Source organism: Providencia sp. 2023EL-00965, assembly GCF_033550225.1.
Taxonomy (GTDB): domain Bacteria; phylum Pseudomonadota; class Gammaproteobacteria; order Enterobacterales; family Enterobacteriaceae; genus Providencia; species Providencia manganoxydans.
In genome coordinates, this window is sequence record NZ_JAWUEH010000013.1 from 1 (window position 1) to 57,671 (window position 57,671).

A 57,671-nucleotide genomic window follows, 5' to 3' on the forward strand; every position below is an offset into this window, starting at 1 on the left:
TGCTGATCCCATTTTGACGGCAAATATCTTCGACTTTCATACCAGAGTCAGCGAGTTTTAAAATATTAACGATTTGAGTTTCAGTAAAACGGGCTTTTTTCATCATGACCTCTGCAATGGTTAGGGCTGAAAATCTAATTATAGCTGTCTTATTTTAGGGGAAGTGGACAGAACCTTTTGGCGATTCTAGCGCAACCCGAGCCACGTTTGCAGGATTGGAAATTCCGTGTGAGGATGTTGCTGAATTTGAAGTGGTTAAAGCGGTGGAAGATCAGAACGGGCGTAAGGTTGAATTACCGCTATCTATCTTTCAGGCCAATAATCCAGAGTTGGCGAAGATGTCGGTGGCAGGGGGGGAAAATAATAGTTTTTTAGCTATCTATCAAAGAAACGTGTGGCAGATTGAAAGATCTGCCATTTTTGTTTTGTCGGCTTTGAGTGAGGAGCTGAAGTCAAGGCCGATATACCAAATTTATCACGCAATGTACAATCCGTCCCACAAAATGGTTCATAGCCCCAGTGGGGCTAACAACTATTAATGACATTTACCGCCCTCTGGAAGCACAATCCCAAAAACTATCTTGGGATGTATATTTTTCCAGTGGGCTTATTGTGTGAAATACATTCCTATAGCTATAGCTCTTGCTTAACCGTACATTTGATAAGTTCCAAAATTGGGGCAATATAGAGTGCCTCCTCGACAACTTTAGTTTTCTTAAAATGTTCAGAATGAAATTTCAAATGTTTTTTCAATGTATTTTCCCAAGAGCTATCCTTTAAATTTCCTTCCACCTCAATGATTTGCTCAAAGCAGAACATCATTCTAGCCACGTACCAAACATATTGATCATATACAGGATCTCGCTCCAGTCTAGAATCTGCACTATAACCCTTTGAAAATTTTGGATTCTCCATAGCTAATTGCAAATATGCTTGGTAAGCCGTATCTGCAATACTTTTCTTAGCAATTTCTTTATTTTCATTGATGGTCTTTTTGGCAACTAAAATCGCCCAAATAGCTACTCCACCACTAATTAATGGCGAAGCAATAGTAGCTAACTTAACTAATGTATCCATATGTTCTCTTAATGTTTTCGGTTAAATCCAGCAGGCTGGGTTTTAGTCTTTCTATATATTTTTAGTTTTCTCCTAAACGCGGCTAAATCTATATCAGCAGTACTAATCGCTATTTGACCAGTCCCATGAGCATGAGAAATCAATTTATGATATTTCTCTTTATACGGGGCTTGCATAGTTGAACCTCCATACTCTCCCGTATTCGTAATAACAATATGCTGATACATATGCCATTGTAATGCTGAAGCCATATTATCAAATGTGTCTACATCTTTGTTGTATGCTGAAATGACAAACATGTCAGTCAAATCTCGCAGATCTGCCGCAAGCTTTATATCTGTTGCATCGTAGCAAATCGCACCAGTTAATTTAAATGGCCCTTCAGGGTGCCCCTCAATTGAAATAATATGTTGGGATGGCCTATATCCTTGAACACCAAGAGCTACTTCATCACTGGTCATATGATGTTTCCCCTGATCACGGACACGCCATTGGGTCCCAGACTCTGAAAAGTTTGGAATAATCCAACGAGCTTTGTTAACTATTCGACTATCTTGTTCGCAGAAGACAAAGCCGCAAAAAATGATGGCTTTGGTTCTAAATGCCAGCGCTCTAACTATATCTTCATCTTCCGGGTGAACTGCCAACTCAGAAAAAACGATCAGATCAGCTGTGCTTGTATGACCCCTCGACTCCGTTTTAAGTTTTGCATTTAAAGTTTGCTCTGTTAGCTTACAGATTTCTGCAAGATGCTCTCTATGCCTCCAACGCACATCGGGATGATCCAAAGTCACGTCAGAAGGATGAAAATTATTATCTTTAGGAAATAATTGCTGAACAGTAACAATTCTAAAATGGTTAGATGCTAACTCAGGCCTGCTGACAACAGTTGGTAAAGCTGGAACATTTGATGAAATGCATATTTGCGTTTCTAAGTAACCGAGCCTTTCCAACATACATTTTTTAAACTCACTTAGGCTGGTAATTGATAATATATCTTCTTGATTTATATATGAAGAAGCAAAACCGGGCCATTGCAATCCATGCTGAAGAAAGCTTGCAAACCAATCAGTTATAGTTCCATATGAGCCAATAATTGACTCTGGTGTATGTAACATTCCCATACGTCGCTTGTAAAACTGAGAATGGATACCATCATACTTAGCTGTGTTAAGTCTTAAATCATTTCTTTGGGTATAATCTACATTACCTAAAGCAGCACTTCTTAGCACACTGCAAACCCAATAGAGTTTTTGTTCATCATTTTGGGTTTGTGGATAATTTGCCAACCATTTAGGGCTTACATATCGTGGGTCTTTACCAGGTTTACCGTTTTTATCTATCGAGCATGAAATTCTAACATTTGGATGCCATAATTTACCCCATGAGGTTAAATTACCATCTAATTTTACTTTTATTTCATGTGGGGAATACTGCTTACCTTTAGGTTGCCATACGTTTTGCTCTGTATCATCAATAAGTTCAACTAATGCTATACCTAGCTTGAGAAGCGCATGTTCATATCTAAATGGGTTTTCCTTGAAACTGATCACTGATGAAAGATAGTGCTCCGAACTATTTGGTTTTGACTCACATTTTGATATTGCCCATCTAAATTTGTTAATCCTATTTTTATCTTTCGTCCTAACAATTTCTTTCCAAATGGCATTCCAAAATTCACCACCACGGAAAGCAAATCTCTCGATAATTGAATCTAGTGCTTCTTTATCACTTATATGAGAAAGTAGAAAAGCAGCATTTGCTTGGTAGTCATTACCAATCTGAGCAGATAATTCAAATAGATAACCATCGCTACTATTTAATGGGTCTAAATGCTGTTTACTTAAAACGCTTTGGAGCTTAGTAAGGTTAGAGGAAGCTTTCTTACTAGCTATAAACGGCTTGTTGATTACCGTAAGATAAAATAGTGCTTGCTGATATGCATAGTTCGGAATATCAGATTTACAAGAAAGTAGCTTTTGAGCAAATGATGTAACTTCGCCCATCAATTTTTGATAGTCAGCAACATTTTCTGGATGTAAGTTGCGATAGATATCAACGACACTACGAAATATATCAGAAAGAATATATAACATGATATATTTATCACATTTGTCACGATTAGACCGTATTCTTGAAAAAATAATTTCAAGAATAGTGCTATAAGCATCTAGATTAGGACTTATGGCTATCGCTTTGCGAAAAATAACCATATTCGAAGGATCTTTTAACCAGGATTTTAATAGTTTTTTTGCAATTAATGCAGATTCATTATCAAATTGCTTTCGCTCTTCTGGTGAGATTAGCTTGTTTTTTTTAGCCAAACTCGTTTCCAGCCTATGGGCAGAAAATCTACGTACAGATTCTGCCTTAATCGATTTATCATTGTTAAACTCAGGAAATAAAGCCTCAATATCATCTGAAAAATTATCTTGTTCAGTCAGCAATAACCGTTGAAGTGCTGGTATATTATTATCGAGTCCGTTACGCTCTGGGATACTCGAAGCTCCTATTTCATACTGAATTTCATTGAGTTGATTTGTAAGGCCGCTTCCATTATCAATATCTGAAAGCTCAGTAATATTGGTTTTTTCATCATTCAGTTTTAAGTATGGCTCACTATCTGACGCATTTTGCTTCAATGTTTTATCGAGAATACCCTGAACTAATCCATGAATGGATTCCTTAATTTTGTCATTTGTTAGTGCCCCTCCAGAAATCACCAATCTAATATCATCAACATATCGGCAATAATCATGCAGAATAATTTGGCTACCTTCTATCTTAGTACGAAGCATTGAAATTAAAGATTCATCAAACTCAATGAGATATGCATTTGCCAGAGCTCCAGCAGACGCTAACCCCTGGGGAAGTCCAACATTTTTTTCTTTTAAATCCAAACTCTCAAGTAAATATAAAGACTCTTCAGGCCACTTCCAATTTAAAATCCAACTAGCAACATCCCAAAACTTATCATCATCTTTGAAGTTAGAGCCGTAGTAGTTAGAAGATATTTCTTTAATTTTTTCTAACAGAAGATTTATTTTTATAGAACCGAAAAAATTTTTTAGATCCAAACTAACAATATAAACATCATCAATTTCACTAACTTTATTTATAGCTTCCCTGCCCATATAGATAGGCCTTTGTAGAAAGCTTCGATAATCGGTAGAGTACTTTCTATAATACTCGCTTCCTCCCCAACGAAATCTGGCCCTTTCATTGTCCCAATCACAGATAAGCCTATTCCCGTAACTTACAACTTTGTTCTTTACATGCTCAGCATAACCAAGATTGCTCAATGAACAGTTTTTCTGTCTCGTTTCTATCGCATCAGCAAGACACATCAATATTGCTGTAGCAACAGACTGATCCCTAATAGATATATTAGCCAAAGGCCTTAGCTTTCTATCATTTTTATTAGTAGTCCACTTCCCTTCATTAAAGAACCAGTTTGCTCCTTTGGGAGCCGGTATCAATTCAATATTATTTTTGGATGGCTTGTTCTTTGCAACATTTACTGACCAATGCGTGACTTCATTACTAATATTAAACGCACACTTATCTAGTGCTAAAAGATCTGCATACCAATTGTGAGTTCTTACAAAAATATCCGTTTTTTTCCATGCTAGCCCTAAAATAAATGAGTCCTTAAGGTACCCAACGTTAGGTTCGAGGTTGTAATACTTTTTATTCAGTAATTTCATTTTTTCTCAACTTAATTCTAAGCGCTTTTACTCGCTTCAACTACGGCATTGATACTCACTGCTTGTTTATCCCCAATAATTATATTAGCGTTCCTTCATCGTATAATCTATGGTAATAATCAAAAGGTTTTGCCTTGTCTGATGGTAATTCCCACTGAATATCGATGCTGATATAAATAGAACTTTCGCCTAATCGAATATTTTTGTGGTATCTCGCTAAAGCGGTGGAGTTTTAATAAGTGCCAAATCAGTGCCATTAGCATACAAAACAAAGTCGACACTTAAACTTGGTCATCAGCGTCTGCCCTTCTCATAAATCAAACCATCAAATTTTATTGCTCGTATCACTAACCAACCATGTTAGAATAGCAAACTACTTTTTTAGCCCACATCACAAAAATAGTAAAATAAACTTTAGGCCCAAGCTAAAAGTCGAATTAGGTTTTATTAGTTTAAAATCAATGCCATACAAGCTTAATTCAGACTCCGGCAGCACTTTCTTCATCATGATTTCTGCCCTTTAATTTGCAGAGGTCATGATGAAAAAAGCCCGTTTTACTGAAACTCAAATCGTTAATATTTTAAAACTCGCTGACTCTGGTATGAAAGTCGAAGATATTTGCCGTCAAAATGGGATCAGCAACGCGACTTACTATAACTGGAAATCAAAGTACGGTGGTATGGAAGCTAATGATGTTAAACGATTAAAAGAGCTTGAAGACGAAAATACCAAGCTAAAAAAAATGTTTGCAGAAGTTAGCCTTGAAAATCATGCAATGAAGGAGCTTTTCGCAAAAAAGGGTTGGTAATGGCTGAGAAAAAGTCCTGTGCTCAGTCGTTAAAGGCTGCGGGTTTATCAGTCATTAAAGCGTGTAAACTAACATCGCTAGCTCGCGCTTCGTTTTATCGAAAGACTCAAAATTGGCACGAGAAAGATAAAATCGTCATCGATGCCATACAATCCGTTTTAGCGAAAACTCCACAGTCGGGATTCTGGAAATGCTATTTTCGACTGAGATTTCAAGGTTATCCTTTTAATCATAAACAAGTTTATCGCGTTTATTGTCGCTTAGGATTAAATCTGAAACGACGGGTTAAAAAAGTGCTTCCGAAGCGTGAAAAAAGGCCATTAGTCATAGAGAAAGTCCCGAATATTCAATGGGCATTGGATTTTATGCACGACAGTTTATATTGTGGTAAGCGCTTCAGAACACTCAATATTATTGATGAAGGAACGCGTGAATGTTTGGCGATTGAGGTTGATACATCGTTACCCGCGGAGCGCGTTATCAGAGTGCTTGAGCGTTTAAAAACTGAAAGAGGATTGCCGAAACAAATTCGAGTCGATAATGGTCCTGAATTAATCTCAGTTAATCTATTGAATTATTGTGAGAATAACCAAGTTTTACTGTGCCATATTCAACCGGGTAAACCGCAACAAAATGGCTTTATCGAACGTTTTAATGGCTCGTTTCGCCGTGAATTTTTAAAGGCGTATTTATTTAAGTCATTAAGCCAAGTTCGAGAAATGGTGTGGTTTTGGCAACAAGATTATAACCTTAACCGAACCCATGAAAGTTTAAATCACCTCCCACCGGAGGTATATCGTAAACAGTTAGAAAATTCTAGTTTGATGTGTCTCAATTAATGGGAAGTGGACAATGATTGAGGTGAAATAAAAAAATATTTTATAATCAATAAATTAAAAAATTACGGACTCGGGTTCAACTCCCGCCAGTGCAGAAAGTCTAATTATAACTATCTTATTTTAGGGAAAGTGGACACTACCACATATGAAAATGGTTATTTTGATGTAGTGATAATTTAGATGATACTAATTATGCATATTAGCTGGCTGATACAACTAGAGAGTAATATGGAATTTCATTTCTGAGTATTTTCTTGTGCTTTCTTGTGAATTTCGTCTCGTATTTCAGCTGTGATTTTTTGGTAAATCTCTAATGTTCCATCATCACGAGCAAGCCCCATAAAGATATCCTTACCTCTTTTCTGAATTATAACTGATACTTTTACAGGCTCTATATCACCGAAATTTTTTGGCTCTATTTTCCCATTAATTTTGTAGGTAATCTTAGTGATTTTTTGCATTAATATGCTGGATTTTACGTCAAATTTCCACGTAGAGTCTTGCTTTATTTCTTCTACATTATCACCAACTTGGATCCGCAATGAATCAACAGCAGTACCATTTGGAGCCAAACTCATCATTTTGAGAATTTTTATTTCTTGTGTATTATTTACATCAATCCAATAACCATACAAGTCACTTTCAGAGTATGGCTGTGGGATTGTTTCAATTTTTATACCTTCCTCTATATCCAGATCTGCATCAGCAATACTGACGTTAGGGATACAAGAAAATGCAAATAATATAACAAGTGATAGGAATATTTTTTTCATCATTTGTTCAAAAATCGTTTTATGTAGAGCACATTGATAATTCGGTTTGCAGGCAACGAAGTATCGACTTCAATTGCCAAGCACTCACGCGTTCCTTCATCAATAATATTCACTGCCAGAAACGGTTACCATAATATAAACTTTCATACATAAAATCTAACGCCTATTGAACACTAAAACTAGTCAATATTTTTTAGCTCTTCAATAATTTCCTTCAATTCTTTTAACTCCAATTCAAGTAATCTCTCCCTTGAGTTATTATCATACAACCTAGTTGGCCCAGTTGCTCCCGAGTAATGGTCATACAATCTCGTTGGCCCAGTTGCTCCCGAATAATGATCATAACAATTAGATTTTACGTTTGATATCGCACGTTCCAGAGCTTGTACTCTATATGTATTACCGTAGTCCTTGGCATATTTTAATTGTTTTTCAAGATTATATATTTTCTTATCGCATTTATAGGCTTTGGTGCCCGCCAAAGAAGATAATGGTAAAAAAAACAGCAATAATGATGTAACCAGTATTTTAATTTTCATAGTATATTCTACCTAAAAAAATATCCTCTGCTTTAAATTTACCTTATATCATCATTTTTTGACCAATTTGAATACCGGAACTATCTCAAATACAGTCAATGTCATTATATATATCCAATTTAAATGGAATTTTTAGTTATCTTTAATCACCTATCTAGATAGTAGACTTGTTATTTATGTTGCACTTCACCAATTAGTCAAAATTGTCTGCTAGCAGTATCAGTATATCTCCATAAATCAGGATGTTTGGTATTCGCTATAATATCAAAAGACAGTGCATGACTATCTCAAATTACAAACCGTGTAAAATTTACGCCCATCACTCTAATTTATCTGGCATACGTATATCCCCTTCCTTTTTAAAGTGTCAAAAATTTAATGACAAGTTCTGATATGATTAGTTTAACTACAGGAGCACTATATTTAAATATCCTAACCATCCTAAGTAATATCGCTTAGGCCATTTTGACAACAAATGTTTTCGCCTTTCACACCTGAATCGGTAAATTTCAAAATACTCACTATTTGGATTTTAATCCAACTGATTTTGTTATAATAACTTGCTTTTAAAGTAGACAAACAGCATCATCACTAACAGAGTAAAACCTCAGGTATATTATTTATCTTTGTCAATAACTATCGCCTCCTCAAAAGAAAATAATGACTATTGAAAATTGAAAGTACATTTCAGACTTTCATATTCCAATATAATTACCAGCCCTATCATATTCACTTTAATAAAATCTTACATTACTATAATTTACATATCATTATCCAATCTATATACTTCCTCATCTAACTTTTTCAATTAAAAACTAACGTATAAATAAGTATTTGGATATTATTGAAAATAGCCATACTCACTTTTATAAAAGCTAGATACAAATAATATTAGACGTTATACTCGATAAATTTTATCACCTACTCTCTGATTAGGATGAGTTTTATTAATGATACTAATGAAAATCCCAATAATATTGTTTACTTTTTTGCATGATTATTTTTTTCTAGTCTTATTATAAAACCATCATTTATATTAATTTTTCTAGTCGGTCTATTTTATAAAATTAACTTATATTTTTATATCTATGAGGCTCTATGCTTACTACAATCCTTCATTTTCTGAAAACATCATTTAGCCTTAAAGGTCGAGCTACTAGATGGGATTATTGGTCTTTTCAAATATTCAACATTCCTCTAATCAACCTAAGCATCTATATTTTAAATTATACGGGTAGATTTCACTTTCCTCGGGGTGAATTATTCGATGATACTCTAATTATCCTCGCATTTGCTTATTTAATTTTTGGTGCTACATATACAACAGTACTTACAGTTAGACGACTGCATGACATCGGTTATTCTGGATAGTTAGTATTAATTCAATTTATTCCATATTTAGGATTCATTCTTGTTTTTGCTATGTTCTTTAAAGGCGATGTAGGACCTAACAAGTTTGGTGATGACCCAAAACAAAAAGACTAATTGTAATATTAATGCCCCATAATAGGGGCTACTTTAAACGGCATTTAACGAGTAATACATAACTTTTTCTAGATACTGCTAATCCAATAATCGCTTCATTATTCTCTAACTTAACTCATTTCCGCAAACTAAAAATAGCATGTCAATAAATTACAAATATTCCATACTAAAAGTCACATCGGTATTAGCAGAACCTGCGACAATTGTTCCCCTCGTAGAAACATATTGTGCATAAAAAACAAGCGTTGCACTTTTCTGGCCAGCCTCAAGGGGATAGGCAATACTCGCCGTTCCTGGCGAAATGCGAGTCTTATTCCGATCCAAAATAGCTACGCCCACATGTGATGCAGTACTCGTAGGATCCAATTTAAATAAACTACTATTATTACTGTCTACAGTGCCATTGAAAGTCACTTTCACTCCTGAAGCGATCGAACCACAATCTTCTAAATTAAAAGTAAAGCGAACCGCTGAAGTAGCAGGCTCCGCTGTTGCTGTAAATTGCTTTATCGTCCATGAACCTAAATTAACTGTTTGATTCAAAGTTCCAATACTCACAGTACAGGTGCTGGAGACGATTGTGGCACGCATATATAAGTTTGTGATCCCAACATCCCCCCGAGACAGCGGAATGTAGACTACTCCTAACATTAACATTTGCCTTATTTTGCAACTCACTTTTATAAAACGGATTAAATAGAGTGTTATCATCCCCATATCATCACCTTATTTGGATTAAGGAAAATCTACACGTATATAAGCTTGAGATGTCACCGTTCCTTCCACTGGCTGTTTCCCTGTGATACTAATAGGGTAAATGCGTAAAGTTGCTATCGCGCTCTGAGCGCTGTCGAGCGTAAATGGTATATAACTCGATGTATTATTGGGGATCAATGGATTACCATCAGAATTTGCTACAACAAATCCCACATCACTATTATTTGAAACAACCGCATTACCAGAAACATTATCTGCTTGCAGGCGAAGCGTCATTGCGCTGCCAGCGCCAACATTGTCACATTGAATATTAATCGTACGCACAATTTCATTGACTCCATTCGGTTTTTCGCCTGCGTTCTTAAACTCTGAACTGGAAATATTCCCAAAATCTACATCAATAACCTGCCCACCATTAAAACTACAAGATTCAACTACCGTAATATTCAAATTTAAATATAGGTGGAACAATGTCAGTGTTTTCGCCTGACAAGTTTGTGTGTTTGATGAACAAACCCCTCTTTCACCAACTAAAATATTCGTCCGATAAGTTCCCCCAACCAAAGGTTTATCTATACGGATCGCCGTATCATAGGTTGTTTCAGGCCACCATGTAAAAGTATTTGGACTATAACTGTAAATAACACATGAACCTGGATATAAATTTTGAATATTAAAAGGAACATATGCGATAGAACAACCATCACTAAACTTTATTCCAACTGAAATATAATCATTAATTGGATGAAATACCCAACTCTGCGGTTTTGTTCCTGACACAGGCACCGCTCCCCCTGCAAAAACAAACCATATATTTAAATACCCCCCCTCATTATTTTGATTAACAGTCATTGTATAAGCATTTAATTTCACAGGACTACTTGAGTAAATTGCCCCAACTTTATTTTCCCCTGCTTTTAACGATGTCGTTAATGTCGCGGTAACATCATTACATCCTGATAGACATGTCACTGCCTGTATTTCTATTGAAAATAAAATAACTAACAATGTAATAATCAGTTTTCGCATAATTACCCCAACAGGCCTCAATTAAAGGTACCCGTGAAGATACAACAAGGAAAAAATCCTCCTCCCCTCATTGGCACTGTGCTTTTGTATACCAAATACCCCGTTTTTCAGTTTCTTTTCTTAAAAAATATGCTGCGATGCACTGCTGTGAGATATCTTTTCCCCAACTGATCTTTAAATTCCCCTGCGGAGCTAAACCAGACATAAAAACCAATCCATTTTCATCAACAATTCCAAGATTTCCCATATCGTCACTCGCCAGAGAACCAAATGGTACCGAAAGCCCATTTGGCCTCGTTAACCTAAATCGAGCTCTTATTCCAATATGGGTATCAAAAGTAGCCATAACCAAAGCGCCTTGAGTCGGGATCACATTGAGTACGGTATTACCAAGCTCTACATTGTCTTTGAATGTCGCTGCATCCAATGCTATACGGTTGCTACGATAAGCTGTCATATGTGGCACAATCGCATATCCTCGGTCATTAGTACGAATTCCAACGCTATTTTGTACTACCACATCATCTGCACCCTCGGCTTTGACCAAAGCATTAGTCTCTCCCAAAGGCCGACTTAATGTGAGACCATCTGCATGAATAACCATTGCTCCACTAAAACCGTAATTAACTTGCTGCCAATCTTGACTATAGTTGTATCCCACACTGCTATTATTATACGAGCCTTGATAACTAAGATTGGCAGAGCCAAACGCCCCTTCATTTTGATTACTGTACCCTTGCTGAATGTTATAGCTTAAATTATTGTCATTCAGTAACGTGCCGTGGATCCCAGTCAATTGAGTACTTTTGCCCTTAGCATCTCTGGTAATTGAATAAATCGCATGCGCAGAATTTTTTGAATAGCCAATATCTGTTACCCTATTACTGCTACTCAACCACGTGCTCAATGGAAACGATACGGTAAACATAAAACGTTTATCTGCTTTTTGCTGCCCTGTACTTTGATTAAAAGACCAATAGACACCATAGCTTAGGTTATTCCAATTACCGTTATAACCAATTTGATAGAATTGCTCACTGTCTTCTGTTTGCCAATAAGTTTGCCAACTTCCTGCCAAATACAATGAACCATATGTACCAATCTGTTGATTAATATTAGCTTGAACTCGCTGTTTTTTGCTGTAGTACAAATTATGGTAATTAGAAATTTCAGGCTCTAATATCATCGTATTTTGTGGAACCTCAAGATTGTAGCCTTGCATATCCTTATAACTGGCTTCACTCAACGTATAGAATCCTTGAGTTAAATAATAGGTGCCCTGTAATTGAATATTCATGCCTAGATTATTTAGTGACTTCGTATAAAGAAGGCGTAAGGACTCACCTCGGCGATGGCTATCATCCGCTAAGAAGCTTTTTGCCTGAGTCACATCTATCGACAAAGCCCCCCACACACCTATATTTTGTCCGATACCCAGAGCAAGCGCTTGATAGCGATTTGATAATTGTGTGCCACCAAATAAAGTCATACCACTGGGCAGCCCCCACATTAATATCCCTTGTAAGAAGTTATTTTCATTTTGCAATTCGGACGCTGAACGAAATTGTCCAGCAGTCAGTGAATATTTGAATCGCCCATCGCGCTGTAAAATTGGCAATGATGAATATGGCACCATAAACTGTTGAGTGACACCATTATCTTCTTTCACTGTCACTTGAAATTCACCGCTGGTCGATATCGGATAAAGATCACCTATTTCAAAAGCACCGGGAGGAACATGTGTTTGATAGATAACATAACCATTTTGTCTGATAGTTACTTGAGCACTACGGTTGGCAAAACTGTGTATTGATGGCGCAAAGCCTCGTAGACTATCAGGCAACATGCTATCGTCACTGGATAGCTGAGCCCCACGAAAGCCAACACTGTCAAAAACATCACTACTCGTAAAATTATCACCCAATATTAATGAACTTCTCAATGCAATAATTGTGCGCTGCGCATAGGTGCTGGTATTACTCCACTCACTTCCCCCATCACTTTGATTCCATGAACTGCGATGATGAAAACGCCAAGCTCCAATATTCACACGATTATTCATATTAAGATAATAACTATTTCTCCCAACACCAAGCTGAGAGCCTAATCGGTGACTTGCAGAAAGATTATAATCCAACAACAGCGCATTAATTCCATCATCCCATTGCTCTGGTGGAATATAACCTCGAATATTGTTTTTAAAGGCCGCTTGGGGAATACTCATATACAGTTTTTGACGTTCAAAATCAAAGCGCGTTTCGACTTTATTTAACGTAGCCGTTAAATCGATGCATTGACCTTTTGCTAATGTTTTTATATTTGAAATAACCTCAACCTTTATATTTTGTTGTTCTAACCATTTTTGGTTTAAACAAGGAACCAATCCTGTGCTATCCATATTGGGCGAATGGTGAATATTGGCTATATTAAAACGAATATCTTGCGTTGCTATATATTCATTATTAAGATAAATCTCGACACGATAGATGCCCGCTGGTTGTTCTCCTTTTTCAAAACGGGAGAGATCTGCCACACTAGCAACATTGCCAGATAAAAAACTTGGGTTGAAATAGACATCAGCAAACAGTTCCTCTGAGCCTAACAATAGACTACTCATAACCGTAAAATGAAACAAACTCGACAATTTCATCCAAAGATAATTTTTCTTAGCCGATATTTGCTGCTTAAAATATTGCATAACTTACTCCGAGGTCAGTATTTTCACTGAATATCCGTAAGTAATGATTGCAATACAGCTTTAGTTTGCCTTCATCTTGCTATCAATTGAATTAATTCACCTCGACGCTCACTACAGGCGTACTGCCTCCATAGTCATTTATGGTCTGGTAGGTAAATAGTCCTGCTGAGCGATTAAGTAACGACACTTCTGAGCTCGATTTTGGAGCTACCATAATATTTTTGATACTTAAAGGCTCCCCTCCTATTGTCATATTGATTAATGTGACATAAAAAGGGGAAGGATTATGAATATGCAGAGTATTACCGCTGCGCTTGAATTTAAGTATCGAAGCTGAATCTGCTGATTTTTCAAGCAGTGCATCAGGGCGAACAAATAGCTTAATACGGGCTAACACCGCGATTTGCAATATGTTCTTGCCTTCAATTTTATTTTTATCTATGGAAGGGATTGCTTTACTGTTTAACCAATAAAGTGTTTCTCTATCATTAGGTAACATTCCATTACTGTATATAATCCGTAATGTATTTTCACTCTGTGGTTTACTGACAAATAAAGGGGGAGTGACAATAAAGTCATCTGTTTTTTTCCCTTCACTATTTTCGATCCATGTTTGCACAAGAAATAGATTATTTTTATCACTGTTATTAATTGAAAACGAGACTTGTTTAGCACTGGCTAGATAAATAATACGAGTTGCCCCCAATGCAATTCCGCCAGCATGAGATAATAATGGGATAAATAGGGCTGTGCTGGCAAGTAATCCAAACAAGCCTTGCTTAAATCGCATATTCACGACTCCCTTTTATTTTTATTTAAAAATAATATAGTTATTTTATTCAATGATTAAAGTAGCAGCATTTCTAGTACAGCAATGAAAACTTTATCTATATCGCCAACTTAGGAATAAATAATTCAATGAAAGATGAAGTACATTGCTCTTAAAACCATCAACGTTTTCCCTATAACATCCTATCGTTAGTTATACTGCAAACTAAAAGTTACATCGGCATCGGCGCCACCAGGAGTAACACTCGCCGCTGTTGCTTTATAGCGAGCGGAAAAACTCAAGATGTTAGTTCCATTAATCAATGTTTGAGCTGTGGAAAACTGAGTACCATTGGGCTTGATAACAGTTCCTGTCTTATCTGAGATTTCAATTCCAATACCCGAAGCAGAACCAGAAGCACCACCGGCAGTATTACTGATTGCTAATACCGTAGGATCGACGCTGTCGACGGTACCACTAAATGCAGTTGATACTTGAGTCGATACTGTACTATCACAATCTTCTAACTCGATATTAAAAAGGACAGAGTTTGAGCGAACCCCCACAGCTGTAAACAATGCCGAGCGATATTCTCCCATATCCACATTTTGATTATTCGACGATGCACTCACAGCACAACCTGCATTCACGATTGAACCAGAAAAATGTATGGCTCCACCATTAACGGTTACAGCAAAAGCGATATTTACGCTAAAAACCAATAATAGCGATAGTACACAATAAGTTACTAACGATTTGTTTAACATAAGTGAGCCCCCATCCCACTGACACTTAATTGAATTAATATCAATAATAAGTATAAGTTGAGTTAACAGCCTTAAATGTTAGTAAAAGCTAGAAAACGAGCTAGCTAAAAACAAACACATCATAAAAAGATGACTTATTAGAAATAATAGAATAAAGCCATAAAAACACCAAGTCACCACTATAAAAAAAACATAATATTTACTACTATGATTAACCTTATCTGTCGTGTTTCCTTTATCTGTGAAGCGATATATTTAACTCAATGTTTTTAAATCATTAATGAGAATATCTACTCTAAATAATTCAAGATGCAGCTAGGAGCATACATAAGTATGTAATGAGTCACGAATGAACATAGTCAACAACGCTCTAACTTGAAGTATGACGAGTATAAGCACTACTATCTTAAAGGCATTAATAATATTCTTGAATAATTGAATATATTTATTAATGACAATAATTCACCACAAATATTAACCAGAACTAGGCTTTCAGTTAAATGCTTTTCAAATAAGCAAAATAATGAATAAACATATTTCCGCCCTTATGTTGTATTTAGCGCAGGTGTTCAATGGCTATTTTCATCATTATTAGCAGCAGTTAAAAAGAATCAGTTTGTTAGGCTAAAAAATACTATTATGCCTGCTGAAATGTTATTTGAGCATCTATTGCGAGCGACTTAGCATTCGAAATTGAAAGACTGTTATCGTATTTCAGCGAACCACTTCTAGAAACAGAAAAATTTTTGAAGCAAGTACTAACTTAGCTAGCGCTGCTTCTCCCTATCGGAACTATAAAATTAAGCAATGCAATGCGTTTTGACATTGGCCTGTTTAGATATACCTGTACATTAGAGATGACCGCCATGTATCGGGACGTTGAGAAACCAGAAGATGACCTTTATCAATGTCTTAACATTATAAGATGATGAATTGATGCGATTAGAAAAAGTAGATCCTTTGTTGCAAGGATTGATTGAGGCATAATAAATGACGCATTTTATCAAAAAAATATAAAACGATGAGCACACAACTGAACGAATTGCATTTTACACACGCTAATGAGCACGCTTTTCATGATGCATTAAAACAAGCGAGCCATAACTATCTCAATAGTAAAAACGATCATGTATATGCAAGCAAGAAAGATATTTTTCTGATTATCAGCATGATAGTCCTTGCTATCATCTGTTATATTCCTACATTGCTAACATCTTCAACGGTTGTGTATATTGCTGGCTATGTTGGCTTTGTGTTACTCATCATGCTGTTGAATGTATTAGGCCAGCACGATGCTTGTCACAATACTTTGTTTAAGCAAACGTGGCTAAATCGTATTTTTGGCCGTTTAGTCACGCTGCCACTAGGGCTAGAGCCTGAGTTTTGGCGAGTCCGCCATGTCTATTTTCATCACCGCTATGCCAATATTGAACATTACGATTTAGATACCGAGGAAAATGGTATTTTTAGGCAAACACCCTTTCAAAACTGGCGTCCAATGATGAAGTATCAACATGTTTATTGGCCAATCGTCGCATCGTTCTCGCTTACATGGATTGCATTAGTATTTGATTGGTCTGATAGAACGGGAAAAACGCCACTTAAATCGCGGAAAGTACTAGAAGGTAAATTGGGTTGGGCATTATTTTTAGGTAGTAAAATATGCCATCTGTTACTGATGCTTGGGCTACCTTTATGGGTTGCACACCTCCATGGTATAGACATCATGACTATCTTACTCACTTACCTAGCGAGTCAAATGGTCGCTTCTTTATTTGTCGTTTATTTATTGCTTGGTACACATTGGGCTGAAACGGCGTTTTTTGAGGCACCGAATAACCAGCAAATGCCTCATGGTTGGTATTATCACAATTTTGTGACTGCTTGTGATTGGTTGCCCTCACCCAAATGGTTATGGCGCTTGACTGGTGGGCTAAACTACCATCTTACCCACCATTTATTTCCCGGTTGGCACCATCGCCATTACCCCGCGTTAGCCGCCATTATTGCTCGGTTAGCCAAACAATATGATCTGCCTTATCGTTGTATTAGCTACCGGCAATTACTGGATGCTCAAATCCGCTTTTTACGTAAAATGGGTGAAGTGCCGAAATAGTACATCTCACTGATTTTATGCTGAATATTGCGTTATCCCTGTATATCCGTTGCCTTGATACAACGTCTTAACCTCTCCTGTACTCAAGGCGATTTGATATACTCCACCGAGTAGATCAGTAACATACATTACCTGAGCGGACTTATCATAAGTTAAACCGATCGCTTCATTGAAACCGCGACAAATCACCTGATGATTGCTCAAACCGTTTTCAGTAATATCTGCTTTATTCAAGCTATTACCATTCGGTTCGCCACCGCGATCTGTCCAATAGAGAATATGTTCTTCCCCATCCAGTAACAAATCAATAGGTTCAGGTAATTTGTCGAGTAGTAGCTCAATATCCTGTCGATGAGTAGGTTCAGTATTCACTGTTGGTCGTAGTGGCGCTCTAAACAAACGACCTTGATTGCCTTTTGACATGCCTTTTTGTGTCCAGTATAGCCAATTGTTCTCAATATCCACGGTAATACCAACACACTGGTCGAGTATGTCGACTTTACCTTGAGGATCCCTAGGCCGCTCAACATGTGTCTGTAAATCACTACCATCAACATTACATGATGAAACTTTTCCGCCTTCTCTATCGCACCAATATAATCGTTGGTTAATTCGATCAAGTTGTAATTGTTTTGGTGTACGAATTCTCCCGTGACTGACTAATACTTTTCGATTAGTACCATTAAAGTTGATCACATTGATAGAGCCATCATCGGCTTCAAAATCTTCCCCCATGTTGCTCCAATAAATTAAACGGTTTTCAGGATCAACGGTAATCCCATCAGGCGTGCCACCAAGCCCTTCAAGAAGGTTATGTATTTGGCCTGTAGATTTGTGATATTCAACAATGGCGGGGCTATGGATATCAAGCAGTAACAAGTAAGGTTGGGACAGTGGGTTATCGTTCACTACATATACCTCATCATACATTTGATTAACTTTACATCAATAAATATAGATGAGTGGCTATTAGTTAGCTAACTAATGATCTAAAAATTAAATAATTCCTTAAGGTTAACTTAGCGTTCGACTGTTACTATCAGATAGTCTTGGCATCCTTGTGCACATTTATAAAATAAACTGACGAATATTGATATAAAAACAAACAAATATAGGATTTAATTACCCTGCTAATATAAAGGTTGTTTATTATCTGTTTAATAAAAATATCACTTAAGATAGAAAATATAGAAAAATAAAAAATCAGACAATTTAACAATACCCTCCATATTTAATATCTATTTATGTTTACCTAAATATAATTCCTGAGCAATTTTAAGTTTTTAAAATTTTATTAAATAATAACATAAAGAATGGTTAGGCGACTCATATGAAAAAAGTCGAATATTTACTCAAAAAACTACGCACTTTAGTCATCAGCGATAAACTCTATCTCACTAATAAATTTAGGAAAAAACTAGGTTACACCCCTAATATTGAAGTACCTAAAAGTTTTAATGAGAAAGTGAATCACCGTATGATATATGATAAAAATCCGCTATATACACAGCTTGCTGATAAACTCACGGCTCGTGAATATGTGACACGAAAAATAGGCGAACAATATTTAGTACCAATTTTAGCCGCCTATAACAATGTTAATGAGATCAATATTGATAAACTACCCGAGCGCTTTGTATTAAAGTGTAATCATGACAGTGGTAGTAGTATTATTTGTACAAATAAAACAACATTTGATTTACAAAAAGCCAAACATAAACTTTCACGCCACATGACGAGAAATTTGTATTACATCACCCGTGAACGTCATTATAAAGATATTAAAGCAAAAATAATTTGCGAAGAATATATCGATTTATCAACACATAGAGATAAACAATTAGCCATAGAAACCTGCCGCATTCACTGCTTTTCAGGCAAACCTATGTATGCTGAAATTAATTTCATCGATACAAAGGGAAATATGTACGCCAATATTTATGATACTGATTGGTTACTACAACCTATTGTGGTTGATTTTCCAAACACACCTAAAGACGTTGCCGAACCAAATTTGTTTCAAGAAATGTTACGGCTTGCACAAAAACTCACTAGTCCATTTGACTATTGCCGAGCTGATTTTTTAATGACCGATAACACACTCTATTTTAGTGAAATGACTTTCACACCAAATGCAGGACGTTTCCCTATTCAGCCGTTATCGTGGGATTTCAGATTAGGTGAAATGTGGGAGCAACGTATCACTGGTTTAACGGATAATATTGAAATAGAGGGAGTATTCGCCACTGCATCGTTTACTAGCAAGAAAAAATAGCCTATATGTTCAATAATTCAAGCGCTAAGAACCAGCAAGCCTAGTTCCTCAACATAAAACGCTACAGTTTCAAGCTTGATGGATATAGAAATAAACATGCCGTGTTTACCCAATAAATATGAAGTAACACGGCATGTTCTTTAACTACAAATAACTAATTAGCTAATACGCCTGCTTTACGACGTACACTCGCAATCAACATATAAATCGTGGTGACTGTCAATACGATAAAGAAGAAGTTAATTAAACCATTGTGTTGCTCTAAGAATGTTCCCGCCACCAACGGACCAACCGCAGAACCGATACTATAGCTAAATAGCATTACTTGTGTCGCCGCAACAATATACGATGATTCAAGGCTATCACAAGCTAAGGTGATCGCAATTGGGTACAATGCAAAAGATGACATCCCTAACAGCGCCAAAGCAATTATCATCACAAGGTAATCTTCAGAGATATAGACAATCCCCATCGCAAATACCCCCAACAATGAAACCATGGCCAATAACAGAGTTTTGCTCATCATAACGGATAGCTTGCTGATCACAGGCTGAATCAACATACCACCCAAAATAATCGATGCCATCAATACACCGACTTGCTGAGTGGTAAATGGGCCATTTTTAAGCGATAACGGCATTAAACCATAAATGGTTCCCATCAAAATCCCTGAAGTCATACAACCAATCATGGCTGGCTTACTTAAACGGGCAATCTTTTTCAAAGACAACTTTTTGTGAGAATCACAAGCAGGCTGACCTTGACGAAGCAGCAACGGCGGTAAAACGGCCAGTAATAATAAACCTAATACCACCATAAATGGGTAAACGCCTTGAGTACCAATTGCTCCGATGGCTAATTGCCCGAGGGTGGTACCGCCATACAGTGATGTCATATAAAAGCTAAGACGTTTTGCTCTTTCTTTAGCGTTATCACCAATCAATAACCATGATTCAACAACAACAAAAATCCCTGCAACCGCAATACCGGCAATTAAACGATTTGGTAGCCAAGCAGCTATTGTTGCTGCCCACGGCAACACCACGACTGTTGCTGCAAGCATTAATAAAAAGACAATAAATGAAAGGCGGTGCCCTATTTTAGCGATCACAGGCTCAATCATCATTGAGCCAATTAATAAGCCAATATAGTAAGCACTTGCAAGCCATCCTGCGTAGCTGGTATCGATATTAAAGCCACCCATTGATAATGGGATCAGGCTCATCAAATACCCCGAAGCGATTGCAAAAATAGTTAAACCAGCGACAGGTACAAAAGTACTGTCTTGTTTGCGCATTATTGTAGAGGCCTGTTTCACGACCTACTCTCCCGCTAATAAAAAAATTAAATGCGCTGCATCTTCATCGGGGGGCTGTGCGGCAACACTGAGCTGAAAAACAGCAACTCAGTCCGGCGACTAGTGCAGATATAAAAATAAACGATAGGACTAATTTGCCGGCAATATAGAACTTTAATTGGCTAAATTAAAATGAGAAAAACTAATGCTCACTAGTAAAAATATTTATGTGAGAAAAATCACTGTTTTTTAGTAATGTGCTATTTTTTAGAATGATAGAAAGAACAAGAAAAGCGTTTAAAAAACAATTCGTTAAAAAACACTACCGCAGCAATCGTTTGAATATTTTTTAAACATCACTAACATCCATTCTTTATTAGAAGTGTGCTAATAAATAGTTTCTTACAATATTCTGCTATTACCTTGGTTCTGCTGTACAAGTTATTAGGATAAATATTCCCTTTCGTTCATTTTTTAAATTGAATATCATTTATTTTTAATTAAATGGCTGAAAATTAATTTTTACTCTTTTGCTGCTTTAAACGACGCCATAATGTGGTACGACTAATACCTAAATACTGAGCCGCAGCTTGTCTATCACCTTTAAAATAATCCATCACTTCTGTTAAAGAGGCATCAAGAGGATTGATTTGCATAACGTCATGGGTTGTCGTTTTACGTTCAGGTGATAAATTTTCTAATAATTCTTGAGTGATAGATTTTTCTGGGTAAGCACTACAGAATAATGCGACTCGCTCCATTAAGTTACGTAATTCCCTAACATTACCCGGCCATGAATATTGCCTGAAAAATCCATGACAGCTAAATAATTGCTGAACCCGAAAAGCCGGTAGGGATTGCTGTAGCCCCGCGAAAGCGAGTTTTAACAGCCTTTCCGCTAACATAAATATATCATCTCCCCGTTGATGCAATGAAGGAACTTGCATACGTAACACACCTAGCCGATAAAATAAATCTGCTCGAAAGCGTCCTTCTTTAACCCAGCTATCTAAATCACAATGGGTTGCACAAATGACACGCACATTGACCTGCAATGGTCGATAGCCACCAATACGTACGACCGTCATTTCCTCTAATACTCTTAATAAGCGAGTTTGCAATACTAAGGGCATTTCACCGATTTCATCTAAAAATAGGGTTCCGCCATTTGCCATCTCGAACAAACCGGCTCGTCCGCCACGCCGCGAGCCTGTAAAAGCGCCTTCTTCATAACCGAACAACTCTGCTTCCAGTAAGTTTTCAGGGATTGCTCCACAATTGACGGCCACGAATGGCATGGGGGCTTTATTTCTTTTATGCTGATTAAATAAGCAATACTCATGATGTATCGCTTGAGCGACCATCTCTTTACCTGTACCACTTTCGCCTTGGATCAGCACTGTCGCCTCTGAGCGCGCATATAACATTATATTTTGACGCACAGATTCCATCAGTGGTGAGGCGCCAATAAGGTCATTAATGGTATGGCGGATCTTAGTACTATTTTCAGGTAAATAACCAATAGGCGTTGTTTTCTGATCGTATGAAATACGGCTCAGCTCAATGGCATCATAAAACGCCTGACGGATGGTTTCAGTTGAATAAATAAAGATCCCCGTCATCCCTAGCTCTTGGGCTAAATCCATAATGAGTCCAGCCCCGACAACAACGTTGATCCCCATTGCTTTCAGTGATTTCAACTGTGCTCGCGCATCTTCTGCGGTAATGTAACTACGCTGCTCTATACGTAAGCCAAAGTTTTTTTGAAATTCATCGAGTGAAGGAATAATTTTCTGGTAATTAATAATACCTACTTTATGGCTAATTTCTCTTGCTTGAGCAAGAGCTTGCATAATATCAAAACCGCTGACTTTAACAATAATCACAGGTACTGAAACATGGCTTTTTAAATAAGCGCCATTCGAGCCTGCACTAATGATCGCATCACAATGACCCGTTTTCAGCCTTTCACGAACTTCTGTTGCGGCTTGCTCAAAACCAATATTTAGTGGCGTGATATCTGCCTGAGCACTAAATTCAGGGCTAATATCGCGAAATAGTGTAAACAATCGTGATACTGATACCGTCCAAATAATGGGTTTTTGCATAAGTGATCCTTATTTAACCATGACGTTTCAAATGAAACACCAAGAAACATTAACACCATTTCAATGAAACATTCATCTGCTTTGATTGAAAACCCTTTACTCGGTCACAAAAGTAAAAACAATCATATCCTAATGATTTTAAATAATTTTAATTATTTATACGCTATTTTGTATTTATGGCACAGCACTTGCTAAGAATAATTTTATCAATAGAGGCTACATTTTATACTCTAAATAATTCGAGATGCAGGTAGGCGACAGACGAAGATAGACGGGGAGCGTAGATGAACTATGTGACTCGGCGAGTATAGCGCAGTCAACAACCCTGCATTTTGAAGTATGACGAATATAGTCGCAATTTAATAACAATCATAAGAGGTTACTATGTCATCTATTTCTGCTGGCCAAGCATTTCGTCAAGCACTAAGTAGTGAAACACCTTTGCAGTTAGTTGGCACTATTAATGCTAACCACGCCTTACTTGCACAACGTGCTGGCTATAAAGCTATCTATTTATCAGGTGGTGGTGTCGCAGCTGGCTCATTAGGTTTACCCGACCTCGGTATTTCAACCTTAGAAGATGTTTTGATTGATATTCGACGCATTACCGATGTTTGTGAACTACCCTTAATGGTGGATGCAGATATCGGCTTTGGTCCTTCTGCATTTAATGTCGCACGTACCGTTAAATCTATCGAAAAAGCCGGTGCTGCTGGTTTACATTTGGAAGATCAAGTTGGTGCTAAACGTTGTGGTCATCGTCCCAATAAAGAAATTGTTTCAACACAAGAGATGGTTGATCGGATCAAAGCCGCGGTTGATGCACGCGTTGATGAAAACTTTGTGATCATGGCACGTACCGATGCGTTGGCTGTTGAAGGGTTAGAAGCCGCGTTAGACAGAGCGCATGCTTATATTGAGGCGGGGGCAGATATGTTATTTCCTGAAGCCATCACGCAACTGAACATGTACCAACAATTTGTAGAGCAAACTAAAGTGCCAGTTCTTGCCAATCTTACCGAATTTGGTCAAACCCCTTTATTTACCCTTGATGAGTTACGCAGTGTTGGTATTGCGATTGCCCTTTACCCTCTCTCCGCCTTTAGAGCGATGAACAAAGCCGCTGAGCAGGTTTACACCACACTACGCAAAGAAGGCACACAAAAAAATGTCGTTCCACTGATGCAAACTCGTGACGAACTTTATCAAAGCATTAATTACTATGACTATGAACAAAAATTAGACGCACTATTTTCACAACAAAAATAATACTTATATTCTAAATAATTCAAGTTGTCCCCCTACAAAGGATAATCCGATGAATGAACAACTTACTAATACCGATACGACCCAATTTAAACCTAAAAAATCCGTTGCTTTATCGGGTATCACCGCAGGTAATACCGCACTTTGTACCGTTGGCAAAAACGGTAATGACTTGCACTATCGCGGTTATGATATCCACGATCTCGCCACCCAATGTGAATTTGAAGAAGTAGCCTACCTACTGATCCACGAAAAATTACCGACTAAATCAGAACTCGTCGCCTATAAAGACAAACTCAAGGCATTAAGGGGTCTTCCTGCTAGCGTTAAACAAACCTTAGAGTCGATCCCCGCGAATGCTCACCCTATGGATGTCATGAGAACAGGCGTGTCAGTCATGGGCTGTGTGCTTCCTGAAAAAGAGTCTCATACTTTAGCGGGAGCAAAAGAAATTGCAGATAGATTGTTAGCATGCTTAGGTTCAATGCTGCTGTATTGGTATCATTTCAGTCATCATGGTCGCCGCATTGAAACGGAAACAGATGATGATTCTATTGGCGCCCACTTTTTACATTTACTGCATGGTAAAAAGCCACCAGCACAGTGGGAACGTTTCATGCATATCGCTTCAATTTTATATGCGGAGCATGAATTTAATGCATCCACCTTTGCTGCTCGCGTGATTGCGGGTACTGGTACAGATTTTTATTCTGCAATTACTGGGGCAATTGCTGCCTTACGTGGTCCTAAACATGGTGGTGCGAATGAGGTTTCACTGGAAATTCAACAGCGTTATCTCACCACTGAAGAAGCTGAACAAGATATTATTCAGCGCCTTGAAAAGTCTGAAGTGATCATTGGATTTGGTCACCCCGTATACACGATTGCCGATCCACGCCATCCCATCATTAAATCCGTTGCTCTGCAATTATCAGAACAGTGTTTAAACCGCCAATTATATGATATTGCTCACCATTTAGAATTGGTCATGAAACGTGAAAAAAATATGTTTCCTAATTTAGATTGGTTTTCAGCAGTAACTTATCATTTGATGGGCGTCCCAACCGCCATGTTTACCCCGCTGTTTGTTATGGCGCGTACAGCTGGCTGGTCTGCGCATATCATTGAACAACGTCAAGATAATAAAATCATTCGCCCATCTGCCAATTATGTGGGCCCAGAAAATAAACTATTTACCCGCATGGAACAGCGTTTATAAGGATAATATCAATGACCACAATTACCCCTGTACCTCAAGAATTTGATAAAGTGATTAGTGATATCGTCGATTACGTCACTGAATACCCGATTATTTCTGACTTGGCTTATGAGACTGCCTATTACTGCTTCTTAGATACCCTTGGCTGCGGTATGGAATCACTTGAATACCCCGCATGTAAAAAACTATTAGGGCCTATTATCCAAGGAACCGTTGTTCCCAATGGCGCGAAAGTACCTGGAACGCATTTCCAGCTTGACCCTGTTCAGGCTGCGTTCAATATTGGTACGATGATCCGTTGGCTAGATTTCAATGACACATGGCTTGCTGCTGAATGGGGGCACCCTTCGGATAACCTAGGGGGTATTTTAGCCGTTGCAGATTGGCTATCACGAGACGCTATCGCAAAGGGCAAAACACCGATAACCATAAAACATGTGCTTACCGCGATGATCAAAGCGCATGAAATCCAAGGCTGTATTGCATTAGAAAATGCCTTCAATAAAGTCGGACTCGACCATGTGATCTTAGTGAAAGTCGCTTCAACCGCCGTTGTTGCACAGCTGCTCGGTCTTAATCGTGAAGAAATTTTAAATGCTGTCTCACTGGCTTGGGTTGATGGACACAGTTTACGCACTTATCGACACGCACCAAATACAGGTTCTCGTAAGTCATGGGCTGCTGGGGATGCTACATCAAGAGCAGTACGATTAGCCTTAATGGCGCAAAAAGGCGAAATGGGCTATCCAACGGTATTAACCGCAAAAACATGGGGCTTTTACGATAGCTTATTTAATGGCCAAGAATTTCGTTTCCAGCGCGCTTATGGCTCTTATGTCATGGAAAATGTGTTATTTAAAATTTCATTTCCTGCGGAGTTCCATGCACAAACAGCCGTAGAAGCTGCGTTACAATTGCATGAAAAATTAAAATCATTAGATAAAAGTGCCGATGATATTGAAAGTGTTTCCATTCGTACTCACGAAGCTTGTGTGCGTATTATCGATAAACAAGGGCCTCTTAATAACCCTGCCGATCGCGATCACTGCATTCAATACATGGTTGCTGTGCCATTAATTTTTGGTCGCTTAACCGCTGCTGATTATGAAGACAATATCGCCAATGACCCACGTATTGACCTATTGCGTGACAAAATTGTTTGCCGTGAGGAAACAAGTTTTACTCAGGATTATCACGACCCAGAAAAACGCTCAATTGCCAATGGGTTAACCATTAAATTAAAAGATGGCACGGTGCTTGATGAAGTGCTGATCGAATATCCTGTCGGCCATAAACGTCGCCGCAAAGAAGGAATTCCACTGTTACTCAAAAAATACCGCACCAATCTTGCTCGTCAATTTCCACAAACCCAGCAATTGCGCATTCTTTCAGCTTCATTAGATAAACCATTGCTTGAAGCTATGCCTGTCAGTGAATTTATTGATTTATGGGTGATTTAATCGCTTTTGGGAGTCAAACGACTCCCAAAACAACTCAACCACTATTTCAGTGAGCGTACTGAATGACGTTGAACCAATGTTGGTGAGTATACTAAGCCACTCGCCTTCATTGGCGCTTGGCGTGCTAACGATAAGGATAACTCAGTCGCGGTTTCAGCCATCATTTGAATAGGATAGCGGATAGTCGTTAAACGAGGGTGAATATAGCGGGCAATTAACACATCATCAAAGCCAATGACTGAAATCTGTTCTGGCGACAGAATATTATTTTCATCAAGAACAGCGAGCGCCCCCGCAGCCATAAAATCGTTATAGCTAACTACCGCAGTGATTTCTAACGATTTAGTGAGTAGATTGGTCATTGCCTGCTCCCCCCCTTCCCCATAAGGTACGCCATATTCAATATAGCTATCGGACAGTGTGATCGCATGCTGCTTGAGTGCATCACGGTACCCTTGTAACCGCTGCTCAACATCTTCAATATTATGATTTGATGAAATATAAGCGATTTTAGTATGTCCATGGCGAATTAAATGCTCAGTGGCAATATAAGCACCTTTATAGTTATTCAACGAAATACATCTGCCAGCAATTGCATCAATATGTCGATTGATCAACACCATACAAGGGACTTCTTCCGCAAATTCAATCAGCTCGTCATCAGATAATGCTTTCGAGTGGATCACCAAACCATCGCAGCGATTATTAATCAAGAGTTCAATGGATTGGCGTTCTTCCTGTGCCGTATGATAACCATTACAAATTAATATGTGTTTACCATTTTTATGGGCAACAGCATCAACCGCTTTGACCATGGTGCCAAAAAAAGGATCGGAAACATCATTCACAAGTACCCCAATGGTATCAGAGCTCTGGCTCACCAATGCACGTGCCGCAGCATTTGGACGATAACCGAGTTTATCCATAGCACTCTTAACGCAAGCAATTGACGCTTTGCTCGCCTTAGGTGATTGGTTGATCACTCGGGAGACTGTCGCTACAGATACCCCCGCTTCTCTCGCTACATCTTTAATTGTCGCCATCCGTTTCCTCTACATACATCCAACAAGCACATTCAACAACCAATTACGGTCAAAAACTAAATTGGTAACTGGTTTTCTGATGATAAACTTGGTTTGGCTGAGATACACCATTGTACTGTTCCCCCCATTCAGGGTGATTGACAGCATCGGGAGGAAATTGAGTTTCAAGAGCAATGCCGGAAAATGGGGTGTAATAACGCGATTTTCCCGGAACCGAAATCAAATAGTTCCCTGTATAAATCTGCATTGATGGCATGGTTGTCGCAATATCCATCCTGACATCACCATCCGGAGAAAAAACGGATACCACGATTTTTTCACCATCAGTGAGTTCAGGATCGAATATCATCGCATGGTCGTAACCGCCTGCTGCTTTTTGGTCATCATCTTGCAAAAAATCATAACCAATACGTTTTTTACGCCGAAAATCAAAAAAAGTGTCCGTTACGTCACGCCATTCCCCTGTTGGGATCCCATTCTTGTCGGTCGGTAAATAGTGTGTCGCAGCCAGCTGTAAATCGTGCTCTAGTGCGGTTTTAACCGAATCTTCACCCGCTAAATTAAAATAGGCGTGATTTGTTAGATTTACAGGACACCGTTTGCTGACTTGGGTACGGTAATCAATAATGACTTTGTTTTCATCGGTGAGAATATAGCGAACTTCAGCTTGCAGTTCTCCAGGGAAACCTTGGTCACCATCATCAGAGGTCAATGAAAAAATAGCCTCTTGTTGATTAACTTGAGTCACTCGCCAAACACGATAACTAAAGTTATCCTCACCGCCATGCAAACAGTGCTCACCTTGATTAGTCGTCAATGTATATTGGCGGCCATCTAGGCTAAAGCGACCATTAGCGATACGGTTTGCGACTCGGCCCACCGTTGCGCCGAGATAAACGCCCTGAACCATCTGTGCTGCCATATTTGGCGAACCAAGTAGAACATCGCGTTTCCCATTCGGCATAGGCAGTATGCAGCTAATCCAGCTAGCCCCCAAGGTCGACAGCAAAATTTTCATTCCATTGCTGTTGGTAAGCGCGATCACTTTTGAAGCGCGTGCTACATACCCCGGGTCTTTTGATAACTGCATATTTATCTCTCTACTTGGATGTCTTGTTAATTACACCAGCCCCATCACTTGGCTGGCAAACATAAATATCGGCTTTTAAACCTGTTAAGGCTGAATATTGTTGCTCAACCGCATTGACTACCGCTCCAACAATTTGCTGCTGCATAAGCGCAACAATACAGCCACCAAAGCCACCGCCTGTCATGCGGACACCACCTTGTGCACCGAGTACTGATTTTACAATATCAACCAAAGTATCAATCTCTTTTACTGTGATTTCAAAATCATCACGCATAGAAATATGAGATTGCTCCATTAGTGCACTGAGTCGTGGCAAATTATTTTCTGTTAATGCTTGCGCTGCCGCAAGTGTTCGCTCATTTTCACTGATAACATGTTTAGCGCGCTTAGCGACTACAGGTTCCAACTGGTGTTGTTTTTGTTCAAACTGAGACATCGTGACATCACGTAGCGCTTTAACCCCAAATTGTTGAGCTGCACTTTCACATTGCTGGCGGCGAATATTATACTCACTATCAACTAATCCACGCTGTTTATTTGAATTGATGATCATAACAACAAGATCATCAGGAATAGGGATTGATGCCAGCTCTAAGCTGCGACAGTCAATTAATAAGGCATGTCCTTCATCACCACAAGCTGAAATTAACTGATCCATAATACCGCAATTACAGCCAACAAATTGGTTTTCCGCTTGTTGTCCATTTAAAGCAATCTCTTGCTGACTAATCTCTAATTGATACAGCTCTTTAATCGTTTGACCAATAACCACTTCTAACGACGCAGAAGAACTCAGGCCAGCACCTTGGGGAACATTACCGCTAACCGCAATGTCACATCCAGAGAAGTGATACCCCCTCGCCAATAAAAATTTCACCACACCGCGAACATAATTTGCCCACATTTTCCCCGGTAAAAATGGAATTTCGCTGTCGAGGCTAAATTCATCAATATCATTGTCATAATCAGCAGCCACAACTCGAATTAATTGGTCATTTCTTTTTTTTGCTGCTGTTATCGTTTGATAATCAATTGCACAGGGTAAAACAAAGCCATCGTTATAATCAGTATGTTCACCAATGATATTGACGCGCCCCGGTGCTTGCACATAAAGCTCAGGTTGATCATTAAAACCTTTAATAAAAGCATCGGTCACTTTGTGTTGAAGAAGTTCACTATTGTTCATAAAAACAGCCTCTTAGTAAAAATAAACTTATTTGCTCATATGCTTATAGTGAATATCACTGACTGCCCGTAGCTTTTCAGCAGCCTGTTCAGGTGTGAGATCACGTTGAGTTTCCGCTAGCATCTCATAGCCAACCATAAACTTTTTGACGGTTGCTGAGCGCAGTAGCGGTGGATAAAACAATGCATGAAGCTGCCAATGATCAATATTTTGTTCGTCAGCAAAAAATGGTGCAAAGTGCCAGCCCATTGAATAAGGAAATGCACAATTAAATAAATTGTCGTAGCGACAAGTTAACTTTTTCAATGCAATACTAAGATCGGCACAAACTGCCTCATTCATCTCCCCCATGCGCCTGATAGGCTCTTTTGGCATCAACATGGTTTCAAAAGGCCAAGCCGCCCAATAAGGGACCACGGCAAGCCAATGTTCAGTTTCAACTACCGTTCTAGCACCATCATTCAATTCTGCCTGTGCATAATCCAACAGCAAATTACTTGCGTGTTGCTGATAGTATTGGCGTAAATGTTGGTCTTTACGGGCAATTTCATTTGGTAAAAAATCACTCGCCCAAATTTGTCCATGTGGATGAGGCTGCGAACACCCCATCACCTCACCTTTATTTTCAAAAACCTGTACCCAAAGAAAACGCTGACTGAGTTCATCAATTTGTTGCTGCCAAGTTTCAATAACCAATCCAATTTGCTCCGCCGATAATTCAGGTAATGTTTTGCTGTGGTCAGGCGAAAAACAGATCACACGGCTGAGACCACTGACCGATTGAGCTTGAAATAATGCCGATTGTTTTGCCGGTTGCCCACATGCGTCAGGTAATAATGCAGAGTAATCATTTTGAAAAACATAGGTTCCCTGATAATCGGGATTACTATCACCTGAAACTCGATGGTTAGTAGGACAAAGAAAACAGTGTTCATCATAGCTAGGAAGCTGTTTAATCTCTGTTTTTTCATCTTGCCCACTCCAAGGGCGTTTAGCACGATGGGGCGATACGAGTACCCATTGCCCTGTTAAAGGGTTATAGCGACGATGAGGACAATCTGAAGGGTTAAATTGAAGTTTATCCATGATGTTATTCCCTATTATCGTGTTTCATAACCATTAGGGTTATTGGACTGCCAGCGCCATACATCAATCGCCATATCATCAATCGTGCGGCTCGCCCGCCAGCCTAATTCACGTTGTGCTTTCTCTGACGTTGACCAATATTCTGCAATATCCCCTGACCGACGGGGCATTATTTGATACGGGATCGCCCTTCCAGCAGCCTTTTCAAAAGCCTCTAGGACTTCAAACACACTGGTTCCTTTACCTGTACCAAGGTTATAGATATGCAACCCTGCTTGCGGGCTAACTGATTTAAGAGCAGCAACGTGACCATCTGCTAAATCCATCACATGAATATAATCACGTACACCAGTACCATCTACGGTAGGGTAATCGTTTCCATAAATAGATAGTTTTTCACGACGACCAACAGCAACTTGCGCAATATAAGGAGTTAAATTGTTTGGTATACCTTGAGGATCTTCCCCCATAGTGCCTGATGGGTGGGCTCCGACTGGGTTAAAGTAGCGTAACAATGTCACTGACCAGTTAGGTTGTGAAGTGAATAAATCAGATAAACAACGCTCAACCATGTACTTACTTGTACCATAGGGGCTTTGCGTATTACCTGTAGGGAAGCTTTCGGTGATAGGTACAGAATTGGGTTCACCATAAACAGTGGCAGATGAACTAAAAATAATTCGAGTAACCCCCGCCTGTTGCATACACCTAGCCAAAACTAGTGTACCATTGACATTAACATCATAATATTCAATGGGTTTTTCAACTGATTCACCTACCGCTTTTAAACCCGCAAAATGGATCACTGCGTTGATTTTATGTTCAGCAAAAATGCGATTAACAAATGCTTCATCACGCACATCACCTTGATAAAATACAGGTCGATAGCCCGTTAGCTTCTCAATACGGTTAAGTACTTCTGTTTTAGCATTACAGAGATTATCAATAATGATTGGGGTAAATCCTGCATGGATCATTTGTACGCAGGTATGACTACCAATGTATCCCATGCCGCCTGTTACCAACACTTTTGTTTGTTGCATTATTTACCCCTGAGTCAATTTGAGTGGCTAAATCGATTTTAGGGAGTATAGCAATCAGACAACATAACAATCTGTGATCGATCTCGCGTTAGTGTAAACGTTTACACAAAACTCCATAAACACATCGATTGAGAATAAATTCAGTAAAAATTGGAAAATAAGTACAGCGACCAGAAATCAAAAAATTTCTAGCCGCTATTATTGAAAGGAAATGGCTTTAATGCGTGCACTCTTCATCGTATGGATCTAAATGGGTCATCACATTGAGGATTTGTGGATTTTCCATCAACTTATCTCGAACATTCACAGCAATATCATGTCCCATCATAATGGACATATCACCATCGACTTCAAGATGTACATCAACTAAATAAAAATCACCTGATTTGCGTGTTTTCAAATCATGAAAACCTTTTATATCTTCAATATTTTCTAGCACATTACGAATTTCTTGTAAGGTTTCTTCATCGGCCCCTTTATCCATCAGATCTTGCATTGACTGATTGGTAAATTTATAACCCATCCGAAAAACAAATGTCCCTACAATGAGTGCAGCAATCGGGTCAAATATCTTAAATCCACATAAACTACCAATAATACCAATGGCAACCACCAATGAGGATGCAGCATCAGAACGTGCATGCCATGCATTAGCTACTAGCATGCTTGAGTTAACTCTATTTGCCACCCGCAACATATAACGGAACAGCCCTTCCTTAGCAGCCAATGCAATTAATGCCGCCACTAGAGCAATAAAATGAACCTCCTGAATTAATTCAGGATTAAGCATTTTTTGGATTGCAGACCAAACCATGCCAACACCGACAATTAATAAAATAATTCCCAAGATCAACGATGCACCATTCTCATAACGAAAATGACCATAAGGGTGATCTTCATCGGGTTTTTTATGACTTTTTTTGTTAGCAATTAAAACAACAAAATCAGCAATAAGATCAGATAATGTATGAATACCATCGGCAATTAAGCCTTGAGAGTGTGAAATGACCCCAATAATAATCTGCCATATTGAAAGGAGTAAATTAACAATCACGCTAATTAAAGTGCTTTTTTTGGCAGCATGAAACTTTTCTTCTTGCAGGCTAAGCTCATTACTTGTTGTATTTGATAGGTTATTTTTATCCATAATATATATTCTTAATGAAAAACAAAACAATTATCATTCAAATAGACTTTAAAAATCAATGAATTATAAAAACAAAGTAAATGATGTCATAATATAAAAGAAAAGTCTTGTTATTTAATTGTAGATTATTATGTTAACTGATAATGATTATTTCTTATATTTTGATATAGATTAGAATAACAAAAAAAGATTAATTCTTATTTTGATTAGACGCGTTTCAAAATAGTAAACACCTATACTCTAAATAATTCGAGTTGCAGGTAAGCGACAAGCGAAGATAGTCGGGGAGCATAGATAGACTATATGTCTCAGCTAGCTGAGTGTAGTCACTTATACCTTAACAAAAGCCCTGCAACTTGAAGGATGACGAGTATATACTAAATTCACTTATAGCTGATATACTGAGGCAAATTCACATGTACTCTAAATAATTCAAGTTACAGCTAAGTAAACAACGACTGAGTCACTTGCAACATAGAAAACGCTGTAACTCGTGCACATACTTTAACGCAAGATGCTGTAATTTGATGTATAGCGAGTATATTAATGAGGTGGTTATGCATAATAAAATTTTAGTCCCTATTGACCTATTAGAAGACACTCTTAATCCACAAATCATCAAACATGTTGAAGAACTAGCAAAATTGGGTTCCCCTGAAATTCATTTTCTATCTGTCATTCCAAGTGCAGAACTCTTTTTTGGTATTGAAGTTACAATCCTGCCAGAAAGCCATAAAAATTCAGCAGAACGTTCAACATTGGCACTGAGAGCTTTAGAAGAAGTGATCAAAGACATTAAAGTTCCAGACGATAAGATTGTCTGCAAAGTGGGAATTGGTTCAGCAAAAGATGAAATCCTCAGCTATGCTGAAGATATTGATGCAAGTTTAATTGTGATCGGCTCACATCGACCAAGCACTTCAACCTATTTATTAGGTTCAACGGCTTCAACAATTGTGCGTCACGCTAAAACATCTGTATTGGTGATCAGATAATTAAATATTAAAAAGTGCCACACAAAGTGGCACTTCTAGTTCAATTATTTTGTTACAGAATTCTGTAGCTGATCGTCAGTTGACCAAATACGGTATTTAACATCCATATCTTTTGGGGCATAAACGACGATTGGTAATTTGCTGTTATAACGAACAAATGCATCATCACCTAATTGGGTCGTTACAAAACGATCTTTCGCAGGTTCGGAACACCCCATCATGGTTGAAGCAGGTCCTTTAACATCTTCTAGCTTATAGTAGTTGTAACCCCAACCTTCTAAGGTTTTTTCTTCTAACTCACCCATAAACCATTGATGGTTACAGTCTGCTTTGATTGTTTTACCAATCACCAATTCAACTTGAAAATTGTTTTCATTCGGCTTTTCAGCCAATTGGATCACATGACGAGTCATGCCTTTATCTGCTTTAGGATAAGGTGCGATCTTTTCCAATTCCCCAGTTGCCATTGCGCAAGAAGAAACTAATGCTACAGCCATTACAGACAAAATCGCTCTTTTCATTATAAAATCCTATTAAGTGCAACAAAGTTAATCAGAAAAATAAATAACTTCCTATAGAATAAGTTAAAAATACTGCTTTTTACATCATAGATAATTCTTAATTTCAAAATTACGTAAAAACACTCAAAAAAACTATTTGAAGTTAAGTCATCATAACTAATTTTAGTATAGTGATCATAAATCAGATAAAAAATATGTAAATTCCATTTCGTTCTAATGCACAAATTATGTGCAGGGCTTATACTGACATTGAGGCTTAATACATTCTGAGGAGGTAGTATGTTATCTACAGATCAAGATTTAGTTTCAAAGTTAGTATCAACACATCCCCGTTTTCAAAACCTTTATGAAAAACACCATCAGCTCGATAAAGAAATCAGTAAGCTAGAAGGCCCTTCAGGCGCTGGCTATAATGAGCAAGTTGTTAAACTGAAAAAAGAAAAATTGCATCTAAAAGACGAAATGCAAAAAATAATGCAATCAGCAAGTAAAGGTTAGCAATCCATTTACTAGGTAATCATCTGGTTACATAATTCATTTGTTGCATGATTGGTTTATTTGTAACATAAAACTCACATATATTATGTCAGAGTATTTTACCTAGATTAATAGCGTTAGTTATCATGGCATAAGTCTCCACTTATGCCATTTTACATTTGATACGAATAAATCAACGCTTTCTATCCTTCCAAATAAGTTGTATATTAAATGTATCTTATATATCTCTTTATCGGATAGCAAAATGGCCGGCAAACGAATACAAAGAGAAATTAAAACAATCGAAAAAATGATCCTTATCTATGAGAAGTCACATCCTGCAACAATAGACTTCCCTGACCAATATCAACAATTGTATAAATACGCCATTAATCGCCTTGAAAAATGCCGTTATGGAGAGAATAAACCTGCGTGTAAACAATGCCCTATACATTGTTATCAGCCTAAAATGCGTGAGCAAATGAAAGTGGTGATGCGCTGGTCTGGTCCAAAAATGTTACTTCGCCATCCAATATTAGCAATACGCCATTTATTAGATGATAGGAGGCCGCTCCCTGAGCTTCCACAAAAACAACAAAAAATAAAATCATCATCGAAGAAAAATTAACCATGTATTCTGTACTATTAATTCTTAAATTCAGTTTATTTATCTCATAACACTATGCAAACAAATGCACATAATCATTATGCTGATTGATAATTAACCATTAAGTAATATTTAAAATATTCATTTACTATATTGCTCAGATAGTATTGATTTCTCTATATATATTTATCATTTTTAGTCAAAGAAAATCTTGTGTATATATGATATTTGTCATGAGTTCATTCTCTTGCATGGGCTAACTCAATCATGAATGACGTTTTTCTAAAAAATAGTACCCCTCAATAACTAATAATTAAAATCTATGTATATTTATTCTTTAAAAATGATAATCAAAGTAAATAGGTTCAATAAATAAGATATATCTCTCATAATTTAGCATTTATCGCCACTTTGATTAATTTATTTTATTATAATGATAGATATTTTTAATTACTACCATAGCTAACAGTTAAAAATATTAATATTTTTAATAAGTGGTAGTTTTCCCGATATTAATCACAATAAAATCCATACCTAAAATTTCTTCCAATATAGCGAAAATGGTCAATTACTGTGTTTAGATCAAAAAACCCCCTATTAGCGAAATTTTACTCATACCTATTTTATATTCCCACAGAACACCCATTAGAATTTTACACTTAATTAAGTCTTATTTTTAGTTTATAAAAAATAAAAACCAAATGAATAGCTCATTAAACATGCAAATAATAGCTATTAATGCTAATAACTGGGTTTTGGAAACATTTATTAATATTTAGAATTAATCTGTGACACAAAAAAAGTCGCTTTATATAATTTCAATCAATCAGATAATACTGAATTTATATTTCATATATTCAAATCTATTCAGTATTTAAAATTAACCTTTATCCAAAAAATTTAACACCTGAGCAATGAAATTAACATTTGGGATATATTATGCAAAATGATTACAATGTAACTAATCGACGTATAAAAAGGATAATTATTAATAAAGGGAACCCACATTCAATTATTGAACAACCAACCAAAGGGCTGATAATTATTGAACGAGGCACGCTAGTATGGGAAAGCCCTACGGCAATAGAAACATTGAATACTGGGGATATTCTCTATCATAAACAGGGCTCTTATGCATTACAGATCCCTGATAATGAATCTGAATGTGAGTTTCTGTGGGTTTCATTAGAGGATCAGTTTTTACGTGAATTTATTAATCTCTATGGCAGTCATTTGAGTGAAATTGAACGTACCGATAACACGAGTCATGATGTGATTAGGTTTACAACATCTACCATTATTGATGAGTTAAAAAATAGTTTTAAGGCGATTGTTAATAAAGAATATCCACGCCTAATGGTAACATTGCGAATCTCTGAATTTTTGTTATTGCTGTCTTATAGCGAACAAGGTTCACAGCTATTGTCTAGTTTAAGGCAACTAAGTAATCGTCAAGCAGAACGTTTGCAAAATTTTATGGAGAATAATTTTTTAAAAGAATGGAAACTGACTGAGTTTGCAAAATCATTCGGTATGGGGTTAACGACTTTTAAAGAATTATTTAATAACGTTTATGCCACTTCACCACGTTCATGGATCAGCGAGAAAAGAATTATGTATGCACATCAATTATTGGTAAATACTCAGATGAGCATTGTCGAGATTTCAATGGAAGCAGGTTTTTCAAGCCAATCTTATTTTACACAAAGCTATCGTAAACGTTTTGGTTACACGCCGAGCAAATCGCGCACGCCATCTCAATAATGAGTTAATATATAATTCACTCAAGCGACACATGCCCTGTCAGTTGTAGACTTCTATATACTGGCAGAAAGGCAAATATCCCTCCCCTCTCTACAGTACTCTTCTTATACAAAAACGCCTCTTAAACAAGCTTAAACCAGCCCTAAGCACAACAATCTGTGATCATATAGACGAAAAAAAAGGCTGCTTACTTAATTCAGTAAACAACCTTTTTGATGCCATTAATTATTTTGCACTGATAATTCTCAGGTCAATAATTGACATTGAATTAGGTGGTATTTGCCCTGGTATACCTTTCACACCATAACCACCTTCAGGTTTAATATAAACTTTAACCACACCACCCTCACCCGCTTTTTCAATAAATGAGTTAAGTGGTACAGGTAATTCGCTATAAGGTAATGTAACAGGGTTTTTGTCGGTATACATTACAGTTACCGTTCCATCTGTTAGCTGCTCTCTCATAATAAATGTGATATTTTTATTTTTCACATTCGCAATAGGCTTACCTTTTTGTAAGATCTTATAGTAAGTAAAGCTATCCAACTTGCTATATTTTTGCTGGGTGATCTCAGCAATTATCTTCTGATTACGTTTATCGTTCTCTTGAGCTATTGCAGTCAGTTCTTTCTCTGTTGGTTGTTTCGCTACAGGCTTAACTGAAATCGGGCTACCCGAAGAAGTCGCTGACTTCGCTTTTAATTTGTCATTCTCATCTTGCAACTGCATAACCTTTTTATTGAGATCCATAATCTGCGATTTCAATGCTTCATCAGGTATAACAGACTTTTGTTTTTCCAGCTCAGACTGAAGCTTTTTCAACTGTTCTTTCGCAGTCGTCAACTCTTGCTGTAACTTAGTCTTATCTTCGAGCTGCTTTTTCAGTTGCTCCAACTCAGCACTCTGAGCTTTATATTGCGCATTGACTGAGGTTAATTTATCAGCATCAAGTTTCAATGCACTGATCAGTTTATTCGCCTCAGCTAATTGCTTATCAGATTCAGCGCTTTGTTTCGCTTTATTAGCTACATCGCTTTCAAGACGCTTAACTTGCTGCTCGCGTTCTTTATTTTGCTTTTCGATTTCAGCTTTTTGAGCTTGTAACTGTTGCTGTACTTCTTTCAGTTCAGACTCTAACGCTTTCTTCTGCTCCACTTGTGCGGTTTGTGCAACTAGTGATGCCTGAAGCTTAATTGCTTGCAATTCATTGTTCTTTAACTTCTCTTGCAACTGCTGATTTTGCTGTGTCAGCTGTTTTGCCGCTGCATCTTGCTTCGCCAGTGCCTCTCGGGTCGCTTGGCTCTCCGCTTCCGCTTTTTGCAATGCCGCTTCTTTTTGCTTCAATTGGGTCACTTGCTGATCCAGATCGGCACTCAAGGCTTTTATCTGCTGATCCGAAGCTTGCGTCATCAACTGCTTCTGTTTTTCGATCTCTTTTTGCAGCTGCGCCACATCGCTATTGGCTTGCTTCAGCTGCGCTTGTGCCGCGCTAAACGCTTTTTCGTTCTCGGTCAGTTTGGCTTGCAGCTGTTGTTGCGCCTGCTGGCTGTCGCCATACTGTTTTGTCAGCGCTTCCTGCGCCGCTTTTTGCGTCTGTAACTGCTGTTGCAGTGCCTTCAGCTCGGCTTCCACATTTTTCTTCTGCTCAGCTTGCGCTGTTTGTGTCGCCAAAGCAGTTTGTAGCTTGCTGGCCTGCTGCTCATGCTCTTTTAACTGAGCCAACAGCTGTTGGTTTTGCTGTGTCAGCTGTTTTGCCGCTGCATCTTGCTTCGCCAGTGCCTCTCGGGTCGCTTGGCTCTCCGCTTCCGCTTTTTGCAACGCCGCTTCTTTTTGCTTCAACTGAGCCACTTGCTGATCCAGATCGGCACTCAAGGCTTTTATCTGCTGATCGGCGGCTTGCGTCATCAACTGTTTCTGCTTCTCGATCTCTTTTTGCAGCTGCGCCACATCGCTATTGGCTTGCTTCAGCTGCGCTTGTGCCGCGCTAAACGCTTTTTCATTCTCGGTCAGTTTGGCTTGCAGCTGTTGTTGCGCCTGCTGGCTGTCGCCATACTGTTTTGTCAGCGCTTCCTGCGCCGCTTTTTGCGTCTGTAACTGCTGTTGCAGTGCCTTCAGCTCGGCTTCCACATTTTTCTTCTGCTCAGCTTGCGCTGTTTGTGTCGCCAAAGCAGTTTGTAGTTTGCTGGCCTGCTGCTCATTGTCTTTTAGCTGAGCCAACAGTTGTTGGTTTTGCTGTGCCAGCTGTTTTGCCGCCGCATCTTGCTTCGCCAGTGCCTCTCGGGTCGCTTGGCTCTCCGCTTCCGCTTTTTGCAACGCGGCTTCTTTTTGCTTCAATTGGGCCACTTGCTGATCCAGATCGGCACTCAAGGCTTTTATCTGCTGATCGGCGGCTTGCGTCATCAACTGTTTCTGCTTCTCGATCTCTTTTTGCAGCTGCGCCACATCGCTATTGGCTTGCTTCAGTTGCGCTTGTGCCGCGCTAAACGCGTTTTCGTTCTCGGCCAGTTTGGCTTGCAGCTGTTGTTGCGCCTGCTGGCTGTCGCCATACTGTTTTGTCACGGCTTCTTGCGCCGCTTTTTGCGTCTGTAACTGCTGTTGCAGTGCCTTCAGCTCGGCTTCCACATTTTTCTTCTGCTCAGCTTGCGCTGTTTGTGTCGCCAAAGCAGTTTGTAGCTTGCTGGCCTGCTGCTCATTGTCTTTTAGCTGAGCCAACAGTTGTTGGTTTTGCTGTGCCAGCTGTTTTGCCGCCGCATCTTGCTTCGCCAGTGCCTCTCGGGTCGCTTGGCTCTCCGCTTCCGCTTTTTGCAACGCCGCTTCTTTTTGCTTCAATTGGGCCACTTGCTGATCCAGATCGGCACTCAAGGCTTTTATTTGCTGATCGGAGGCTTGCGTCATCAACTGCTTCTGTTTCTCGATCTCTTTTTGCAGCTGTGCCACATCGCTATTGGCTTGCTTCAGTTGCGCTTGTGCCGCGCTAAACGCGTTTTCGTTCTCGGCCAGTTTGGCTTGCAGCTGTTGTTGCGCCTGCTGGCTGTCGCCATACTGTTTTGTCAGCGCTTCCTGCGCCGCTTTTTGCGTCTGTAACTGCTGTTGCAGTGCCTTCAGCTCGGCTTCCACATTTTTCTTCTGCTCGGCTTGCGCTGTTTGTGTCGCCAAAGCAGTTTGTAGCTTGCTGGCCTGCTGCTCATGCTCTTTTAACTGAGCCAACAGCTGTTGGTTTTGCTGTGTCAGCTGTTTTGCCGCCGCATCTTGCTTCGCCAGTGCCTCTCGGGTCGCTTGGCTCTCCGCTTCCGCTTTTTGCAACGCCGCTTCTTTTTGCTTCAACTGAGCCACTTGCTGATCCAGATCAGCACTCAAGGCTTTTATCTGCTGATCAGTGGCTTGCGTCATCAACTGCTTCTGTTTCTCGATCTCTTTTTGCAGCTGTGCCACATCGCTATTGGCTTGCTTCAGTTGCGCTTGTGCCGCGCTAAACGCGTTTTCGTTCTCGGCCAGTTTGGCTTGCAGCTGTTGTTGCGCCTGCTGGCTGTCGCCATACTGTTTTGTCAGCGTCTCTTGTTCAGCTTTTTGCGTTTGAAGCTGCTGTTGAGCAATTTTTAATTTATCTTCTAACTGTTTTGCTGCTTCTTGCTGTTTTATAAGCTCATCGCGAGCTGATTGGCTCTCTGCTGCCATTTTTTGCGCAACATCTTGCTGCTGTTTTAATAAGGCAACTTGCTGATTAAGTTCCGCAGTCAATGATTTCACTTGCTCATCACTAGCTTGTGTCATCAATTGTTTCTGCTTTTCAATCTCATTTTGCAACTGTGCAACATCAGCAGTAGCTTGTTTCAGTTGTGCCTGTGCTTCAGTGTAATTCAGTTCACTTTGCGTCAGCTTTTCTTGCAGCTGTTGTTGAGCTCGTTGGCTCCCTTCATACTGTTTAACTAAAGCTTCTTGATCTATTTTTTGCGTTTGTAATTGCTGTTGAGCTGTTTTTAGATCATTTTCAAACGTTTTAGAAGCATCTTGCTGTTTAATTAATTCTGCTTGGAGGTCATTTTTCTGCTTCTCAGCTAATTGCAGAGCTTCTTCTTTTTGCTTCAGTAGTTCTTGTTGTTTATTTAGTGAAGCAGTCACTAATTTAACTTGTTCATCACTGTTTTTATTTAAGCGCTCAGCTTGCTCTTTTGCATCAGCCTCTAACTGAGTAATTTGTGCAGTCAATTGTTCAACTTGTTTTTGGGTATTCTCAAACTCTAATTTTGCTTGTTCAAGTTGTTTATCTTTTTCTGCTAATTGACTTTCAGCGACAGCTTGTGCTTTAACACTTTCACCGAGTTTTAACTCAAGTTGTTTAATGACTTGTTGAGCTTGCTCGTTTTGTAAAGTTAGAAGGTCTAAATTATTTTGTTTTTCAGTGATGGTATTTTTGGCTAACGATAATTCATCAGTCAGTAATACGATAGTTTCTTTATCATCTGTCGCTTTTAATTGTTCTTGCAATAAAGCAATTTGATTTTTATTTTCAGTTAGCTCGCTATTAATACGTTCTATTTCAAATTGTTTTTCAGCAATAGCATGGCTTAACTCTGCGACCGTCTTATTGTGTGCAATCAGTTTTTCAACTAACTGCCTATCTGTTAATAGCTGATGATAAGCAATTAACTGGCCTGCTCCCTGAGCAGCACCAAATTTAAATAAATGAGTTGCTTGCTGCTGAGCAAGTAGGTCAGCTAGCTGTTGCAAATAAGCGTCGTTGTCGGCTAATGATGATGCCGAGAACCGAGAGGAATAGAGCCCTAAAGGATCTAATACGATTTGGTATTTAGCAAAATCACGTGATAAATACTGCGGATGCCATTGCTTAGAATCAAATAAATATGGATAAGATGACAATAGCAAAGACTGGCGTGCTGACCCCGTTTGTTGCGCTACTGTGTTTTCTGGCATAGGACATTCAGACAAAGACACCATTGCCACTTCTTTTGGCGTAGTGGTGTTTGGCGTCGTAACTTTTGGCTGAACCTGCTTATTCACGACTCTCTGCGTATTCGATGGCGTACGTACAGAGCCTTTTGCTTGCCCTGTATTTTTTTTACTTACCGCAGATTTTGATTTTTCTTTTGGCTCAGGAGCGAGCGGTAAAGATAAAAATGAATCATAACCTTGACCTTGAGTATTCAATGGCTTTTGTGGGACTTGTCCCTCCTGCTCTAATTGCAGGTATATATCGAAGTCATCAATGACATTATTAAAGCTATCCGACTTAGCAAACTGGCTAAAAGCAGCCGAAAAAATGGCCAAAGAGACACAAAGTCTTAGGTTAATTCTCATAATCCACTAATTTTTTCCAAAGTTGATTCGGTTGATAGAACTGAGTTATAACGCACTTTGGCACAAAGCACTTTTGTTTTAGCTTCTATTGCCATTTGTAATAATTCAATCGTATCTGGGCTCGCCGTTGAGGATACTTGTTTATAAAGTTGATTAATTTCACTGACTTCTTTAAATGAGCCAACTAAGCGGTTGTAATCTTTAGGTGACAAAGTTTTCAGTGCATTAAGTTCTTTAATACAAGTATTTAAATGTTGAAATGACTCTTTTCCATTTCCAGTATCATTTAAACTGGTTGCCGCTGTTTCCATAGGCTTGTTACTGATTGCTGTATTTAAAACTGCTTGCGAATCAGCATAAGCGTAATCCATTTGCTACTGTTTAGGTGCAGGTGCAGCTACAGGCGCAGTAACGGGTGTAGTTGGAGTTGTAACTTGAGTTTTTTCTGTATTGTTCGTGTTATAGCCCAAAGAACAGCCAGAGAGCATCGCAGTCCCAGCTAAAAGCAAGGACGCAACAAAAAATTTATTGTTTGAGAACATATGGTTACCTTACCAGCACTTTTTCTTCGCTATTATAATGACATCCAAGAAACCTAGTGTAAGCTAAAACCTAGCTATTTTCTATAAGCCCCAATCTAGAAATAGAGACATCTCATAAATTTAGGTTAATTATTTTAATCTTAGCACTAAATTGGAATCCACCACACTATTTTTTCATGTAACAAAATAACTCAAAAACTCTTATTTTGAGTTTTATAAATAGCTATAGCAAAAAACTACCATCTAACAAACTTATTTGAAACTTTTATTTAATAAACAATCCATATTACGTTCAGGATAATGATAACAGCTTGATTATCCAGATAACTCAAATATTTCAGTTCAGAAATAATTTCTAACAAAAAAATAAATTTATGTGTTTTATCTATTCATCTTGCTTCATTAGATACATTAGTGAAGATACACATTATATGTTCATATATAGCAGTTTATTTTGCCTAGTATTTTTACCTATATCGATGGATAGTTAATCATCGCTCACCTATCGTTCACTTTAGGCATTTATCCAGATAGTTTTATTTAAGTAATAATTTAACAATTACTAATTGTATTGATTTATTAATTAATCAATTTGATGGGGATCAAATAGAATAATGCCCAGTATGTTAACTGGGCATTCATTGAGAAATAATAAGTTTTAAACTTATTAAGCTTTAGATGGGCGCAATGCAGGGAATAAAATAACATCACGGATCGTATGGCTGTCAGTAAACAACATCACCATACGGTCAATCCCAATACCTAAGCCCGCTGTTGGCGGTAGGCCATGTTCTAATGCAGTAACATAATCTTCATCATAGAACATCGCTTCATCATCACCTTCATCTTTATGACGAACCTGCTCAGCGAAACGTTCTGCCTGATCTTCAGCATCATTTAACTCAGAGAAACCATTACCAATTTCACGACCACCAATGAAAAACTCGAAGCGGTCAGTAATGAATGGATTATCATCATTACGGCGTGCTAACGGAGAAACTTCAGCTGGATATTCAATAATGAAAGTTGGTTGAATTAAGTGGCTTTCGGCAACTTCTTCAAAAATTTCACATTGAACTCGACCTAATCCCCAGCTATTTTCAATTTTAATACCAAGAGATTGAGCAATCGCAACGGCTTTATCCATATCATCCAGATCCGCGACATTGGTTTCTGGGCGATATTTACAAATTGCTTCTTTCATTGTCAATTTAGTGAATGGTTTACCAAAATCAAATTCTTGCTCACCATATTTGACAACGGTAGTCCCTAAGACTTCTTGCGCTAAAGTACGGAACAGTTCTTCTGTCAAATCAATCAAATCACGGTAATCAGCATAGGCCATATAGAGTTCCATCATGGTGAACTCAGGGTTATGGCGAGGTGATAAACCTTCATTACGGAAGTTACGGTTAATTTCAAACACACGCTCAAAACCACCAACAACTAAACGTTTTAGATACAGTTCAGGCGCAATACGCAGATACATATCAATATCTAGTGCATTGTGGTGTGTCACAAATGGACGTGCTGATGCACCGCCAGGGATCACCTGCATCATTGGTGTTTCAACTTCCATGAAACCTTTACCTACCATAAAATTACGTAATTCAGATAGGATTTTAGAACGCACCATAAAGGTGTGGCGTGATTCATCATTTGCGATCAAGTCAAGGTAACGCTGACGGTAACGCGTTTCTTGATCCGCTAAGCCATGAAATTTGTCAGGTAATGGGCGCAGTGCTTTTGTCAATAAACGAACTTCATGACAATGAACGGTCAGCTCACCCGTTTTGGTTTTAAATAAGCGGCCTTTAGCACCTAGGATGTCACCTAAGTCCCACTTTTTAAATTGTTCGTTATAAATGCCTTCCGCTAAATCATCACGAGAAACATAAATTTGAATACGACCACCCATATCTTGCAAGGTTGCAAATGATGCCTTACCCATAATACGACGAGTCATCATGCGCCCTGCAATTGAAACTTCAATATTAAGATCTTCCAGCTCTTCTGCTGATTTCTCATCATATTGTGCGTGGATCTTCTCAGAAGTGATTTCACGACGGAAGTCATTTGGGAACGCGATCCCTTTTTCACGTAAAGTAACCAGTTTCTCTTTACGGGTCTTTAATTCGTTATTCAAATCGGGAGCTTGTTCTGCACCCTGTTGTTGCTGCTGAGACATTTTTTCCTCACAGGCCAGCTTTTAGACTAGCTTCAATGAATTTATCCAAATCACCATCCAGTACGGCTTGCGTGTTACGCGTTTCCACACCAGTACGTAAATCTTTAATACGCGAATCATCAAGAACATAAGAACGAATTTGACTGCCCCAGCCAATATCCGATTTGTTCTCTTCCATCGCTTGTTTATCTGCATTCTTTTTCTGCATTTCCAGTTCATAAAGCTTGGCTTTTAACTGGCGCATAGCTTGATCTTTATTTTTATGTTGCGAACGGTCATTCTGACACTGAGTCACAATGTTAGTCGGTATATGGGTGATACGTACCGCTGACTCAGTTTTGTTTACGTGCTGACCACCAGCACCAGAGGCGCGGTAAACGTCAATCCGTAAATCCGCTGGGTTGATTTCAATATCAATATCGTCATCAACTTCAGGATATATAAAAGCAGAACTAAACGATGTATGACGACGGCCACCTGAGTCGAATGGGCTTTTACGCACTAAACGATGCACACCGGTCTCTGTTCTCAACCAACCATATGCGTAATCGCCAATAATTTTAATTGTTGCAGATTTTAAACCCGCCACATCACCGTCTGACTCTTCAATAATTTCTGTTTTGAAGCCTTTCGATTCTGCCCAACGCAGATACATACGCATTAACATACTTGCCCAGTCTTGGGCTTCAGTACCACCGGAACCAGCCTGCAAATCAATATAACAATCAGCACTGTCGTATTCACCTGAAAACATCCGACGAAACTCTAATTGTTCTAATTTCAGTTGTAGCTGTTCTAACTCTTCGCCCGCTTCATTAAAGGTGTCTTCATCATCTGCTTCAACAGCGAGTTCAAGTAAACCTTCAACATCCTCAATGCCTTGAGTGAGCTGATCAATGGTATCGACGATCGCCTCAAGTGAGGAACGTTCTTTACCTAAGGCTTGCGCTCTTTCAGGTTCGTTCCAAACATCAGGTTGTTCTAGCTCCGCGTTAACTTCTTCTAAGCGCTCTTTCTTGGCATCATAGTCAAAGATACCCCCTAAGAACCACCGTCCGGTCAGACAAGTCCTGAATCTTACTTTTTACTGGGTTAATTTCAAACGTCATTTTTCAATGTCTTATGTTGGGTCATTTAATAGAATGAATTCTTCACAAACTGTCAATTATATCGGAATTCCCCCGCAATTTATAGCGCCATAAAAACCTAATAGCGGAATAAATCATAGTCAGTAAACAAGGAGAATTATTCAGGCCAAATATGTTCCACCATCAATTGAACACTCTTTTGGCCTCTAAACTCATTAACATCCAATTTAAAGGCTATTTTAGCGCGTTTAACACTGTTATCCGGCCAACGGCGCACATCAATATTAAACATGATGGCATCCAACATTGGCCCTCCATTTACAGGCTCTAATATTAGTTTAAGGTGACGTTCACCGACTAAACGTTGCTGTAGCAATTGGAAGTGACCATCAAATACTGGCTCAGGGAATGATTGTCCCCACGGACCACTTTCACGCAGAAGCTCGGCGGTTTCTAAGGTGAACTCACTGCGTGCTAATTCACCATCACTCCACACTATCCCTGCTAATTGCTCAGGTTGAATTAATTCACCCATCAATAATTCAAAATGATGTTTAAACAACTCAAACTTTGTTTCTTCAAGGCTTAAACCTGCCGCCATGGCATGGCCACCAAACTTTTGCATCAACCCCGGCTGTAGCGTGTTCAAGCGCTCTAAAGCATCACGCATATGCACACCTTGGACTGAGCGCCCAGATCCTTTTAATGTTCCATCACCCGCTGGTGCAAAAGCAATCACAGGCCGATGGTATTGCTCTTTGATCCTCGACGCTAAGATACCAACAACCCCTTGATGCCATTCAGGGTGATAAATCGCTAACCCATTCGGTAATTGGCTATCGCCATACTCGATTTGGTTAAACAAAACTGAGGCTTCTTGCTGCATACCCGCTTCGATTTCTCGCCGTGCTTGGTTTAAACCATCCAATTCATTAGCCAGCTCTCGTGCATAAGCCATATCATCAGTCAGTAATAACTCAATACTCACTGACATATCATCCAAACGACCCGCCGCATTCAAACGAGGCCCCAAGGCAAAACCAAAGTCATTAGCCACTAAACGAGAGCATTCACGTTTTGAAACCTCAATTAATGCCTTGATCCCCGCACAGCAACGACCTGCTCTTACTCGATTTAGCCCTTGATGCACTAAAATTCGGTTATTGGTATCCAGTGGAACCACATCCGCAACGGTACCTAATGCAACAAGATCCAGATATTCGGCTAAATTGGGTTCACTAAGCCCTTGCTGGGCAAACCAGCCTTCTTGGCGAAGTTTGGCTCGTAATGCCGACATTAAATAGAATGTAACACCGACCCCTGCAAGCGACTTTGAAGCAAACTGGCAACCGACTAAATTAGGGTTAATAATGGCATCTGCGTTAGGTAATAGTTCTCCCGGTAAATGGTGGTCAGTCACAATAACTTTAATACCAAGACGATGCGCTTCCTCAACCCCTTCATGGGATGAGATACCATTATCCACCGTGACAATAAGATCTGTGCCTCGTTTATAGGCTTCTTCTACCACCAATGGCGTTAACCCATAACCATTTTCAAAACGGTTAGGAACGATATAATTTAAGTTTACATACCCCATTTTGGTGAGTGCTCGGATAGCTAATGCGGTACTGGTTGCACCATCAGCATCAAAGTCACCCACGATGGTGATACGTCCTTGGTTTTCTAATGTGCTATACAGTAATGATAGCGCACTCTCTACCCCTGATAATGCACGATAATCTAATAAATTAGAGGCTTTACGCTCTAACTGTGCAAGATCAGTAATGCCTCGATGAGCGTATACACGTTGGAGGATCTCGGGGAAGCCTGACAGTGCTTTGATATCATCGGTTAATGTGCGCTGACGCAAAAAGGTTTCTACATTCACAGTAATTAACTATTTTTGTTCAAGTATCTTTAAAAGATCATCAGGTGCTAAATAGCCTGATAGTAGCTGCCCATCGGGTAATACGATTGCGGGTGTTCCTGTCATTTTAAATTGACGGCCTAAATTAACGTGTTTACTTAGATCAATTTTACAGTCATCAATCATAGCAATTTCATCGCCTTTAAATGCTTTAGTGAGCGCATTTTGTGGTAAAGCATTACACCAAATAGAAGCCATCTGTTTTGCTGATTGGTGATTTAACCCCTGACGAGGGTATGCAAGATAACGTACGGTAATCCCTTTTTCATTTAACTCACCAACGGATTCATGCAGTTTTTTACAGTAACCACAGGTAATATCAGTAAAGACTGTCACTACATACTTTTCTTTTGGCGCTTTAAAAATAATCATTTGATCTTTTAGCGCTTCAATTTTTTTCATCAATGATTGATTGGAAATATTCGCAGGTACCTTACCACTAAGATCATAAATAGGGCCTTGTACCAAGTATTTACCATCATCAGTTACATAAATAATGCCATCTGATGTATCAACAGTATTCAGACCCACAATCGGTGATGGTTTAATCGACTCCACCACTAAATTATATTTAGCGAGTTTTTCTTCGATAATTTTATCATCAGTGGCCGCATGGGCTGACACAGAGAATGCTGCGAAACAAGCTGCCCATAATAATAATTTACGTTTCATAATTATCCTTATCATGCACATCACCCCCTAGGATGATGCTGCTCATGTAACATGCGCAAGCGTTCAGTTGCGACATGCGTATAAATCTGGGTAGTTGAAAGATCACTATGACCTAACAACATCTGTACAACACGTAAGTCCGCTCCATGGTTCAATAGATGTGTGGCAAAAGCATGCCGCAGAACATGAGGGGAAAGCGCTTCGGAATCAATATTCGCGATCACCGCATAATGCTTAATACGGTGCCAAAAGGTCTGCCGAGTCATCTTCGTGCCACGCTTACTTGGAAACAGCACATCACTGGTTTTACTACCTAAAAGATCGGCTCGCCCTTCTTGGATATATTTTTCAACCCAATAAATAGCTTCTTCCCCTAATGGGATCAATCTTTCTTTATCACCTTTACCCACAACACGGATCACCCCTTGGCGTAAACTGATATCAGAAAAGGTTAAGCCCACCAGCTCTGATACACGCAAGCCACAAGCATACAAAACTTCCAACATGGCTTTATCACGTAGCTCCAAAGGATCTTCCGTTGCGGGTGCATTAAGTAGATCATCGACCTGTTGTTCACTTAAATCTTTTGGTAGCCGCTGAGGTATTTTAGGTGCAGCAATCACAGCTGAAGGGTCATCTAAGCGTATTTTTTCACGATAAAAATACTGAAATAGCCTGCGCATCGCACTCAATAACCGCGCCGAACTGGCTGCTTTATAACCACCATCAATTCGTTCAGCTAAAAAGGATTGTAAATCTATTGATTGAACATTTTCTAAATTTAATTTATTTGCTTCTAACCATTTATCTAATAATTGTAAATCTAAACGGTAAGATGCCAATGTATTTTCAGCAAGATCTTGCTCTAACCAAATAGTATCAAGAAATTGTTCAATCAATGGATTAAGTTGTTTTGTTTCCACTTGCCCTATCTTCCTCTTCGCGATCACACAATCATTATGCCTGAATTCGCTTCATTCTGTTACAATACCTCTCTACTGCAATGAAAACTAGTTACATTAACATGAAAATAGGTCTCTTTTACGGTTCTAGCACTTGTTATACCGAAATCGTCGCAGAGAAAATACGCGATATCCTTGGTGATAACTTAGTCACATTACATAATGTTAACGATACACCACCTGAGCTAATGGAACAGTATGACGTTCTCATTTTGGGTATCCCTACGTGGGATTTCGGTGAAATACAAGAAGACTGGCTAGCAATTTGGGACGCGCTTCCCAATCTTAAACTTAGCGGCAAAATTGTTGCTATGTACGGCATGGGTGATCAAATTGACTACAGTGAGTGGTTCCTTGATGCACTAGGGATGCTTTACCATCAATTGAAGCCTACTGGTGTCAAATTTATTGGTTTTTGGCCACTAGAAGGCTATGAATTTGAAAGCCCTAAACCACTGACGGAAGATGGCAGCCAGTTTGTCGGCTTAGCACTGGATGATGTCAATCAATTTGATGAAACAGATGAACGTATCGCCCAATGGTGTATGCAGGTGCTAACTGAGCTCGAAGAATTACTGTGATCATGGCCGAAATTTTTGCCGATTACTGCAATATGCTTTAAATATCTGGATATTGCAGTAACAGTTGGTTTAAATTACGCCAATTCTCTTCTGATAACGAATCTCTCGCCACCCATAAATGGATTTTTTGTGGCTTCCCTTGTAGCGCACTTAACGTGAGTAATGTGCCAACTCGAGTACACCACGGCTGTTTGACAATACTCCACTCATTCTTTTTCCATTGTACTTTGTTACCATTAACGAGGACTGCAACCCCTTTAATTTTACTGATGTTTTTTTGGCTTTTTGCCCAACTTGCGATCACAATCACCAGCAAGGGTAACCATACCATTGAGTTACCCGGAGCCCATGGTGCAACTAATAAGATGAAGCCGACTATCCCATGAATACAGGTTGAAAAAAATTGAGTTTTCCATGAAATGGAGAGATTAGATTTCCACAGGACCACGATTTTTATTTCTTTCCTGGATCAGTTTAACCATACTAAACAGCTCTTCATCCTCTGGACGACCGTGATTCATGAGCCAATTAAATAAATCGGGATCAGTACATTCAAGTAAACGAACAAAAGTGTGTTTATCTTTGTTAGAAAGGCTATCAAACTCATACTCAAAAAATGGCATGATGGAAATATCTAACTCGCGCATTCCGCGACGACAAGCCCAATGAATTCTTGCTTTGTTCTCTATATCCATTCCACTACGGCCTTATTTTGTTGCAGTTAACTGATAAGATTGGTTATTTTTAATACTCTAACAGATTATTACTCAAGAAAACATGATGTAGAATACAATGTTACCAATTTCCATCATACTATCGCGTTTTTATCCAAGAATACCGATTAAAAATATTAAATAATTGATAGTGCATCATAATAATTACTTGCAATGTTATCCAGCTATTTTACCATTAACCCCCTTCTGAAATGAAAGAATACAGGTGAAATCATGACTACTGACGTTACTCACTTACCCTCATTCCCTCTCGATTCTCAGTCTTTACCACTTATATTGATTTCACTGGAAAACTGGGGACTCGTTCATTTACATGGACTTGACGCTCAAAAATATCTACAAGGCCAAGTTACTGCTGATGTTGATGCGCTGACATCAACACAACATACTTTAACCGCACATTGCGACCCTAAAGGAAAAATGTGGAGTGATTTACGCCTATTCCATCACCTTGACGGCTTCTCTTACATAGAAAGAAGTAGCGTCATTGAAAGTCAATTGGCTGAACTGAAAAAATATGCCGTATTTTCAAAAATCACTTTTGAGCAAAAAAGCGAATTGAAATTACTCGCTGTGGCAGGAAAAGGTGCCCGCGAAACGTTATCAACACTCTTTAGCACACTCCCAGATGATGAGAGCCAAGTGGTTGTTGATGGTAATTCTACCCTATTACATTTCTCTTTGCCGAATGAGCGCTTCTTGATCGTTACAGATGAAGCTACTGCACAAAAATTAGCAGATGCTATCAAAACCACAACGGATGATCAGCAATGGCTCTCACTCGAAATTGAAGCGGGTTATGCGGTTATCGATCAGGAAAGTAGTGCCCAACACTTACCACAAGCAACTAACTTACAAGCTCTACCTTATGGGATCAGCTTTAAAAAAGGCTGCTATACAGGGCAAGAAATGGTTGCTAGGGCTAAATTCCGTGGTGCGAATAAACGTGCTATGTATTGGCTAAAAGGCACAGCAGAGTCGGTACCTGCGGTTGGCGATGGTGTAGAATGGCAGCTTGGCGACAAATGGCGTCGCACAGGTAACGTACTTGCAGCCGTTAAATTAGCCAATGGTGAAATTAATATTCAAATCATTATGAATAATGATATGGAAGCAGACAGCGTATATCGCGTTACGGGTGATGAACAAAGCCATCTAACCATTCAACCGTTGCCCTACTCTTTGGAAGAAGAAAAATAATTGAGGTTTTTATGTCATCTGTAAATGGTAATAAGCCAGTTGAAGTCATGAATTTTGGCGGGTTTACCGAAGTTGTTCAGTTTTTAATGGAATTAGATAAACTAAAAAGTGTTTATCGCAAAAATAAGCTGTTGAACAACGAAAGACAAGAAAATACGGCTGAGCACAGCTGGCAATTCGCAATGGCAGCCATGAGCTTTGCCCCTTATGTTAAAGGTGTAAATGTCGACCATGCCATCAAACTGGCCCTAGTACATGACATTGTTGAAATCGATGCAGGTGATGTGTTGGTTTATGACATTGCTGCACGTGATGCTATCCGTGAACAAGAAATTAAAGCCGCTGTGCGTATTTTTGGCTTACTGCCTTTCCCACAAAACGAACAATTTTTAGCCTTATGGAATGAGTATGATGCCGCTGAAACATTAGATGCAAAATTTGCTAATGTGATCGATAGAACCATTCCAATGCTATTGAATTTACACAATCAAGGCCAAAGTTGGGTAGAAAATAATATTCGTTTAGAGCAAGTTATTGCTCGAAATGAATTTATTGAGGAAGTTTTCCCTGAGTTTTGGGAAGAGCTATTGCCACAATTAGAAGCCGCTCAACAAAAAGGCTGGTTGTTGTAAGAAGTTTCAGTATTTTTGTCAGCCACCCGGTGAAATCATCGGGTGTTTTGCCTAAAAATACGACAACGTTATTTTAAAGAATAATTTTCTGAGCGTTAAAAAACAAAGCTCCCCGATAACATCGCTATCGGGGAGCTAACTTACCACATTGATTTAAATCAGTATCAATTAAACGTAGTCTTCAATTGGTACGCAGGAACAATGCAGATGGCGGTCGCCATACACATCATCCAAGCGTTTTACTGCTGGCCAATATTTATTCGCTTTAGTCGCTTCTGTAGGGAATACCGCAAGTTCACGGCTATATGCATGATCCCATTCCCCTGCAAGCTCAGTTTGCACATGAGGTGAATTAACCAAAGGGTTGTCCTCAAGTGTCCATTCACCTTTAACAACCCTATCTATTTCACTACGAATAGACAGCATTGCATCAATGAAACGATCAATTTCAACTAGACTTTCGGACTCTGTAGGTTCAATCATTAATGTTCCAGCAACAGGGAATGACATGGTTGGTGCATGGAAACCATAATCAATCAACCGTTTCGCAATATCCAGTTCACTGATACCTGTGTCTTTCTTGATTGGACGTAAATCAACAATACATTCATGAGCGACATAACCATCACGACCAGTATACAAAATGTCATAGTGACCTTGCAGACGCTTAGCAATATAGTTCGCATTTAAAATCGCCACTTGGCTAGCTCTTCTTAAACCATACGAGCCCATCATGCGAATATACATCCAGCTAATTGGCAGGATTGATGCGCTACCAAATGGTGCGGCTGAAACCGCGCCTTGGTCTGTCACCATCTCTTGCTCAACGACTGAGTGTCCCGGAACAAATGGTGCTAAATGTTTTTTAACACCAATTGGCCCCATACCCGGACCGCCACCGCCATGTGGAATACAGAAAGTTTTATGTAAGTTTAAGTGGGAAACATCTGCACCAATATAGCCAGGTGTCGTCAAGCCCACTTGTGCGTTCATATTAGCGCCATCAAGATACACTTGGCCGCCAAACTGATGGATGATTTCACAAACTTCTTTGATGCTTTCTTCATACACACCATGAGTTGATGGATAAGTTACCATCACACAAGAAAGATCGGCGCTGTGTTTCTCCGCTTGTTGACGTAGATCAGCAAGGTCAATGTTACCTTCGTCATCACAACGTACCACGACCACTTCCATACCTGCCATATGAGCTGATGCAGGGTTGGTACCATGTGCTGATGCGGGGATCAGACAAATATTACGATGCCCTTCATTACGGCTTTCATGGTAACGGCGGATCGCTAATAATCCAGCATACTCCCCTTGAGCACCTGAGTTAGGTTGCATGCACACGGCATCATAGCCAGTGAGCTGCACTAACCAGTGGGATAGCTGCTCGATCATTTGATGATAGCCTTGAGCTTGCTCTGGTGGGCAAAACGGATGCATTTCGCCAAACTCAGGCCAAGTAATAGGTAACATTTCTGCTGCGGCATTCAACTTCATCGTACATGAGCCTAACGGGATCATAGCTTGGTTCAATGCCAAATCTTTGCGCTCTAAACTATGCATATAGCGCATCATTTCGGTTTCACTGTGATAACGATTAAAGTTTGGATGAGATAAAATAGCATCATTACGCTTCATCGCCGGTGAAATCGCTTGTTCCTGAGCAGCAACCTGTTTATCCAGTTTTTCAAAATCTAATTTTTGCTCGCTACCTGTGATCACAGCAAATAAATCATTTAAATCTTGGCGAATGGTTGTTTCATTAAATGTAACGCCAACCGCACCATGAACATCTGTTCGAAGATTGACTTGCGCTTTTTCTGCACGAGCCAATACCGCTGCTTTATCAGCAACTTCGATGGTTAAAGTATCAAACCAACTATTGTGGCGCAGGGTTAACCCTGCTTCTTGTATCGCCTGAGCAAAAATCGATGTAAAACGATGAATGCGCTCAGCAATCAATCTTAAACCTTGCGGGCCATGATAAACGGCATACATTGCAGCAATATTGGCAAGTAATACTTGCGATGTACAAATATTGGAGTTGGCTTTTTCACGGCGAATATGCTGTTCGCGGGTTTGCATTGCCATCCGAAACGCAGTATGGCCTGCCGCATCACGTGATACACCAATAATACGTCCCGGCATCGCGCGTTTAAATTCATCACGACAAGCAAAAAATGCCGCGTGTGGGCCACCATAGCCCATTGGCACGCCAAAGCGTTGCGCAGAACCGAAAACAATATCAGCGCCCTGTTTACCCGGAGCTGTTAGCAACACCAGTGCCATCATCTCTGCGGCAACACAACTCACGATTTTGCGTTCTTTTAGCTTAGCAAACAGCTCAGTGTAATCGTGTACTTCGCCTGTCGTGCCAACTTGTTGTAATAACGCACCAAAAATACCTTCATGATCCAGTACTTTTTCTGCTTTATCGACAATCACTTCAAAACCAAATGTACCAGCGCGAGTACGAACAACATCAAGTGTTTGTGGATGGATATCATCGGCAACAAAGAAACGTTCAGCATCTTTAAGCTTACTGATACGTTTTGCCATCGCCATCGCTTCTGCCGCCGCAGTGGCTTCATCCAACAATGATGCTGAGGCTAATTCTAAGCCAGTCAAATCAATGGTGACTTGCTGGAAATTTAACAGCGATTCTAAACGTCCTTGGGATACTTCAGGCTGATAAGGGGTATAAGCGGTATACCAACCTGGATTTTCAAGTAGATTACGTAAAATCACTGGCGGTAATATTGATGGGGCATATCCCATACCAATATAGCTTTTATACCTTTTATTTAAACTCGCAATCGTTTTAAGTTCTGCAAGCGCTTCTTGTTCTGTCGCACCGCTCCCCACTCTTGGTGGTTCAGCAAGTAAAATCGCTTTCGGTACAATATTGCCCGTCAGAGCATCAAGAGATGCCGAACCAACTGTGTCCAACATGGTTTTAACTTGTTCTTCTGATGAACCAATGTGGCGTTGAATAAATTCTGAACGGTTTTCTAATTGACTCAGAGACATCGTCATATCTGTATTCCCATTCCTATATCTGCTGCAAAAAGGGTAAGCTTATACTCTAAATAATTCGAGCTGTAGCTAAGCGACAAAACGAATGAGTCGCTAGAAGCATAGAAAATAGAGCGACCCCATACAAAAAGAGTCTCATCCCCCTATCTTCAAAAAGCGCTGCAACTTGAAATATGGCAGGTATAAAAGAAAAGCGCCCCATAATGTCTTCATTACGGGGCGCTTAACGGTTTATTCTTCTTCCGCAAGTAATGCTGAGTAAGCATCAGCGTCTAGCAGGTCTGTCAACTCTGATTCATCAGAGATTTTAATTTTGAAGATCCAGCCTTCTTGATAAGGTTGCTCGTTGACTAATTCAGGCGAATCATTCAGCGCCTCATTGACTTCAACAATTTCCCCCGTCAGTGGTACATAAATATCAGAAGCGGCTTTTACGGATTCAACCACCGCACAATCACTGCCAATATCCACCGCACTACCCACTTCGGGTAGATCGACGAAAACCATATCGCCTAATAGCTCTTGGGCATGTTCAGTAATACCTACGGTATATACCCCATCACCTTCATGACGTACCCACTCATGTTCACGGGTATATTTCAGCTCAGCAGGAACATTACTCATCATTAACCTCACTCTTATGTTCGAATTTTTAACGTCAAATATTAATCAATAGCGACAACTAAACGAGGGCTTTCCCTTCTCGTACAAATCCCGGTTTTACGACCTGAACTGGCATCTCTCGATTACGAATTTCAACAATCGCACTGTCTTGTATTTCTTTTGGCACACGCGCCAAAGCAATACTAAATCCAAGTGTCGGAGAGAAAGAACCGCTAGTAATCACGCCCTCTTGTAACTTACCTAAGTCA

46 protein-coding genes and 2 pseudogenes (1 of these 48 running past the window's edge) are annotated in these 57,671 nt (G+C 39.1%); 15 read left to right on the forward strand and 33 right to left on the reverse strand.

The window, feature by feature from the left end; genetic code table 11:
- Positions 1 to 103 (reverse strand): transposase (locus SC428_RS15790; RefSeq protein WP_141173693.1); only part of this gene is annotated, 103 nt, incomplete at its 3' end.
- A gap of 67 nt (positions 104 to 170) precedes the next feature.
- On the opposite strand from SC428_RS15790, the pseudogene SC428_RS15795 reads away from it, so the two are divergent.
- Positions 171 to 353, forward strand: a pseudogene (locus SC428_RS15795) (IrmA family protein); the annotation flags it as partial.
- A gap of 280 nt (positions 354 to 633) precedes the next feature.
- Here SC428_RS15795 and SC428_RS15800 read toward each other — a convergent pair.
- Both SC428_RS15800 and SC428_RS15805 read right to left on the reverse strand, forming a co-directional pair.
- Positions 634 to 1,077: a restriction endonuclease gene (locus SC428_RS15800; RefSeq protein WP_318708719.1), complete on the reverse strand. Its 444-nt coding sequence runs from the start codon at positions 1,075 to 1,077 to the stop codon at positions 634 to 636.
- Positions 1,078 to 1,085: 8 nt separating this feature from the next.
- On the reverse strand, positions 1,086 to 4,784 hold the full coding sequence (locus tag SC428_RS15805) for an RNA-directed DNA polymerase (protein WP_318708722.1): 3,699 nt from the start codon (positions 4,782 to 4,784) through the stop codon (positions 1,086 to 1,088).
- Positions 4,785 to 5,323: 539 nt separating this feature from the next.
- Between SC428_RS15805 and SC428_RS15810 the strand changes: the two genes are divergently transcribed.
- A protein-coding gene (locus SC428_RS15810; RefSeq protein ID WP_318708725.1) for an IS3 family transposase occupies positions 5,324 to 6,432 on the forward strand; the annotation gives its coding sequence in 2 pieces (ribosomal slippage) (positions 5,324 to 5,576 and positions 5,576 to 6,432; 1,110 coding nt in all).
- Positions 6,433 to 6,668: 236 nt separating this feature from the next.
- Here the strand turns inward: SC428_RS15810 and SC428_RS15815 are convergent.
- From SC428_RS15815 to SC428_RS15825, 3 genes and pseudogenes are all read right to left on the reverse strand, one after another.
- A complete protein-coding gene (locus SC428_RS15815; protein WP_070929955.1) occupies positions 6,669 to 7,205 on the reverse strand; it encodes a hypothetical protein in 537 nt (178 codons plus the stop codon).
- A 26-nt stretch (positions 7,206 to 7,231) separates the two neighbouring features.
- Positions 7,232 to 7,368 (reverse strand): annotated as a pseudogene (locus SC428_RS15820) (IS3 family transposase); the annotation flags it as partial.
- A 16-nt stretch (positions 7,369 to 7,384) separates the two neighbouring features.
- A complete protein-coding gene (locus tag SC428_RS15825) occupies positions 7,385 to 7,744 on the reverse strand; it encodes a DUF1090 family protein (protein WP_070929954.1) in 360 nt (119 codons plus the stop codon).
- 1,098 nt (positions 7,745 to 8,842) lie between these two features.
- Here SC428_RS15825 and SC428_RS22205 point away from each other — a divergent pair.
- Complete coding sequence (locus SC428_RS22205) at positions 8,843 to 9,115, forward strand: DUF805 domain-containing protein (protein ID WP_369468869.1); 273 nt, start codon at positions 8,843 to 8,845, stop codon at positions 9,113 to 9,115.
- A 264-nt stretch (positions 9,116 to 9,379) separates the two neighbouring features.
- On the opposite strand, the gene SC428_RS15830 is transcribed toward SC428_RS22205, so the two are convergent.
- From SC428_RS15830 to fimA, 5 genes are all read right to left on the reverse strand, one after another.
- Positions 9,380 to 9,880 (reverse strand): fimbrial protein, encoded by a 501-nt coding sequence (locus SC428_RS15830; protein WP_318708734.1) that lies wholly within the window; start codon positions 9,878 to 9,880, stop codon positions 9,380 to 9,382.
- A gap of 84 nt (positions 9,881 to 9,964) precedes the next feature.
- Positions 9,965 to 10,975, reverse strand: a complete 1,011-nt coding sequence (locus SC428_RS15835) for a fimbrial protein (RefSeq protein WP_070929952.1) — start codon at positions 10,973 to 10,975, stop codon at positions 9,965 to 9,967.
- A 67-nt stretch (positions 10,976 to 11,042) separates the two neighbouring features.
- Complete coding sequence (locus SC428_RS15840) at positions 11,043 to 13,673, reverse strand: fimbrial biogenesis usher protein (protein WP_318708741.1); 2,631 nt, start codon at positions 13,671 to 13,673, stop codon at positions 11,043 to 11,045.
- A 91-nt stretch (positions 13,674 to 13,764) separates the two neighbouring features.
- Positions 13,765 to 14,463: a fimbria/pilus periplasmic chaperone gene (locus tag SC428_RS15845; RefSeq protein ID WP_318708744.1), complete on the reverse strand. Its 699-nt coding sequence runs from the start codon at positions 14,461 to 14,463 to the stop codon at positions 13,765 to 13,767.
- Positions 14,464 to 14,651: 188 nt separating this feature from the next.
- Complete coding sequence (gene fimA / locus SC428_RS15850) at positions 14,652 to 15,209, reverse strand: type 1 fimbrial major subunit FimA (RefSeq protein WP_283125675.1); 558 nt, start codon at positions 15,207 to 15,209, stop codon at positions 14,652 to 14,654.
- Positions 15,210 to 16,230: 1,021 nt separating this feature from the next.
- Here fimA and SC428_RS15855 point away from each other — a divergent pair.
- Positions 16,231 to 17,325 (forward strand): fatty acid desaturase family protein, encoded by a 1,095-nt coding sequence (locus SC428_RS15855; protein ID WP_272581238.1) that lies wholly within the window; start codon positions 16,231 to 16,233, stop codon positions 17,323 to 17,325.
- A 15-nt stretch (positions 17,326 to 17,340) separates the two neighbouring features.
- Here SC428_RS15855 and SC428_RS15860 read toward each other — a convergent pair whose 3' ends face one another.
- Positions 17,341 to 18,234 (reverse strand): hypothetical protein, encoded by an 894-nt coding sequence (locus tag SC428_RS15860; RefSeq protein WP_318708749.1) that lies wholly within the window; start codon positions 18,232 to 18,234, stop codon positions 17,341 to 17,343.
- A 421-nt stretch (positions 18,235 to 18,655) separates the two neighbouring features.
- Between SC428_RS15860 and SC428_RS15865 the strand changes: the two genes are divergently transcribed.
- Complete coding sequence (locus SC428_RS15865; protein WP_070928767.1) at positions 18,656 to 19,600, forward strand: ATP-grasp fold amidoligase family protein; 945 nt, start codon at positions 18,656 to 18,658, stop codon at positions 19,598 to 19,600.
- A gap of 154 nt (positions 19,601 to 19,754) precedes the next feature.
- On the opposite strand, the gene SC428_RS15870 is transcribed toward SC428_RS15865, so the two are convergent.
- Both SC428_RS15870 and prpR read right to left on the reverse strand, forming a co-directional pair.
- Positions 19,755 to 20,897 (reverse strand): MFS transporter, encoded by a 1,143-nt coding sequence (locus SC428_RS15870; protein ID WP_070928766.1) that lies wholly within the window; start codon positions 20,895 to 20,897, stop codon positions 19,755 to 19,757.
- A gap of 515 nt (positions 20,898 to 21,412) precedes the next feature.
- A complete protein-coding gene (gene prpR, locus SC428_RS15875; RefSeq protein ID WP_318708753.1) occupies positions 21,413 to 23,005 on the reverse strand; it encodes a propionate catabolism operon regulatory protein PrpR in 1,593 nt (530 codons plus the stop codon).
- Positions 23,006 to 23,389: 384 nt separating this feature from the next.
- Between prpR and prpB the strand changes: the two genes are divergently transcribed.
- The 3 genes from prpB to SC428_RS15890 are packed head-to-tail and all read left to right on the forward strand — an operon-like array spanning position 23,390 to position 26,950.
- On the forward strand, positions 23,390 to 24,274 hold the full coding sequence (gene prpB, locus SC428_RS15880; RefSeq protein WP_070928763.1) for a methylisocitrate lyase: 885 nt from the start codon (positions 23,390 to 23,392) through the stop codon (positions 24,272 to 24,274).
- A 49-nt stretch (positions 24,275 to 24,323) separates the two neighbouring features.
- Positions 24,324 to 25,490 carry a 2-methylcitrate synthase gene (gene prpC, locus SC428_RS15885; RefSeq protein ID WP_070928761.1) on the forward strand — a complete coding sequence of 389 codons (1,167 nt, stop codon included), beginning with the start codon at positions 24,324 to 24,326 and terminating at the stop codon, positions 25,488 to 25,490.
- 11 nt (positions 25,491 to 25,501) lie between these two features.
- The gene (locus tag SC428_RS15890; RefSeq protein ID WP_318708758.1) at positions 25,502 to 26,950 is read left to right on the forward strand and encodes a bifunctional 2-methylcitrate dehydratase/aconitate hydratase; all 1,449 of its coding nucleotides are present in this window, start codon (positions 25,502 to 25,504) and stop codon (positions 26,948 to 26,950) included.
- Between the two features lie 41 nt (positions 26,951 to 26,991).
- On the opposite strand, the gene SC428_RS15895 is transcribed toward SC428_RS15890, so the two are convergent.
- From SC428_RS15895 to SC428_RS15920, 6 genes are all read right to left on the reverse strand, one after another.
- The gene (locus SC428_RS15895; protein WP_140183053.1) at positions 26,992 to 27,993 is read right to left on the reverse strand and encodes a substrate-binding domain-containing protein; all 1,002 of its coding nucleotides are present in this window, start codon (positions 27,991 to 27,993) and stop codon (positions 26,992 to 26,994) included.
- 49 nt (positions 27,994 to 28,042) lie between these two features.
- Complete coding sequence (gene galM / locus SC428_RS15900; protein ID WP_318708763.1) at positions 28,043 to 29,083, reverse strand: galactose-1-epimerase; 1,041 nt, start codon at positions 29,081 to 29,083, stop codon at positions 28,043 to 28,045.
- 10 nt (positions 29,084 to 29,093) lie between these two features.
- The gene (gene galK / locus SC428_RS15905; RefSeq protein WP_283125669.1) at positions 29,094 to 30,269 is read right to left on the reverse strand and encodes a galactokinase; all 1,176 of its coding nucleotides are present in this window, start codon (positions 30,267 to 30,269) and stop codon (positions 29,094 to 29,096) included.
- Positions 30,270 to 30,296: 27 nt separating this feature from the next.
- Complete coding sequence (locus SC428_RS15910) at positions 30,297 to 31,355, reverse strand: UDP-glucose--hexose-1-phosphate uridylyltransferase (protein ID WP_070928756.1); 1,059 nt, start codon at positions 31,353 to 31,355, stop codon at positions 30,297 to 30,299.
- Between the two features lie 14 nt (positions 31,356 to 31,369).
- Complete coding sequence (galE, locus tag SC428_RS15915) at positions 31,370 to 32,398, reverse strand: UDP-glucose 4-epimerase GalE (RefSeq protein WP_272581247.1); 1,029 nt, start codon at positions 32,396 to 32,398, stop codon at positions 31,370 to 31,372.
- 217 nt (positions 32,399 to 32,615) lie between these two features.
- Complete coding sequence (locus SC428_RS15920) at positions 32,616 to 33,545, reverse strand: cation diffusion facilitator family transporter (protein WP_070928752.1); 930 nt, start codon at positions 33,543 to 33,545, stop codon at positions 32,616 to 32,618.
- Positions 33,546 to 34,102: 557 nt separating this feature from the next.
- Here SC428_RS15920 and SC428_RS15925 point away from each other — a divergent pair.
- Positions 34,103 to 34,540 (forward strand): universal stress protein, encoded by a 438-nt coding sequence (locus tag SC428_RS15925; protein ID WP_070928750.1) that lies wholly within the window; start codon positions 34,103 to 34,105, stop codon positions 34,538 to 34,540.
- Between the two features lie 44 nt (positions 34,541 to 34,584).
- On the opposite strand, the gene eco is transcribed toward SC428_RS15925, so the two are convergent.
- On the reverse strand, positions 34,585 to 35,061 hold the full coding sequence (eco, locus tag SC428_RS15930) for a serine protease inhibitor ecotin (RefSeq protein WP_070928748.1): 477 nt from the start codon (positions 35,059 to 35,061) through the stop codon (positions 34,585 to 34,587).
- A 279-nt stretch (positions 35,062 to 35,340) separates the two neighbouring features.
- Here eco and SC428_RS15935 point away from each other — a divergent pair, with 279 nt between their 5' ends.
- From SC428_RS15935 to SC428_RS15945, 3 genes are all read left to right on the forward strand, one after another.
- On the forward strand, positions 35,341 to 35,559 hold the full coding sequence (locus SC428_RS15935; RefSeq protein ID WP_140183047.1) for a DUF465 domain-containing protein: 219 nt from the start codon (positions 35,341 to 35,343) through the stop codon (positions 35,557 to 35,559).
- Between the two features lie 244 nt (positions 35,560 to 35,803).
- Positions 35,804 to 36,166: a nitrous oxide-stimulated promoter family protein gene (locus SC428_RS15940; RefSeq protein WP_140183046.1), complete on the forward strand. Its 363-nt coding sequence runs from the start codon at positions 35,804 to 35,806 to the stop codon at positions 36,164 to 36,166.
- A 918-nt stretch (positions 36,167 to 37,084) separates the two neighbouring features.
- Entirely contained in the window at positions 37,085 to 37,909 is an 825-nt protein-coding gene (locus SC428_RS15945; RefSeq protein WP_070928743.1) for a helix-turn-helix transcriptional regulator, read from the forward strand.
- A gap of 225 nt (positions 37,910 to 38,134) precedes the next feature.
- Here the strand turns inward: SC428_RS15945 and SC428_RS15950 are convergent, their stop codons facing one another.
- The 7 genes from SC428_RS15950 to xerD all read right to left on the reverse strand — a co-directional run bounded on the left by SC428_RS15950 (position 38,135) and on the right by xerD (position 50,568).
- Positions 38,135 to 43,225, reverse strand: a complete 5,091-nt coding sequence (locus SC428_RS15950; RefSeq protein ID WP_318708783.1) for a hypothetical protein — start codon at positions 43,223 to 43,225, stop codon at positions 38,135 to 38,137.
- Positions 43,222 to 43,596 carry a hypothetical protein gene (locus SC428_RS15955; RefSeq protein ID WP_412544720.1) on the reverse strand — a complete coding sequence of 125 codons (375 nt, stop codon included), beginning with the start codon at positions 43,594 to 43,596 and terminating at the stop codon, positions 43,222 to 43,224. Before SC428_RS15955 ends, SC428_RS15950 begins: the two co-directional genes overlap by 4 nt.
- Before the next feature lie 838 nt (positions 43,597 to 44,434).
- Positions 44,435 to 45,955: a lysine--tRNA ligase gene (gene lysS, locus SC428_RS15960; protein ID WP_070925313.1), complete on the reverse strand. Its 1,521-nt coding sequence runs from the start codon at positions 45,953 to 45,955 to the stop codon at positions 44,435 to 44,437.
- A gap of 7 nt (positions 45,956 to 45,962) precedes the next feature.
- A protein-coding gene (prfB, locus tag SC428_RS15965) for a peptide chain release factor 2 (protein ID WP_139158610.1) occupies positions 45,963 to 47,064 on the reverse strand; the annotation gives its coding sequence in 2 pieces (ribosomal slippage) (positions 45,963 to 46,985 and positions 46,987 to 47,064; 1,101 coding nt in all).
- A 136-nt stretch (positions 47,065 to 47,200) separates the two neighbouring features.
- Positions 47,201 to 48,934 (reverse strand): single-stranded-DNA-specific exonuclease RecJ, encoded by a 1,734-nt coding sequence (recJ, locus tag SC428_RS15970; protein ID WP_140186089.1) that lies wholly within the window; start codon positions 48,932 to 48,934, stop codon positions 47,201 to 47,203.
- A 9-nt stretch (positions 48,935 to 48,943) separates the two neighbouring features.
- Positions 48,944 to 49,645: a bifunctional protein-disulfide isomerase/oxidoreductase DsbC gene (gene dsbC / locus SC428_RS15975; protein WP_318708787.1), complete on the reverse strand. Its 702-nt coding sequence runs from the start codon at positions 49,643 to 49,645 to the stop codon at positions 48,944 to 48,946.
- A 20-nt stretch (positions 49,646 to 49,665) separates the two neighbouring features.
- Positions 49,666 to 50,568 carry a site-specific tyrosine recombinase XerD gene (gene xerD / locus SC428_RS15980; protein ID WP_070925310.1) on the reverse strand — a complete coding sequence of 301 codons (903 nt, stop codon included), beginning with the start codon at positions 50,566 to 50,568 and terminating at the stop codon, positions 49,666 to 49,668.
- 101 nt (positions 50,569 to 50,669) lie between these two features.
- Here xerD and fldB point away from each other — a divergent pair, with 101 nt between their 5' ends.
- Positions 50,670 to 51,188, forward strand: a complete 519-nt coding sequence (fldB, locus tag SC428_RS15985; RefSeq protein WP_070925309.1) for a flavodoxin FldB — start codon at positions 50,670 to 50,672, stop codon at positions 51,186 to 51,188.
- Positions 51,189 to 51,225: 37 nt separating this feature from the next.
- Here fldB and SC428_RS15990 read toward each other — a convergent pair whose 3' ends face one another.
- Positions 51,226 to 51,636, reverse strand: a complete 411-nt coding sequence (locus SC428_RS15990; protein ID WP_318708790.1) for a protein YgfX — start codon at positions 51,634 to 51,636, stop codon at positions 51,226 to 51,228.
- Positions 51,617 to 51,883 carry an FAD assembly factor SdhE gene (gene sdhE / locus SC428_RS15995; protein ID WP_318708792.1) on the reverse strand — a complete coding sequence of 89 codons (267 nt, stop codon included), beginning with the start codon at positions 51,881 to 51,883 and terminating at the stop codon, positions 51,617 to 51,619. The genes SC428_RS15990 and sdhE overlap by 20 nt, the downstream gene beginning before the upstream one ends.
- A gap of 252 nt (positions 51,884 to 52,135) precedes the next feature.
- Between sdhE and ygfZ the strand changes: the two genes are divergently transcribed.
- Positions 52,136 to 53,122 carry a tRNA-modifying protein YgfZ gene (gene ygfZ / locus SC428_RS16000; RefSeq protein WP_272580121.1) on the forward strand — a complete coding sequence of 329 codons (987 nt, stop codon included), beginning with the start codon at positions 52,136 to 52,138 and terminating at the stop codon, positions 53,120 to 53,122.
- A gap of 11 nt (positions 53,123 to 53,133) precedes the next feature.
- The gene (locus tag SC428_RS16005) at positions 53,134 to 53,754 is read left to right on the forward strand and encodes an HD domain-containing protein (RefSeq protein ID WP_318708794.1); all 621 of its coding nucleotides are present in this window, start codon (positions 53,134 to 53,136) and stop codon (positions 53,752 to 53,754) included.
- Positions 53,755 to 53,922: 168 nt separating this feature from the next.
- Here the strand turns inward: SC428_RS16005 and gcvP are convergent, their stop codons facing one another.
- The 3 genes from gcvP to gcvT all read right to left on the reverse strand — a co-directional run.
- On the reverse strand, positions 53,923 to 56,799 hold the full coding sequence (gcvP, locus tag SC428_RS16010) for an aminomethyl-transferring glycine dehydrogenase (RefSeq protein ID WP_070925304.1): 2,877 nt from the start codon (positions 56,797 to 56,799) through the stop codon (positions 53,923 to 53,925).
- 231 nt (positions 56,800 to 57,030) lie between these two features.
- Entirely contained in the window at positions 57,031 to 57,423 is a 393-nt protein-coding gene (gene gcvH / locus SC428_RS16015) for a glycine cleavage system protein GcvH (protein WP_070925317.1), read from the reverse strand.
- A gap of 58 nt (positions 57,424 to 57,481) precedes the next feature.
- On the reverse strand, positions 57,482 to 57,671 hold the 3' end of the coding sequence (gene gcvT / locus SC428_RS16020) for a glycine cleavage system aminomethyltransferase GcvT (RefSeq protein WP_070925303.1). Its footprint extends 905 nt past the window's final position; only the last 190 of its 1,095 coding nucleotides appear in the window; its start codon lies off the right edge, out of view — the gene reads right to left on this strand; it ends in the stop codon at positions 57,482 to 57,484.

Coding starts and splice junctions, on each gene's coding strand:
- SC428_RS15865 (WP_070928767.1), top strand. CDS start 18,656: ATGAAAAAAGTCGAATATTTACTCAAAAAACTACGCACTTTAGTCATC.
- SC428_RS15835 (WP_070929952.1), bottom strand. CDS start 10,975: ATGCGAAAACTGATTATTACATTGTTAGTTATTTTATTTTCAATAGAA.
- dsbC (WP_318708787.1), bottom strand. CDS start 49,645: ATGAAACGTAAATTATTATTATGGGCAGCTTGTTTCGCAGCATTCTCT.
- SC428_RS22205 (WP_369468869.1), top strand. CDS start 8,843: ATGCTTACTACAATCCTTCATTTTCTGAAAACATCATTTAGCCTTAAA.
- SC428_RS15815 (WP_070929955.1), bottom strand. CDS start 7,205: ATGAAAAAAATATTCCTATCACTTGTTATATTATTTGCATTTTCTTGT.
- fimA (WP_283125675.1), bottom strand. CDS start 15,209: ATGTTAAACAAATCGTTAGTAACTTATTGTGTACTATCGCTATTATTG.
- eco (WP_070928748.1), bottom strand. CDS start 35,061: ATGAAAAGAGCGATTTTGTCTGTAATGGCTGTAGCATTAGTTTCTTCT.
- galE (WP_272581247.1), bottom strand. CDS start 32,398: ATGCAACAAACAAAAGTGTTGGTAACAGGCGGCATGGGATACATTGGT.
- SC428_RS15955 (WP_412544720.1), bottom strand. CDS start 43,596: ATGGATTACGCTTATGCTGATTCGCAAGCAGTTTTAAATACAGCAATC.
- gcvP (WP_070925304.1), bottom strand. CDS start 56,799: ATGACGATGTCTCTGAGTCAATTAGAAAACCGTTCAGAATTTATTCAA.
- SC428_RS15950 (WP_318708783.1), bottom strand. CDS start 43,225: ATGAGAATTAACCTAAGACTTTGTGTCTCTTTGGCCATTTTTTCGGCT.
- SC428_RS15845 (WP_318708744.1), bottom strand. CDS start 14,463: ATGCGATTTAAGCAAGGCTTGTTTGGATTACTTGCCAGCACAGCCCTA.
- SC428_RS15910 (WP_070928756.1), bottom strand. CDS start 31,355: ATGGATAAACTTCAATTTAACCCTTCAGATTGTCCTCATCGTCGCTAT.
- SC428_RS15870 (WP_070928766.1), bottom strand. CDS start 20,897: ATGCGCAAACAAGACAGTACTTTTGTACCTGTCGCTGGTTTAACTATT.
- prpC (WP_070928761.1), top strand. CDS start 24,324: ATGAATGAACAACTTACTAATACCGATACGACCCAATTTAAACCTAAA.
- SC428_RS15945 (WP_070928743.1), top strand. CDS start 37,085: ATGCAAAATGATTACAATGTAACTAATCGACGTATAAAAAGGATAATT.
- SC428_RS15935 (WP_140183047.1), top strand. CDS start 35,341: ATGTTATCTACAGATCAAGATTTAGTTTCAAAGTTAGTATCAACACAT.
- SC428_RS15840 (WP_318708741.1), bottom strand. CDS start 13,673: ATGCAATATTTTAAGCAGCAAATATCGGCTAAGAAAAATTATCTTTGG.
- SC428_RS15920 (WP_070928752.1), bottom strand. CDS start 33,545: ATGGATAAAAATAACCTATCAAATACAACAAGTAATGAGCTTAGCCTG.
- prpB (WP_070928763.1), top strand. CDS start 23,390: ATGTCATCTATTTCTGCTGGCCAAGCATTTCGTCAAGCACTAAGTAGT.
- SC428_RS16005 (WP_318708794.1), top strand. CDS start 53,134: ATGTCATCTGTAAATGGTAATAAGCCAGTTGAAGTCATGAATTTTGGC.
- SC428_RS15890 (WP_318708758.1), top strand. CDS start 25,502: ATGACCACAATTACCCCTGTACCTCAAGAATTTGATAAAGTGATTAGT.
- SC428_RS15925 (WP_070928750.1), top strand. CDS start 34,103: ATGCATAATAAAATTTTAGTCCCTATTGACCTATTAGAAGACACTCTT.
- SC428_RS15895 (WP_140183053.1), bottom strand. CDS start 27,993: ATGGCGACAATTAAAGATGTAGCGAGAGAAGCGGGGGTATCTGTAGCG.
- SC428_RS15830 (WP_318708734.1), bottom strand. CDS start 9,880: ATGTTAGGAGTAGTCTACATTCCGCTGTCTCGGGGGGATGTTGGGATC.
- SC428_RS15800 (WP_318708719.1), bottom strand. CDS start 1,077: ATGGATACATTAGTTAAGTTAGCTACTATTGCTTCGCCATTAATTAGT.
- SC428_RS15940 (WP_140183046.1), top strand. CDS start 35,804: ATGGCCGGCAAACGAATACAAAGAGAAATTAAAACAATCGAAAAAATG.
- fldB (WP_070925309.1), top strand. CDS start 50,670: ATGAAAATAGGTCTCTTTTACGGTTCTAGCACTTGTTATACCGAAATC.
- SC428_RS15825 (WP_070929954.1), bottom strand. CDS start 7,744: ATGAAAATTAAAATACTGGTTACATCATTATTGCTGTTTTTTTTACCA.
- galK (WP_283125669.1), bottom strand. CDS start 30,269: ATGAACAATAGTGAACTTCTTCAACACAAAGTGACCGATGCTTTTATT.
- SC428_RS15855 (WP_272581238.1), top strand. CDS start 16,231: ATGAGCACACAACTGAACGAATTGCATTTTACACACGCTAATGAGCAC.
- galM (WP_318708763.1), bottom strand. CDS start 29,083: ATGCAGTTATCAAAAGACCCGGGGTATGTAGCACGCGCTTCAAAAGTG.
- gcvH (WP_070925317.1), bottom strand. CDS start 57,423: ATGAGTAATGTTCCTGCTGAGCTGAAATATACCCGTGAACATGAGTGG.
- sdhE (WP_318708792.1), bottom strand. CDS start 51,883: ATGGATATAGAGAACAAAGCAAGAATTCATTGGGCTTGTCGTCGCGGA.
- SC428_RS15805 (WP_318708722.1), bottom strand. CDS start 4,784: ATGAAATTACTGAATAAAAAGTATTACAACCTCGAACCTAACGTTGGG.
- ygfZ (WP_272580121.1), top strand. CDS start 52,136: ATGACTACTGACGTTACTCACTTACCCTCATTCCCTCTCGATTCTCAG.
- lysS (WP_070925313.1), bottom strand. CDS start 45,955: ATGTCTCAGCAGCAACAACAGGGTGCAGAACAAGCTCCCGATTTGAAT.
- prpR (WP_318708753.1), bottom strand. CDS start 23,005: ATGCAAAAACCCATTATTTGGACGGTATCAGTATCACGATTGTTTACA.